Source organism: Microbulbifer maximicatervae (SeqCode) (assembly GCF_052467615.1).
The window spans coordinates 2,349,571-2,407,241 of the sequence record NZ_CP174319.1 but is presented as its reverse complement, the minus strand read 5'-3'; the positions used below and the strand labels follow the sequence as shown (position 1 = coordinate 2,407,241).

Sequence of the window (57,671 nt, the reverse complement as noted above, 5' to 3'; positions counted from 1 at the left end):
GGTGGGGGCTCGATTGGGGTTTAAGGTTCAGTTGATTTTACGTGGCGAGCGCACTGCAAATCCCGATGGCAACCTTTTACTGGATGAGTTGGCAGGTGCTGAAATTGCGGTTTACTCACCGGAGGAATACTCCCGGAATTTACAGGGCCTCTTTGATAGCTGGGCTGCTGAGTATCTGTCCAAAGGGCAGAAGTCTTTCTGTATCCCCACTGGTGCCAGCGACGGTTTAGGCATCTGGGGTTATATCTCGGCCTCTCAGGAATTATTGGCAGACTGTGCAGATAGGGGCTTCTTGCCTGATCATATTTTATGCGCTACTGGCAGCGGTGGGACCCAAGCGGGTTTGACCTTGGGGTGCCATTTGCTGGAAGCCGGTGTGAAAGTTACGGGTTTCGCCGTTTGCGACAGTGCTAATTATTTCCAAGTGAAAGTGCGTGAAGATATTTCGCAGTGGATGGCACAGTCTGGTGTATCGCTTGATTTTGAGTCCCTCAAGATTTTGGTTAATGCCGACTATAAAGGTCCCGCTTACGGGGTGGCGGAGCCAGAGGTATACCAAACTATTAAAGAGCTGGCTTGTCTGGAGGGGATTCTTCTCGATCCTGTCTACACCGGCAAAGCATTTCATGGTCTGCTACAGGAGTTAAAAAAAGGAAATTACCAGGGCTCAGACAACCTGGTTTTTATTCATACCGGAGGGCAATTTGGCCTCTTCCCTCACCGAACTCACTTCTTCCCAGTGGCCGAATAATACGACATTACTGTTCTCGTGCCGCGTAAGCTGCTAACCTGCGCAACAAATTACAGTTGTATCTGTATATAAAACAAACAGAAATAAGTCAGAGTAGTGGGGGGTTAGTTTGGATTCCTTTAACAATCTGCTGTTGTTAATAGACGGCATGCTCGGCTCAGCACCTTGGTTCCCCTGGGTGTTACTTGGAGTCGGTTTCTTTTTCACCATTTATCTTGGTTTTCCGCAGCTTCGTTATTTTGGGCATGCGATCAAGATTGTGCGCGGTAAGTACGACAAGCCCGGAGACCCGGGTGATACCTCCCACTTCCAGGCATTGGCCACAGCACTGTCGGGTACCGTAGGTACCGGTAATATCGGTGGCGTTGGCTTGGCTATTTTCCTCGGTGGTCCCGCTGCGCTGTTTTGGATGTGGATGACCGCATTCCTGGGTATGACCACAAAGTTTGTGGAAGTGACCCTGTCACACAAATACCGTATTAAAGCAGCGGATGGTTACTACGCGGGTGGCCCCATGTTTTACATGGAGCGTCGCTTGAATATGAAATGGCTTGCGGTGCTCTTTGCAATCGCGACCGTTATCTGTTCATTCGGTACCGGCAGCTTGCCCCAGGTCAACAACATTGCCCAGGCAATGCACGATTCTTTTGGTGTTGAGAAGGCTCTGACGGGTGGCATCCTGGCGATTTTGCTGGGCATGGTGATTATTGGCGGTATTACCCGAATCGCTAAAGTGACCTCCACCATTGTTCCCACCATGGCAGTTATCTACGTAATAGGTGCCTTGGGCGTTATCATCTACAACTACGAAAATATTCTGCCGTCCTTTGGGGCTGTTTTCCGCGATGCCTTCACCGGTAGTGCGGCTGTAGGTGGATTCCTGGGTGCGAGCTTTGCCTATGCCTTTAACCGTGGTGTGAACCGTGGCCTCTTCTCGAACGAAGCGGGTCAGGGCTCTGCACCTATTGCTCACGCCGCCGCTCGCGCAGACGAGCCGGTTTCTGAAGGTATGGTTTCCCTGCTGGAACCCTTTATCGACACCATTATCATTTGTACCTTAACCGGACTTGTGATTCTTTCTTCTGGTGTTTGGACTGAGAAACACGAGAACCTGTTTGAAGGTGCAGATACTTACGTTGTAGCGGGTAGCTACGATGAGAAGAATACCCAGGATGTTGAGCAGCTGTTCAAGTATTTGAGCGGTCAGGAGAGTGATGTTAAGGCCTATAACGGCTCCATTGTTGTGACTGACGGCCACCCGCTGAACAGCCAGGACTTTACCCTCATCCACGCCCGTTCTATTGCTGAAGACCTGGACTTCCGTGTGGGGGATGACAGCTTCAGCGGTGTTCTGGATGTGAAAGATGGTAAGTTTGCCAATGAAGATGTGGATATTTGGGGTAAGTCCCTGGTGCACTCTGTGGCCCTGACCAATCTTGCCTTCCAGCGCGGTTACTTTGGTGAATACGGTGGTCTGATTGTAACTCTGGGGATTCTGCTGTTTGCTTTCTCTACAGCAATTGCCTGGTCATACTACGGCGACCGCTCAATGATTTACCTTTTCGGCCCCAAGGCAGTAATGCCTTACCGAATAGTTTACGTTATTGCATTCTTCTGGGCTGCGATTGAGGACACCACAGTTATTTGGAACCTCTCTGCGGTGGCCATTGTGATAATGACCTTGCCCAACCTGTTTGGTATTACTGTGTTGGCCAAGGAGATGAAAGATACCGTGAAGGACTACTGGAAAGACCCAAGCCATAAATAATTTGTCTGGGTTTGATTAAAAAAGGCGGCCAATATGGCCGCCTTTTTTGTTTGTGCACCACCGATCCTTTGATCGGTCTAGAGCTTGCCCATCCAGCAGATACCTGCTGGGTGGAAATCAGCTCAATTACTCAGTGCTTGCACTCAGGGTAACGCCAGAGTAGGCAGAGTAAGCGCGGATACTGATATACCAGGTTCCAGCATCCGGATTACTGATGGTGCAGCTTTCGTCATTGCCCCACTGGTAGGGGCGGCAGTCGTACGCTGTACGGGTAGGCTCTTGGCTGTGGCGGACATAGAGATCTGCATCTCCGCTGCCACCTTCCATTACGGCGCTCAGGGTAGAAGCTCCAGCGTCAACCTCAATGGTGAAGTGCTGCCAGCTGTTGCGGGAACCAGAAAGGTTGGTTTCTTCCCAGCTGTCGCTACCACCACCGCCACCACCACCACCGGTGTAACTGCCTACCAGGGTGACATCGGAGAAGGAGGAGTAGCCGCGCACCATGACGTAATAGGTTCCGCCCTGTAGGTCAGCGTCAGCGATATCACAAGTTTCATTGTTGCCTGAAGTATACGGACGGCAATCATAAGTGCTGGAGGTTGGAGCATTGCCGAAGCGAACATAGAGGTCGGCATCACCGCTTCCGCCTGACATTGCAAAAGACAGGCCTGTGGCATCTGCGGGTACATCCAGGGTGAAGTGAACTTCATCACCACTGCTGCCCTCGATGTCGGTCTCGGTAACCCCATTTTCGAGTTCTCCGCCTTCATTACCACCACCGCCACCACCACCGCCGCCACCGCAGCTGCTGGTGGAAACGCCTACCGTGGAGAATGCGGCAACAACGTCATCAGTGTCGTAACCTAAATCTGATGCTGCAGAGAAAACACCACAGGCACCATCTTCAAAATCAGTATTGGCACTCCAATACATCTGGTTGGCAAGAACAAAGGGGTCGAATGCTGTGCGGGTATTCCAGCCGCTGGTATTCGCCAGTAGGTAGAAGGCCCGGTTAAAGACGCCGGAGCTGTAGTGCACGTCCATGCCGTTGTAGTAATCATCGGCATGACCGATGGAGCTGCCATCGTCAGTTGGATCTTCAAAGTAGCGGAGTGCTCCGCTGGACTTAAAGATTTCGGCCCCTACCAACCAGTCATTGCTGCCGCGCATATAGTACTCGGCAGCTTCACCGGCAATATCAGAGAAGGCTTCATTGATACCGCCGGACTGATTGTAGTAATTCAAGTCCGAATTTTGCTCGGTAAAGCCGTGGCTGACTTCGTGAGCGGAAACATCGAGGCTAACCAGTGGATAGAAGTAGCTCTGGCCATCACCAAATGTCATCTGGCTGCCATCCCAGAAGGCATTCTCGTAGTTGTTGCTGTAGTGCACCCGCATTCTCAGTTTTTGTGTGAGAGGGGATGTGTTGTACCAGTCGCTATAGAGATCAAAGACCACACCGCCAAAGAAGTGTGCGTCATTGAGTGGTGAGTAAGCGCCGTTGATTGACTTATAGTCATTGTCCGGGCAAGTGAACGAGTGGATGCTACCGCCATTCGTGCTGTGGTTCATATCAACGGTTTCTACATTGTCCGTATCCATGGCACAGCTGTCGTCAACAACCATGTGGGGGTAGTCAGTACCGTACTCGTAGCGCCCGGTCTTTGAATTGCCCCCTGGGCCTGTCGCATTTTGTGCAAAGTTCAAGCCGTCCCAATGCTTGAGAACTTCGCCAGTCATTGCATCGATAAAGTAGAAGGGGCGTGTGGGTTCATCGCCGTACTCAACCCAGTTGACCAGGTAAGCCAAGCGGGCATTGTCTTGCTCATCGATATAGATGTAGAGTTTCTTTTTGGGGTTATGTGCTTCCAGCTTCAAAGCCTGAACTGACAAGGCTCCCTGGATAACGCCCTGCTGCGTGCGCCAGTTGATCTGGTGGTCCATTGCCCGCTCAATAGCATTATCTTCATTGATAAATGCTTTGATATTGGGTACTTCCAGTTCCAGCCCAGTGATGACATTGCCGCGAACCTCAGTAATCAGACCCTGCCCGGAGCTGGTTACTGTTTGGCCGTAGACAGGAATGCCTTTGTGAGTCTGTTGGTAGCGGGCTACGGTTTTGCCGTTGACGAGAGTGCGCTCACGAACTTTTTCGAGCGCCATATCCGATCCGCCGGTGGCAGCTAAAGTTTGTGGTGAGAGCATGTCCGCCGTGGCGGGGACGCGCTCAACAGCATGTGCACTAATAGCCAAGGCTAAAGTGCAGCTTAGTCCTACAAAATGCTTCATTGCTAGCTTTCCCTTTTATAGCTTTTTTATATATGAATCCGCCGGTATACAGCCGTATTTCCCTTGTGGGGACCGTATTAAATCTGGTTGGCCAATACAGGCTGGATTTTTATGTGGTAAGACAGCAGAAGATAACCGTCGCCAGGAAGGGACCGCGGTAGCGGCAGTGGCGTTCGCTTTCTCAAACCGGTTGCCCTAATTAATTGGGCAACTTGAGATTACCCTGCATACGCATCTAGGCAACAAAAAGGTGATGGCAAACTAATATATTTGAATTGTTTTCGATATTTTTGCTCGGATCGTCACAAATTAGGAAGTGATGTTCTGCCTGTGAGGTGGAAAAGATGAGTTGTTTTTTCCGAAAAAATAAATTTGGCGATAACAGTTTATTATTTCTGTTAGCTTTTAGTGGAACGGTTATTTATACATTTAATAATAGAAATTCCCTCTCCCATGAACTGATCACACGATTAAACTCCTCATATTCATTTCTCTTGATTGCGTTCCAGGCTTTTACGAATTTTCTGCCAAACATTTCTGTTGCTTCATCACAATCTGATAGGAGTGTCAGGGCATGTTCCTGGGTGCGGGGAAGTGTAATTGACTCTTTGGAGCAGTCGCCCTGATAAGGTGCGCTCGGTGCGACTTTATTGGTCATTCCTAAATACCCGCAGGCAAGAGAAGCTGCTATGGCAAGGTAGGGGTTGCAGTCCGCCCCGGGAAAACGATTCTCAAGACGTTTACTTTGTGGCGAGCTGTCGGGAACCCGAAGGCCTGTTGTTCGGTTGTCGTAACCCCAGTGGAGACTGGTGGGTGCGGCCATTTCAGGTGTAAAGCGGCGATAGGAGTTTACATTTGGAGCAAAAAAACTAATAAAACCGGGAGTGTATTTCTGCATACCGCCAATAAAATGCAAGAAATTATTGCTCTCTTTTCCTGTATTATCGACAAAAATATTTTCACCGGTTTTTCTATCCGCCACACTCTGGTGTAAGTGCAGCGCGCTTCCAGGTTCGTCTTCCATCGGTTTTGCCATGAAGGTTGCATAAATGCCGTGGCGCAGAGCCGTTTCGCGCACTGTGCGTTTAAAGGTAAAGACCTGGTCAGCTAAATGAAGTGGATCTCCATGTAGAAAGTTAATTTCCATCTGGGCAGTGCCTGATTCGTGGATCAGTGTGTCGACATCAAGCCCCTGAGCTTCACAAAAATCATACATGTCTTCAATGATGGGCTCGTATTCATTGGCCGCATCAATGCTATAGGATTGTCGGGTTTTTTCTGTGCGCCCCGATCTTCCCACAGGCGCGGATAGCTTTTCATCCGGGTCCAGGTTTCTTTTTACAAGATAAAACTCTACCTCAGGGGCGACAATAGGCTTCCATCCTCTGTCTGCATATTTTTCGAGGACAAATTTTAAAATATTACGGGTGCTGATAGGGTGAGGGTCCCCATCTCGAGAATGGCAGTCATGAATGATTTGTGCTGTCGGATCATTGGCCCAAGGGTTTAGGCGCACTGAGTTGGGGTCAGGAATTAGGAGCATGTCGGTGTCTGCTGGATCAACAAGCTCATTGTGTTCGTCGACATAATCCCCCGTGACAGTTTGCACCAAAATGCTTTCCGGTAAACGGCTGTCTTGAGTTAAGAACTTATCGGTGGGGGTGAACTTTCCCCTGGCGTTACCTGACATGTCGGGAACAAGGCATTCAACTTCTGCAATATTGTGATTTGCCAGCCAGTTTGTAATTTTATCCATTGGATAGCCATTGCTTACTTTTTCTTCCTGAGTGAAATTCTATGATCAGTGCCGGAAAGCGTTGCGCTGAAAATAATTCCTCCTGTGTAAAGGAACTATATACTGCCGATTGGAACAGGGCCGTTTATTTAAATGGCATTGAGGGTATCTGGTAGAAATATGAAGGTGATGAATAGGTTGGATGAGCACACGGAATCCTATTATGCCGCTACAGCTAACGACCTTCAGGAGTATCCACGTCTGGAGGGTAACGTAGAGGCAGATGTCTGCATCATTGGTGGTGGTTATACGGGACTCTCCAGTGCTTTGCACTTGGCAGAGCGCGGCTACCGTGTGGTGCTTCTGGAGGCTAATAGGATTGGTTGGGGCGCATCAGGAAGGAATGGAGGACATGTCGGTGTTGGACAAAGGCGAAGTCAGGGTGATCTGGAAGCCATGTTCGGATTCGACACCGCTAAGCAGCTCTGGGATTTGAGTATCAATGCTGTTCAACTGGTGGAAAGCCTTATAGTCAGGCACCAGATTCAATGTGATTTAAAACGCGGGATTATGCATCTTGCAGCAAAATCCAGTCACGATAAATATCTGCAGGATGAAACTGAAGAACTCAGAGAGAAATATGATTACAGGCAAGTTGAGTATATAGAGAAAGAAGAAGTTCGAGAGCTTGTAAGTAGCAAACGATATCTCGGCGCACAGCTGGATTTTGGTTCGCTACATCTTCATCCTCTCAATTTTGCATTAGGTCTTGCTCACGCAGCAGTTTCTGCCGGTGCCAGGTTTTTTGAGTGTAGTGGTGTGCAAGGGTATTCGAGCTCTTCTCCCTTTACGGTGAAAACTGCACGAGGAAAGGTGAAGGCCGAAAAGTTGATTTTAGCTTGTAATGGTTACTTGAAAGATCTTGAGCCCCGCTTAGCGGGGCGCATAATGCCAATAAATAATTTTGTGCTGGCAACAGAGCCCTTACCGAAGGGGCTCGCTAGGGTAATCATAGCCAATGACTTCGCACTGCAAGATACTCTATTTGTTATAAATTATTGGAAATTATCTGGCGATAACCGCTTAATTTTTGGGGGAGGGGAAAATTACACTAGGCGTTTCCCTAAAGATATTCGCAGTTTCGTCCGCAAGTATATGTTGAGGGTTTACCCGCAGCTGGAAAATACTGCTGTTGATTTCGGCTGGGGGGGTACGCTGGCCATTACTATGAATCGGATGCCCTGTATAGGGCAGTTGCAGTCGGGCCTATATTACAGTCAGGGGTATTCTGGACATGGAGTGCCTACGGCGACTTTTGCCGGCAAGCTTCTGGCTGATGCAATTTATGGGGAGAGTGAGGGTTATAACGTGTTTTCTTCTCTTCCTAAAGTAGAGTTTCCAGGTGGCACTTTATTGAGGTGGCCGGGGTTGGTGTTGGGGATGCTTTACCACAGTTTGTTAGATAGGTTTGGAAGCTAGTCTTTGAATGATGTGATAGAGAATGCCGACACACTAATGTGTCGGCACCGGCCTTAAATATTACTGGCTCTGGGCGGAAAGAGTTACGCCTCTGTACGAAATATAGCCTTGTACACTGATGTGCCAGGTACCTGCAGCTGGATTGCTAAAGCTACAGAATTCATTGTTGCCGTTTACGTAAGGGCGACAATCCCAGTTGTCGGTGGTTGGGGTGGAACCATAACGGACGTACAAATCGGCATCGCCATTGCCGCCGAGCATTTCGACAGTCAAAGATGATGAGCCTGATGGTACATCCAGAGTGAAGTGCTGCCAGCTATTTCGGCGGCCTGATAAGTTGGTTTCTTCCCAGCCTTCTGAGTTTGAGCCACCATCATCGCCACAGTTGCTGGTAGATACCCCTACGGTGTCGAACGCTGCGATTACTGTTGCAGTATCGTATCCGAGATCTTCAGTAGCTGACAGGGCTCCGCAAGCACCTTCAATGTAATCAGTGCTTTGATTCCAATAAGTTTGGTTAGCAAGCACAAAGATATCGAAAGCAGTTTGGGTGTTCCAGCCACTTGAGTTGGCAATCAGGTAGAAAGCCCGGTTGAATACGCCGGAGCTGTAGTGCACATCCATGCCGCTATAGTAGTCGGAAGCATGGCCAATGGATCTGCCATCTTTGGTGGGGTCATCCATATAGCGAAGAGCGCCATCAGCCTTGTATATATCGGCTCCCACCATCCAGTCGTTAGTGCCCTTCATGTAGAACTCGGCAGCTTCACCGGCCATGTCAGAGAAGGCTTCGTTGATGCCGCCGGATTGGTTGGCGTAGGTCAGGTTGGAGTTTTGCTCAGTAAAGCCATGGCTCACCTCATGAGAGGATACATCCAAGCTGACAAGTGGGTGGAAGGTTGTGAAGCCATCACCAAATGTCATTTGGCTGCCATCCCAGAAGGCGTTCTCGTAGTTGTTGCTGTAGTGAACTCGCATTCTCAATTTTTGTGTGAGCGGCGATGTTCCATACCAGTCACTATACATATTGAAAACGACGTTGCCGAAGAAGTGGGCATCATTCAATGGAGAATAAGCACCATTGATTTCTTTGTAATCATTTTCCGGACAGGTGAAGGAGAAAACGCTACCTCCGCTTGTACCGTGATTCAAATCCACAGTCTCTACGTTAGCAGTGTTCATGGAGCAGTTATTGTCAACTTCGAGGGCAGGGAAGTCTGTTCCATATTCATAACGCCCGGTTTTTTCATTGCCACCGGGGCCTGTGGCATCCTGGAAGGCAAGGCCGTCCCATTGTTTGATAACTTCACCAGTAAGTGCGTCTACAAAATAGAACGGTCTGCTCGGCTCATCTCCGTATTCGACCCAGTTAACCAAATAAGCTAATCGCGCCTGGTCGTTTTCATCGACATAGACATAGAGCTCTTTTTTCTGGTTTTGTGCGTTGAAGCGCATGGACGACATTGAGAGAGCTTTTTTACTGTCACCATCCTGAGTGCGCAGATTCAGCTGATGGTTCATGGCTCGATCAATAGCATTATCGGCATCAATCGTTGCGCGGGCGGTAGGTACCTCCAGCTCTAGGCCTGAGAGTACGTGGCCTCTCACTTTTTCAGTTAAGCCTTGCCTGGAACTGGTTATGGTTCTCCCCCAAACGGGTATGCCTTTATGAGTTTGCCGATATCGGGCAACCGTTCTCCCATTGGCAAGCGTGCGCTCGCGAACCTTTTCCAACTTCATATCTGAGCCAGCGATTGAGGCTAGGGACTGATTGGAAAGTAACTCTGGTGTGACATTAATACGCTCCGCCGCTTGGGCGCTAATAGCGAGTGCGAGTGTGCTAGCGGCTCCTAACAAATATTTCATTAAGTAATTCTCTTTATGATTATAATTTAATGGCCATAGTTAACCGGGAGCATAAAATAAACGCTCAGTGGTTAATGCTGTCTGGTTAAGCGGCCAATTGAATCACACCCCAAGAATATCTCGCGCTATGAGCTGAGAGCTGTATGGAGTTTATGTGCAAAATTTTCTTGGGGGTTGTTTGCCGTTGTCAGGCGAAATAACGATATCCCTTGTTGTTATTCCTGACAATAATTTTTTTGTGGTGGATGTAAACTTGAAAGGTCAAATTGTTTTTTTGATGTGTATGTCACGAATTCAGATATTTGCAACTTTGGTTATTTGAGGGGTTTTAATTGGTTATTTTATAGCTTTTTTCTGAGTGGCAAACTTTTTTGAGTTATATTTAAACGGTTTAGCTTTCTATTGTTTTGTTGTTTTTGTTTATTTCTGGTGCGAAATTCTTCAATTTAATTCAATTTGCATGAAGAGGGTGCTATATGTTTGTTAAGTTTGAAGGAGTGTATTAATCTGGGTTCTTTAAGGGGTTGTCAAACTAAAGGATTAAAGTATTAATCCTTTCTGAATTTGATGGGGTGGATATTAACTCTATCAATACATTACTGAAGAAAAATGCACGCGGTAGTTTGGAGCGGTTTCAATTTTGAAACGTTTTGCTCCATCGTCTTAATCCCGCAGTCAAACAACTTTGACTCCCTGGGCACTTGTGCGGCGCTACGGAAGCAACATCAGTAAGGGCTGGCATTCTTATCTGTACATATCGCTCAATTTGTGGAATATAAGTTTGAGATTTGTCGCAGACTCTCACTGCCCTCAGTGAAGCTGCGGTGTCGGTGGATTAACGATGTAGAGGCTCCCTAATGGCTGTGCGTCCAGATAAGTTAGTAATCGCTATTTCCTCTCGAGCTCTGTTTAACCTTAGCGATAGCCACAAGGTTTTTGAGGAGCAGGGATTGCACGCCTTTTCTCATTATCAAGTTGAGCGTGAGAACGATGTTCTGGAAAAAGGAGATGCATTCCCTCTGGTTGAGAAGTTTCTAAAGATCAATGAGCTTCTTGGCGGGGAGCCGCGGGTGGAGGTGATCCTGCTATCCAGGAATAGTGCCGATACCGGATTAAGGGTGTTTAACTCTATTGAGCACTATGAGCTCAATATTACTCGTGCAGCCTTCTGCAATGGTGGGAGCCCTTACCGCTATATTGGTCCATTTGGATGCAACCTGTTTTTGTCTGCTGATGGTGTAGATGTCCGCCAGGCGTTGGAGCAGGGGGTTGCTGCGGCAACCTTGGTTGCCGGAGGAAATCGCGAATATCGTGATGATGTGTTGCGATTTGCCTTTGACGGCGATGCGGTAATCTTCTCCGATGAGGCTGAGCGAGTCTACAAAAAGGAAGGCCTGGCTGCTTTTACTGAGGCGGAGCGTGCTTCAGCACAGAAGCCACTGGGGGGAGGGCCCTTTAAGGGGTTCCTTGAGGCTTTGCAGAGGTTGCAGGCTGAATTTGAGATGGATACCTGCCCGATACGAACGGCTTTGGTAACGGCACGTTCCGCACCGGCCCATGAGCGGGTCATCAGGACATTGCGCGCCTGGGATATTCGTGTGGATGAGTCAGTTTTTCTCGGCGGGCTTCCTAAAGGTGAGTTCCTGCGGGCTTTTGGCGCCGATGTCTTCTTTGATGATCAGCCTAGTCACTGTGTTTCTGCAGGTGAGCATGTGGCTACGGGTCATGTTCCTCATGGAATCGCAAATGCAGAGGTATAAAAAGTTCAAAAGTGATAAAGGTGTACGTTATCACTCAGTGCTCTCTATGCCGATAATGTTCGAACTTTTCCCGGTCCTCATCCGAGAGGCTTAGCTCTAATCATTAGAAAATAAAGCCGACAGAAAGTCCGGGATCCCCCAAAGTTGATTGACACTTTCGTCTCTACCACGGATATTCAACCGTCCATTGGCCCTGGCTTTGATTCACTGCTATTCTTTTCTCGTATAACTCAAGATAGTTTTTATAACTATCGATCAAAAAATGGTATTACTCGCTCTCGGCCATGAGCGAACTTAATGAAAGGGAGGATCTATGAAGCTGCAGCAGTTGAGATATATCTGGGAAGTGGCACATCACGACCTCAATGTTTCTGCTACAGCGCAGAGCCTCTATACCTCCCAGCCGGGAATCAGTAAGCAAATCCGACTTTTGGAGGATGAGCTTGGCGTAGAAATCTTCGCGCGCAGCGGCAAGCATCTCACAAGGGTGACCCCGGCAGGGGAGGCAATCTTAAAGACTGCCGGCGAAATTATGCGCAAAGTGGAGAATATCAAACAGGTTGCGCAAGAGTTCAGCAATGATAAAAAAGGTAGTCTCGCTGTAGCTACCACTCACACCCAGGCGCGCTATGCCTTGCCCCCGATTATTAAGTTGTTTATAGGCCGTTATCCGGAGGTTTCCCTGCATATGCACCAGGGAACCCCTATGCAAATTTCTGAGATGGCGGCAGATGGCACTGCAGACTTTGCTATTGCTACCGAAGCTCTGGAGCTTTTCAGCGATTTGGTGATGATGCCTGTCTACCGCTGGAACCGCTGCATTCTGGTACCGAAAGATCACCCGCTTTGCCAAGTGAGCAAGCTATCCCTTGAGGACGTGGCGAAGTACCCGATAGTCACTTATGTATTTGGGTTTACCGGCCGCTCCAAATTAGATGAAGCTTTCTTGGAGAAAGGGTTGTCACCTAAGGTAGTCTTTACCGCCGCCGATGCTGATGTAATCAAAACATACGTGCGTCTGGGGTTGGGAATTGGCATTGTGGCCGATATGGCCGTTGATGGCGAAGATGAGGACCTTGTGGCTCTCGATGCCAGTGATCTATTTGAATCGAGTGTTACGAAAATTGGCTTCCGTAAGGGAATTTTCCTGCGGGGCTTTATGTATGAGTTTATCCAGCAATTTGCCCCCCATCTCAGCCGTGAGCTGATTGACCAGGCGGCACAGGCGACATCCCGTTCTGAGGTCGATGCGCTGTTCGCCGATATGGAGTTGCCGGTTTACTAGAGGTGCTGCTGAATGGAAGTGCCGAATAAAGCTAAGGGATGAAGGCTATGAAGCCTCCATCTCGATCAGGGGGCGCAGCACTTCTTTGGCGAACTTGAAGTAAACAGTGAAAATCTCTGCTTCCTTACCTTCGCGCTCTACGACAAAGAAGGGCGCTCGCTCTACCTTGTACTGCTGAGCCAGCTGTAAGCCCGGGCTTTGCGGGTCACGCACGTCGGCGATAAGTGTCTGGTCGATAAATTGCATTTGGCCATTTTCTTCCAGCTTTTCTTCAACGTCGCGACACTTGGCGCAGGGCGAGCCGTCGGCGAGAACTTTCTTGACCAGTGTGATCTTCACGATAATTTCCTTGATCCAGTGCAATGCCATTAAAGGCAAGATGGACTGAATCTATCAGAACCCCTAATAACTTTGAAATATCAATCGCCGATACCTTTATAACTGAAATTTGTAGTGATGCTACAAAAGGCGCCAAAATAGGCCAATTTTTAGTCGTTTTTCGGCGATTTGATGCCTACTGCAAAAATTGTTCAGTTGTTTCCAGTAGTAAGCGCACCTTGGCCAAGCACTCTTGATGCTCTGAAGTGGGATCGGAATCTGCAACGATCCCACCACCTGCTGCGCAGGTTAGATGTCCATCGTTGGCACTGAAGGTCCGGATGGCGATATTGGTGTCAGCGCGGCCACAGCTGCTGATGTAGCCAATACTGCCGCAATAAATCCCCCTGGGACTGGATTCCAGCTCCCTGATCACTTCCATCGACCGTCGCTTTGGAGCACCTGTGATAGACCCGCCAGGGAAACAAGCTTCGAGTAATTCGCTATAGACTGACTCTTCGGGTAGCTCACCAGTTACTACGCTGACCAAGTGGTGGACATTGGCAAAACTCGCCAATTGGAATAGCTCGGGAACACGTACGGTGCCACTGCGACACAGCTTGCTCAAATCGTTGCGCAGTAGATCGACGATCATCAGGTTTTCCGCCCGGTCCTTCGGGCTTCTCTGCAATGAGAAAGCGGCGCGCTGATCGGCCATCTTGTCAGCGTGTCTTGCTGCAGTGCCTTTAATCGGTTCCGTGCGCAAACTGGCGCCGTCAGCTCGGATAAATCGCTCCGGCGACATACTGAGCAGGCTGCCATGGGGCAGGGCCATATAAGCAGAAAAGGGACCGGCAGCTTGAGAGCGCAATGCCAGGTAAGCGGTTAGCAGATCGCCGCTATAAGGGGCTCTGAAACGCTGGGTAAAGTTTGCCTGATAGATATCGCCGGCGGTGATATATTCCAGTATCTGCTCAATTTGTGCCCGATAATCATCTGCACTCAGTTCGTGCTCAAATGGTGAAAGCAGCCGGAAGTCCCCGGGTGTAAGAGGAGTCTCCCAGTTGACTGCTTTAAATCGCTGTATCAACTTGCGAACTTGCTGTGGGGGGCAGGCGGGGTGGAAAACCAGGTGGTTGCTGCCCAGTTGGTGGTCGGCAACAAAGGCCCATGTGTAGAGCCCAAAAAAGCCTGCGGGCAAGTCCGTAGGGCGCATATCTGCCGGTAGATAATTGCCCTCTACACCGAGTTCATAGCCAGCGTAACCAATAACCCCGCCGCAAAAAGGCAGTTGTGAGTCCCTGTCCTGAGGGCAGAGTTCGCACACCAGGTCATCCAGCCGGGCAAATGGCTCGGGCGTGTCGGCACTTAACTTGAGGGTATTTATCGGGTCGGCACTAATGATGTCATAGCGCCCACCCTCCGCGAGAGGTCGACCGCTGTCGAGCCAAACGGGGATAGGTAAATCTGCTATCGCCGCAAATGCGGCGGGCGTGTTTAATGAGTAGGGCAGAGAGACAATTTGCATATCAAGCTACAGCAGTCCGGAAGACGGCGCACACTACACATTTTGCGGCGGCAATTAAAGGGTGTGTGGCTCTTTAGTCAATCCTGCGCTCAATACCGGCCTGAGACATCAGGCGGGTGGCGAGTTCCTCCACCGAAAGTTGGGTTGCATTGAGGAAAGGCACCTGGGCCCGCCTCAGCATTTGCTCAACTTGGCGCACCTCGAATTCACATTGTTCCTTAGAAGCGTAGCGGCTGTTGGCGCGTCTTTCCTGTCTAATTTGCATCAGGCGCTCGGGCTCGATTGTCAGGCCAAACAGCTTGTTGCGAAACGGGCGCAGGATCTTGGGCAGGGTGGTGGAGTCCATATCCTCTTCGGTGATGGGGTAGTTTGCCGCGCGCAGGCCAAACTGGAGTGCCAGGTATAAGCAGGTAGGCGTTTTGCCGGAGCGGGAAACGCCCAGCAGGATCACATCGGCTTGCTGGAATTCGCTGACTCTGCGGCCATCGTCATTGTCCATGGCGAAGTGCACGGCATCAATCCGGTCGGTGTAGCGGCGGTTGTCGTCAATGCCGTGAGAGACGTTGACCATCTGCGCTGGATCCCGGTTAAACAGATTGGCCAGTGGTGTGAGGTAGTTCTCGAAGATATCGAGCATCAGCGCAGAGCTTTGGTGCAGCTGTTCCCGGATCTTGTCAGAAACAATGCTGGTAATAATGATCGGCTGTAAACCGGATTCATCGGCTGCTTTTTCTATGCGTTGCAGGGCCTGTTTAACTTTTTCGGTGGAGTCGATATAGGGAAGCGTGACCTGTTCAACTTGTTGATCGCGGAACTGTGCGAGTAGGCTGTGGCCAATCGCTTCGACGGTGAGACCGGTTCCGTCGGAGATAAAAAAAGCCGTGCGCTTGTCTTTTGCCATGTTTGTTCTCAGTTTGTCGGCGTGAGGGGGCTATTGTAGGGGAGGAATGGGGCAAAGGTCTTTTATTCTGGCGTTTTGCAATTTTTGTAGAAAATTTACAACATTTTGGCCAATTTTTACGGGCTATTTTTTACAAAACTCATCCTTATAATCTGCCGCCACTCAACCTGAATTTTAGAGGGCCTTCACTTGACGAACTTCACGATCGACTTCGCAAAACTGGGCATGGCCGATGTCGACAAAGTCGGCGGCAAGAACGCATCACTGGGCGAGATGATCTCCTCTCTCGCCGGTGCCGGTGTGAGCGTACCCGGTGGCTTCGCTACCACCGCAGAAGCCTTTAGGGCTTTCCTGGCTCACGAACAGCTGGAGCAGCGTATAGCCGAGCGTTTGCAAGGATTGGATGTTGGTAATGTCACCGAGCTGGCCCAGGCGGGAGATGAAATCCGCAACTGGATTTTACAGACTCCGTTCCCCGAGCAGCTGGAAAAAGAGATTCGCGAGGGCTATGAGGCCCTGGGTGGTGCGGAAACTGCTGTTGCAGTTCGCTCCTCTGCAACTGCCGAAGACTTGCCGGATGCGTCCTTCGCCGGTCAGCAGGAGACCTTCCTGAATATCCGAGGTATCGACGCTGTATTGAAGGCAGTAAAAGAAGTTTTTGCTTCCCTCTACAACGACCGTGCTATCGCCTACCGCGTGCATACCGGTTATGCGGATGTGGGTGTTGCCCTGTCTGCCGGTATCCAGCACATGGTGCGCAGTGAGACTGGCGCAGCGGGTGTGATGTTTACCCTGGACACCGAGAGTGGCTTCCGCGATGTGATCTTTATCACCGCCGCCTTTGGTTTGGGCGAAACCGTTGTCCAAGGTGCGGTTAACCCGGACGAATTTTACCTCTACAAGCCAGCCCTGGATGCGGGCCGTCCTGCGATTCTGCGCCGCAATCGTGGCAGTAAAGCGATCAAGATGGTTTACGACGAGAGCGGTGAATGTGGTCGTTCCGTAAAAACTATCCCAGTGGCAGACGAAGACCGCCAGCGCTTTGCCCTCAACGATGCGGAGCTGACAGACCTGGCAATCCAGGCTCGTAAGATTGAAGAGCACTACGGTCGCCCGATGGATATCGAGTGGGCCAAAGACGGCGACAGCGGTAAGTTGTTTATCGTACAGGCACGCCCAGAAACTGTACGCTCCCGCGATCAGGGAACCAGCATTGAGCGCTACAGCTTGCAGGAGCGCAGTGACGTATTGTGTGAAGGTCGCGCAATCGGCCAGCGCATTGGCGCGGGCCCCGTTCGCAAGCTTGAATCCGTAGAAGATATGGCGCTGATGCAGGATGGTGAAGTCCTGGTTACCGACATGACCGATCCGGATTGGGAGCCGGTCCTGAAGAAAGCGAGTGCTATTGTTACCAATCGCGGCGGCCGTACTTGTCACGCGGCAATTATCGCTCGTGAGCTGGGCATCCCTGCAGTTGTAGGTTGTGGTAATGCAACCGAGCTGCTGGAAACCGGCACCCCGGTGACTGTTTCCTGTGCGGAAGGCGATACCGGCTTTGTAATGGCTGGTGAACTGGAATTCCAGCGCGAGGAAACTGAAGTTGCGGAAATGCCGGAGCTGCCGTTCAAAATTATGTTGAACGTGGGCAACCCGGATCGAGCATTCGCTTTCAGCCATCTGCCGAACCAGGGCGTTGGCCTTGCGCGCCTTGAGTTTATCCTCAACCGCATGATCGGTATTCACCCGAAAGCACTGCTCGAACTGGATAACCTGCCGGAAGATCTGCAGCAGAATATTCGCGAGCGTATCGGTGGATACGATTCTCCAGAAGACTTTATTGTCGAAAAACTGGTGGAAGGTATCGCTACCTTGGCTGCAGCCTTCGCACCAAATCGCGTCATCGTACGCTTGTCCGACTTTAAATCTAATGAGTATGCGCACCTTGTGGGTGGCCAGTTGTACGAGCCAAGCGAAGAAAACCCAATGCTCGGCTTCCGTGGTGCAGCTCGCTATCGCTCTGAAGATTTCCGCCAGTGCTTTGCCCTGGAGTGCCGTGCACTGAAGAAAGTTCGCGATGAAATGGGACTGACCAATGTGGAAATCATGGTGCCCTTCGTCCGCACCCCGGAAGAAGCTGAGGAAGTAGTCGGTCTGCTGGCTGAAAACGGCCTGCGCCGTGGAGAAGGTGGCCTCAAGGTCATTATGATGTGCGAACTGCCGTCCAACGCTTTGCTGGCGGAAGACTTCCTGCAGCACTTTGATGGTTTCTCTATCGGTTCCAATGACCTGACCCAGCTAACGCTTGGTCTGGACCGCGACTCCGGCCTGGTTGCGGATCTGTTTGATGAGCGCAACCCGGCGGTCAAGGCACTGCTTTCCAGGGCGATCCAAGCCTGTAAGAAAGCGGGTAAATATGTAGGTATTTGTGGTCAGGGTCCTTCTGACCATAAAGACTTCGCCCGCTGGTTGATGGATGAGGGGATCGACAGTGTGTCCCTGAACCCGGATACCGCAGTAGATACCTGGCTATTCCTGGCCAACGAGGAAGGTTAATTTTCCTCCTAAAGCGGCCCAATTGTGGGCCGCTTTCCCAATTATTCCCCCGCTATATTTAACTGTAATTTTTCTGCTGAAGCGGTGTTTGCCTTGGTGGAAAATGAGTCCGTTGTTGCGGTTAAACCCGGAAACACCTGATTTTGTTCTGCTAATTGTGTTTGAAAAATTTAAACGACACATTATCCAAAAAATACAAACCTCTATCAGCTGATCCACACAGAAGAATTCATTCTAAATCTTTCCGCTCGCCTCAATAGAATCGGAAGAGTCTTAAGGTTGCGTGTAAATCGAAAAACAGATTGCGCAATGTGCTCCGTAAAAATGTTCGCCGTGGGCCCTGGCCCCACTGGCGCGCACCTGAAAATTACCGACAGACTGTTTATCTGTTGGATTCAGGGCAGGGTACCCAGACTCGGTGAGGTGAGCTATGCAAACGAGTAGACAGTTTCAAATCCCCATACTTCATGTCTTTTTGATGATGTGCCTTATGGCTTTAATGGCAGCGCCACCGGCAGATGCAAAGCCACGCGCATCTAATTGGTTTGATGATCGCGCCGCAGCCAGGGGTGGTAGTCCATCAATTAGAATTGATTTAAGTGAGCAGCGCGCATATCTGTATAAAGGTGGGAAATTAGTTGGTGTCTCCCGTATTTCTTCGGGGAAGCGCGGTTACAGCACACGCCCCGGACATTTTCGTGTGTTGTCCAAACACCCTTATCACCGCTCGTCTATTTATGGCAGTTTTGTTGATAGACGCACTGGCAGAGTCGTGAGATCGAATGTAAATACTCGAAAGCATCGTCGCCCTGCGGGTACTGTGTATCGCGGTGCAAAAATGAATAATTACATTCGTTTTAATGGCGGTATCGGTTTACATGCTTCTGGCCATGTGCCCGGCTATCCCGCTTCTCATGGTTGTGTACGTATGCCCCCACATATGGCGAGAAAGTTCTATCAGCATGTGCGTGTAGGCACGCCGGTTCGTGTAACACACTAGTTTTAATTTCGTGGCAGCGAAGGCTTGGCCGGGTATTATCCATCGTGGTGATACCCGGTATTTATTTGCCTCTTAGCTCTTCTACTTTTTTCCCGCTATTATCCTTCTCTTCCATAGATTGCTGCGAGAATATTGATGCTCAAGTCAACCCCCGATTTATGTGATGCCTACCCTGATGAGGTGCGAGTAGTTGATCCTATGTTTATCAATTACGGTGGCCGAGATCGTTTTGGTGGGCAGATTGTCACTATCAAATGTTTTGAAGATAACTCCCTGGTGCGAGAACTGGTGGCTGAACCGGGGCAGGGCAAGGTTTTGGTAGTAGATGCCGGTGGATCTATGCGGCGGGCTTGTCTTGGCGATATGCTGGCAGAAAAGGCGGTTGCCAACGGTTGGGAAGGTATCCTGATGTATGGCTGCATTCGCGATGTAGATGAAATCGCGGAACTGGACCTGGGAGTGCAGGCACTTGGTAGCCACCCAATGAAAACAGAAAAAAAGGGAATTGGTGAAAGAGGCCTGGCGGTGAGCTTTGCCGGTGTGGATTTCCGCCCGGGGGAATACCTCTACGCGGATAACAACGGTGTAATTGTGGCGGGTAAGGCACTTACCTAAAAACGCCAGTAAGTCCATTGGGTCTGGAAACTGGCAGCCCAAAAGCGCTGCCAGTTGTTGAGAATCAACTCAGCGGGGATCAATTAGATCATCAGCGGGATTCTCCGGCATTCTCAGGGTCATCAAAAATGCCAAGATCTTATTCTGATCATTTTCACTTAAATACTTGAAATTCTGTGCTGCGTTACTGGCCTCGCTTCCGGGGTTGTCGTGGAGAAATATGGCTTCTGCCAACGTAGTGGCTCTGCCGTCGTGTAAATAGGGCGCGGTATCGGCCACTCCCCAAAGGCGTGCGGTAATAAACTCACGGTTTTGCTGGTCCGTTTGGAAGAAGGCGTTCTCAGCCAGCCCCTCGCCCATATCGTGGCGCTTGAGATCAGAGAACATTGCGACCTCTATTCCGCCATTGCGGGTTTGGCGAAAATTTGTCGGTTGCTTGGTGAGGTCCACTTCGTAAAAAATGTCTTCAAAGGGAGTTTCTGGAGAGCCGGTAAGTTTATAAGGGAGGGTCCTTCTCTGGGTGACCATCGTTGGGCGATGGCAGTCGGCGCAGCCAATATCGGAGAAAAGCCTCCGGCCGTCACGGTGTTCTCTGTCATCGACATCGAATGGTGGTTCCAGGGTGGTAATAAAGATACTCAGTGCGGATAAGTCCCCAACGGTGATTTCGTTGACGACTCCGTCATTATCAGCATCTGCTGTTGCTCCGCCAAAGGCTTCCGAGGCCTGCATCCCCATATGAAATGCCAAGGCGGAGACATCGAACTCCCTGACTGAGGCGTTGTCACCTTTTCGACCAAATGGCCTGACAACCAAATCGTGCTCGACGCCTTCGACATTGGTTGTATCCAAATTGCCGTACTCGTCGGCAATGATGCTCCCAAAACTGACTGATTTTGTTTCCAGTTCAACGATGGTGCCGGGGTTGTTGAGGGCGTGTTGTTTAAGATTTTGTAATTCATGGGTCATCTCACGACCAACCAATTCAATCCCCCCAGCGCCAAATAAAAATACCGGATTAATCAGCCGCCCATCAAACTCTGCGATACCGTCAAAGTTTTCATCGATAACATCGATATTGGCGGGACGGAATAATACGCTGGTTCCGAATCCTCCACCTCCACCAATGCCCAATCTGGGTGGCGTTGTTCGATTGCTGATAATGGTATGGCACTCCAGGCAATTTTGCGCATCGAGGCCATTGACCCGTAAAAATGTGCCATTACCTTGCAGGGTGGGCCTGTTACCTCCGGTGGGGGAGTGGTTGTCCGGTTCAGAAAAATCGTGGGGGCCATCACCAAAGCCGTCGTAACGATTGAAAGGCGTGCTGAAAATAATCAGCCCCGCTTCACGTATTTCGTCGAGGTGAAGTTGTCCTTGGGAAATTTCATCCTGGCTAATCCTATCTGCAGGGTCTAAGCGTGGTGCTTCGCCGATAAGATCGGCGTAAATTAATGAAGGGAGCATCAGGCTGACGCTGGTGAGAGATATTGCCGTTAATCGCTTCATGTCAAAATCCTTGTTTATTTTTCTTTCCCTTTCAAAAAGTTATAAGGCCAAGTCCCTGGAAAAAATGGTTATTTAATTGAAAGGGGGTGATGGGGTCTCACAATACGAATTGCTGTGGACGGAGTGAGAAAAAGCTAATCTCAATAACTTTTCAATGGCCCTAAAAAAAACAACGCCGGTTTTGTTGAAAAATAAAATGTCTATCAGGGTAGGGGCATGGATTTCTTCTGTGAATTCTTACCTGCAATCAAACGTCTCCTATTATTGTGCATTGATGACTCTCTCGACCCTGCGGGAATTGGCAGTGTTTGTTGCAACGGCTGCCGCTATGGAAGGTGAAAATGAGCGAATTGCGCAAAAAATTCTTTACCGCGCCTCTTTTAAAAATTATTAAACGGGTACTTCCGCCAATTTCTGAAACAGAAAGGGAGGCGATGGAAGCGGGTGAGGTTTGGTGGGACGCTGAGTTATTGTCAGGTAAACCACATTGGGATCAATTGTTGGGGATGGGTCCACCTGCGCTCAATGAAGAGGAGCAGGCTTTCCTGGAGGGGCCAGTCGAAGAGCTGTGCCGAATGATCAACGATTGGCAAATCAGCTATGTGGATCGCAATATTCCGGAGCATGTTTGGGATTTCCTTCGGAAAAATCGCTTTTTTGGCATTATTATTCCCAAGAAATATGGCGGCCTTGGCTTTTCCCCGACAGCTCATGCGGAGATAGTGACCAAAATTACCACCCGCAGTACCTGTGTGGGTGTCACAGTAATGGTGCCTAACTCATTGGGCCCGGGAGAGCTGCTACTGGCTCACGGTACGCAAGAGCAAAAGGACTACTATTTGCCACGTCTGGCAGATGGCACTGATATTCCCTGCTTTGCGCTGACCAGTCCGGAGGCCGGATCTGATGCGGCATCCATGATTGACCGTGGCGTAGTCTGTTACGGCGAATATCAAGGCGAAAAGGTCCTTGGTATGCGTGTTAATTGGCATAAGCGCTATATCACCTTGGGCCCGATAGCCACGGTGTTAGGTTTGGCCTTCAAGCTCTATGACCCAGACCATATTCTCGGCGATGAAGAAGAGCTGGGTATTACGGTTGCCCTGGTGCCCACAGATACACCGGGAGTTTCCATTGGTCAGAGGCATCTCCCAGCGCTGCAAGCATTTCAGAACGGGCCCAACTGGGGAAAAGATGTTTTTATGCCGATGGATTGGATTATTGGCGGCGAGGAGAATGTCGGCAAAGGTTGGGAAATGCTGATGAGTGCCCTTGCCGCAGGCCGAGGAATTTCTCTGCCATCCCTGTCTACCGGTGGGGCAAAAATGGCCGCGCGCATGACCGGTGCTTACGCCCGGGTTCGAGAGCAATTTAATGTGCCCGTTGGCCGCTTTGAAGGCGTGCAACGCCGCTTGGCTGAAATTGCTTCTATCGCCTTTGTATTGGACAGCGCCCATAAAACGACTACCCGTGCCCTGGATGAGGGGCGAAAACCAGCGGTGATCACCGCAATTATGAAAGCCAATGCTACTTGTGGTCTACGCCAGGCCATTATTGATGCAATGGATATTCATGCGGGCAAGGCCATTATGGATGGTCCATTAAATTACCTGGGTAATGTTTATCGAGCGATACCGGTAGCAATTACGGTAGAGGGGGCCAATCTTCTCACTCGCAGTTTGATGATCTTTGGCCAGGGCGCAATTCGCTGTCACCCCTATATCTTGCAGGAGATGTTGGCGGCAGAAAATCCGGATCATGAAGCGGGTTTGGACGAACTGGATAAGTTGCTGCCCAAGCATATGTGGTTTCAATTCAAAACCCTGTGCCGGGGTATTTTTCACGGCTGGACGGTGGGCTTGTTTGCCAGCAGCCCTCGCAACGTAGGGCACGCCGCCAAGTACTACCGGCAACTGAATCGGTACTCGGCAGTGCTATCTCTGGTCACCGAATTTTCCTTGATGACCCTGGGAGGAGAACTCAAGCGAAAAGAATTGATTTCTTCCCGATTGGGCGATGTCTTGAGTCAGCTGTATCTGCTCAGCTGCACCCTGAAGCGCTTTTATGATGATGGCAACCCTAAGGATGACCTCCCCCTGCTGGAATTTGCTATGCGAGATGGGTTGCATAAGATCGAAGTCAATTTGTTGGAGGTGTTTCAAAATTTCCCCCGGCCATTTATTGGCCAAGTAATGCACTTCCTCACCATGCCTTGGGGTCACAGTGTCCACACCGCATCGGATCGGCAAGCCAAGGCCTGTGCGGAATTACTGTTGACGCCGTCGGCAACTCGCGACCGGCTGACCAGTGGAGTTTTTCTCGGAACTCCCGGGGATGGGGTAGATATTGTTGAGCAGGCGTTTGATCGGGTATGCGCTTCCGAGCGGGCTCGTGAAAAATTAAAAAAAGGCGGTATTCGCAACCTGAGCAGGGATAGCGTGGAAGAAGGGTTAAAGAAAAATCTAATCAGCGATGAAGAGGCTGAGATACTCTACGATGCAGCGGATGCTGTAGAGAAGGCAATTCAGGTGGATCACTTCGAGCACTTGGGTGGGTGTGCGGGCACAGTCCAATAAGGTTTGAGGAAAGCTACCTCCGATGGAATCTGCGCACAAGAATTCTCCAGAGAGCTTTACCAGTGCCGAGGAATGTGTCGATAAGCTTTTAGAAGTCGTCGGCAAGAAAATAGTTCTGGCATTACCGCTGGGGCTTGGTAAGGCAAACCATTTCGCTAATACGCTATACGCTCGAGCGGCAGAAGATCATACGATTTCTCTGACGATATTTACGGCCCTGACGCTGGAGCGCCCCCGTGGGGATAGTGATATTTCCCGGCGCTTTATCCAGCCACTTCTGGATACCCATTACAGTCAATACCAAGACCTTGCTTATGTTCCCGCGAGGAGGAAAGGGCACCTGCCAGGTAATATCCAGGTTATTGAATTCTTTATGGAGCCCGGTTCGCTGCTCGGCAACAACTATGCGCAGCAACACTACGTGAGTGCAAATTATACCCAGGTACCCGGTGAGCTGATCAGTCGGGGGGTTAACGTTATTGCGCAAATGGTGGCGCCTTCAGAGTGTGGAGGTAAGTTCAGTTTAAGTTGCAACCCAGACCTGACACTGCCTGTTCTAAAGCTGGCTGCTCAGCGCAAGGACTACCCCCTGTTTTTATTGGGTGAAGTAAATACACAGCTGCCCTATATCCATGGAAGCAGTGAGCTACCGGCCAGTGCTTTTGACTTTTTGCTGAAAGGCGAAACTTTTGATACGCCGCTGTTTGCGGCTCCGGCCCTGCCAGTAACCTTTACCGAATACAGCATCGCCTACCATATCGCCAGTCTGGTTGAAGATGGAGGAACCCTTCAAGTAGGTATCGGCGCCCTGGGAGATGCGGTTTGCCATGTACTGCGCTTGAGGCATAAGGAAAACGCCCTCTTTTGCCGGATTCTGGATGACTTGGTGGAAGAGGATGCTAAGCGCTACCGAGAGGAACTGCCTCTATGTACTGGCACCTTTAAGCGGGGCCTTTATGGGGCCAGTGAAATGGTGCCCCACGGTTTTCTCCATTTGCGCAGAGCGGGGGTTCTGACCCGTAGAGTCTACGCTGATGCGACAATTCAACATCTGCTCGATAGCGATCAGATTACTGATACTGTGCAGGAAGAAACGCTGCTTGCATTAAAGAATGCTGGCCGTATCAGTTGCCCTTTAACCGTGGCAGATACAGATTTTTTACAGCAGCTTGGCATTGTGGACCCCAGCTACAGTTGGCGGGGCCATAAGTTGCTGACTCCTGATGGTGAAGAAGAGGAGTGTGATCTTCACAGCGAACATGGGCGCCGCCGTCTAATTGGTAGTTGCCTGAATAAAAAGATCGCTGGGGGGATCTGGTTACATGGCGGCTTCTATCTGGGGCCGGAACTTATGTATCGAGAGTTGCGGGATCTGGACCCTAAGGAGGGTGCAGGTCTCGATATGATTGACATCAGTTTTACCAATGACCTCCAATCCCAAAGAGACCTAAAGCTGGCGCAGCGACAGCATGCGCGCTTTGTAAATTCGGCCATGATGGTGACACTTGGAGGGGCGGTTGTCTCGGATGCCTTGGTGGATAACCACGTGGTGAGTGGGGTGGGAGGGCAATATAACTTTGTCGCCCAGGCTTGGGACTTGCCAGGGGCCCGATCCATTATTGCGCTCCCCAGTGTGCGAATGCGCGATGGTGTCTGCGAGAGTAATATTGTGTGGGAATATCCTCACACGACGATTCCCCGGCATTTGCGCGATGTGGTTGTGACGGAATATGGCGCAGTCGATTTGCGTGGTAAAACAGACCGGGATGTAATGGTGGCCATGCTCAGTATCTGTGATACCCGCTTTCAAGCTGTATTGCTAGAGCAGGCCAAGCACGCGGGGAAGATAGAAAAAAGCTTTTCGATTCCCGAGAGTTTCAATAAAAACACACCTGAACACCTCGCCAGTGTATTCAATGACGAAAAATGCCTGGCGGAACTGCCTCACTATCCACTGGGTACTGATTTCTCTGATGAGGAAGCCCTGCTAGCGGTAGCCCTACAGCACTTGCGCTCCGCCGATAAAAGTTGGTGGAAAGTGTTGGCCAATATTTTTAAAGGTCGTCGGGTCTGGCACGATAAATCCTCAAGTGCCGACTATATCCAGCGCTGCTTACAGCGAATGGGGTACGATCATACAGAGACCTATGAGCACAGGCTGGAAGCCTATACCGTTGCGGCCGCGTTACAAGAGTATATCGACCAGCGAAGGCCCCTGCGTCGTGAGTAAATAAAATTAGTGAAGTTTGCCCTGGGCCTGGATGGCGGTGAGGGCAATGGTATACACAATATCATCCACGAGTGCGCCCCGTGATAGGTCGTTAACCGGCTTGCGCAATCCCTGCAACATTGGCCCAATACTCACTAAGTCAGCGCTGCGTTGAACGGCTTTGTAGGTAGTGTTGCCGGTATTCAGGTCGGGAAAGATAAAAACTGTGGCCCTGCCGGCCACGGGACTGTGCGGGGCTTTTTGGGCAGCGACATTGCGGATTAAGGCGGCATCGTATTGAAGGGGGCCATCAATAATTAGCTGCGGTCTCTTCTGTTTGGCCAGCTGGGTGGCCTCGCGGACTTTATCGACATCGCTGCCGCTGCCGGATGTGCCGGTGGAGTAACTGATCATTGCGACTCGGGGTTCTATACCAAATGCCGCTGCGGAATCTGCTGATTGAATGGCTATAGCGGCGAGTTGCTGTGCATCGGGATCGGGATTGATCGCGCAATCTCCGTAGACCAGTACCTGTTCAGGGAGCAGCATAAAAAATATCGAGGAAACCAGCTCTTCATCCGGGGCGGTTTTGATCAGTTGCAGGGCGGGCCGAATGGTATTGGCTGTTGTGTGAATAGCGCCGGACACCAGTCCATCCACTTCACCCAATGCCAACATCATGGTTCCGAGAACCACATTATCCTGTAGCTGCTCAAGTGCCACTACTTGAGTAAGTCCCTTGTTTTTACGCAGGGCAACCATGGGCTCCACATAGTGTGCCCTCACCGCCTTGGGATCGACAATTTCCAACTTTTTATTGAGCTTTAACCCCTGCTGCTCAGCAATTTTGAAAATATCTTTTTCTTCGCCCAGTAAAACCGGGTGTGCAATCTCTCTCTCCAGGCAGAGCTGGGCGGCGCGAATGGTGCGGGGTTCGGTTCCTTCGGGTAGGACAATCCGCATAGTGCGGCGCCGGGCCAGTTCCGTGAGGTGGTAGCGGAATGCCGGAGGTGAAAGGCGTTTGGGGATTTCACTTTGTTGGCTCAGTGATTCCACCCACTCTTCATCCAGGCGACTGGCGAAAAATTCCTGCACCCGGTCCACGCGATTTCTGTCATCTGATGGGGTGCGCAAATTAAAAGTCTGCAGTGACATCACCGTGTGCCAGGTATTGGAAGGCACCAGTAAAATGGGTAGGCCTGTTTCCATGGCCGGTGTGCACAGTTTCAAAATGGCTTTGTCCAAATGGTAGCCGCCGGTTAATAGCAGGCATCCAATTTTTACTCCATTCATCACGGCCAAACATGCACCCACAACCACATCGGGCCTATCGGCAGAAGTTACCAGCATGGCCCCAGGCTTAAATCTTCTCAACATATTGGGCAGTGAGCGGGAGCAGAATGTGACGGTATGTAACCTGCGTGTTTCCAGCTCTCCTTTATTGAGTACCTTTGCGTTAAAGTGCCGCGCCAGGTCGAGTGCACGGGGGGAGAGCAGTTCTGCATTCCAGGGAATAAAACCGACAATACGCAGTGGAATCTGCTTTGAAAGTATCTCAGGGGTCAGACTAGGGGGGCTTTCTTTGCTAGATTCCAGTTGTGAATGCAGTCCAATTAAATGAGCTCCGGGAGTATCCATAATTTCCGCTGGCAGACCCACTTTATTGATGATGCAGCCCACTACGCGCTTTGCATCCTCGCCGCCATAAAGACGAATGGCAAATTCCAGTCTCTCGCGAAGTTGCTTGATTGAATCGCTGGCACCGGGAGATGGACAGGCGACGAGTACCACTTCCGCATCTAGGGTTTTGGCAATTTGATAATTCAGTTGGTTAGTCACGGGATTGTCGCGGCTGGGTAGTACACCTTCGATCACGTTAACCTCAGCCTTCGCCGAGATTCGTCTGAAACGGGCGAGAATCTCTTCCAGTAAATCCGCCATTTTTCCGGTAGATACCATCGAGTCCGCATATTCGGCACTCAGTGAGCTGGGGATGGCTAGGTTGGATGTTTGTCGCAAGATTTCAGTGGTGCGCTCTATAGTGCCGTCTGGGGGTGGGGGCTCGGCAACAGGTTTAAAAAATTGAAGCTCAATACTTTTTCGGTCTAGCGCCCGAATTAAACCCAGGCTTACAGAGGTGATGCCGGCTCCCGCTTCCAGGGGAACCAGCATCAGGGTTCTGGCGTTGCTGTGTCGCAGCATGTTTAAGACTGCACCAAGCGCGATGTATCCCGGGCAATAATCCAGTCTTCCTTAGTGGGGATTACCAGGATGTTGGGAGTTTCCTGCGCAGAGATTAACCCCTCTACTTGCGACTTGGTTTTCTGATTGGCTTCGGGGTTGAGTTGGTAGCCTAAGGGCTTGAGCCATTCGATGGTCCGGCTTCGCACCCCGGAGGAGTTCTCCCCGATACCGCCTGTGAATACCAAAGCATCGACGCTACCCAAGGGGATGGTGTAAGCAGCAATATATTTGGCCAGGCGGTAACAGAATATTTCCAGGGCGAGTTTGGCTCTCTGATGATCTTTCTCGGCAGCTTGCTCCAGTGCGCGGCAATCACTGCTCAGGGTGGATATGCCCAACATACCGCTTTCTCTATTTAGCAGCTGCTCAAGTGAGGCTTGGGTATATCCCAGCGCTTGCTGTAAGTAGAGGAGTATTCCCGGGTCCAGATCGCCGCAGCGACTCCCCATTACCAGTCCTTCAAGAGGTGTAAGCCCCATGCTTGTATCTACACTGCGCCCCTGTTTGATGGCGCAAATAGAGGCGCCGCCACCGAGGTGGGCAGCAATGATATTGAGTTCAGCCGTCTGTTTTCCCAGTAGTTCGGCGCACCGCTCGCCAATGTACTGATAGCTACTGCCATGCATGCCATAGCGGCGGATCTTGTGCTCTTCGTACAGTGGGTAGGGGAGCCCGTATAGATACGCATACTTCGGCATTTGCTGATGAAAGGCGGTATCAAAAACGGCGACTTGGGGTAGTTGGGGGAAAGCATCGAGAGCGGCGTAGATCCCTTTGAGAGCAGCGGGGTTATGCAAGGGGGCCAAGTCACAGCACTCTTCGATACAGGCCATTACCTTCTGGTTGATCAGAACAGAGCTGGAGAAATGCTCGCCGCCATGGACGACTCGGTGACCTATCGCTTTTAACCCATCCTGTAACTCTGACCAGGCCTGGTCAAACTGTGTTACCAGCTCATTAATTACCGCCGCGTGGTCGCTATCCAGCGCGAGCCGATGGGAGTCTTCTGTCCCTTGATAGTGCCATTTCAGTTTGGCTTTGGGGGTGCCAAGGGCTTCCGCGATACCAGCAAGATGTTCTGCACCCGAATCTGGGTCCAGCACGGAAAACTTCACTGACGAGCTGCCGCAATTGAATATCAGAATTAAATTTTGATCGCTCATGATGCGCGAATTTCAACGAGGGTGCTTTAAGGCTAGCCGAGGAGTTGTCTTTGCGAGGGAAAGAACCGGGGTAGTTCAGTTTCGGAATAAAAAAGGGCCGCAGTAGCGGCCCAGGTAATAAAAATTGCAGAGATCAAAGCGTAGGCAAACTTGCGGTGCTTTGAGATGAACCCAATGGGTTCAAAAAAAGAGGCGGCAAGTGCCGCCTCAAATTTACTGAAACCGTACCGGTCGATTAACCGAACTGGTTCATGGTGTTGTCTTTACCACCAGCCTTCAGGGCAGCATCACCAGCAAAGTATTCTTTGTGGTCGTCGCCGATGTCGGAACCAGCCATGTTCTGGTGCTTAACGCAGGCGATGCTCTGACGGATCTCTTTGCGCTGTACGCCTTTCACATAGCCCAGCATACCTTGCTCACCGAAGTACTCTTTGGCCAGGTTGTCGGTAGACAGGGCCGCAGTGTGGTAAGTCGGCAGAGTGATCAGGTGGTGGAAGATACCAGCTTCGCGAGCCGCGTCGGCCTGGAAGGTACGGATCTTCTCGTCGGCCGCTGCAGACAGCTCAGAGTCGTCGTATTCGGCGCTCATCAGGTTGGCGCGGTCGTATGCGGATACGTCTTTACCTTCTTCAGACCAGGCATCGAATACCTGCTGACGGAAGTTCAGGGTCCAGTTGAAGGACGGGCTGTTGTTGTAAACCAGCTTCGCATCGGGAACGACTTTGCGAATTTCGTCCATCATGCCGCCGATCTGGCGAACGTGAGGCTTCTCGGTTTCGATCCAGATCAGGTCTGCACCGTTCTGCAAAGAGGTGATGCTGTCCAGGATGCAGCGCGCTTCGCCAGTGCCCTTGCGGAACTGGAACAGGTTGGAAGCCAGACGCTTAGGACGCAGCAGCTTGCCTTCGCGATTGATGATTACGTCGCCGTTGGCCAGCTCGGAAGCATCGATTTCTTCGCAATCCAGGAAGGAGTTGTACTGGTCACCCAGGTCACCCGGTTTATTGGTTACAGCTATTTGCTTGGTCAGGCCAGCGCCCAGGGAGTCGGTACGGGCAACGATAACACCGTTGTCTACGCCCAGTTCCAGGAACGCGTAGCGAACTGCGCGGATCTTGGCCAGGAAGTCTTCGTGAGGAACGGTTACTTTACCGTCCTGGTGACCACACTGCTTCTCGTCAGAAACCTGGTTTTCGATTTGGATACAGCAAGCACCCGCTTCGATCATTTTCTTGGCCAGCAGGTAAGTTGCTTCGGCGTTACCAAAACCTGCATCGATGTCGGCGATGATCGGTACAATGTGAGTCTTGTGGTTGTCGATCTTGTCCTGGGCAGCTTTCTCAGCTTCTTTATCGCCAGCTTCGCGAGCGGCGTCCACTTCGCGGAACAGGTCGTTCAGTTCGCGGGCATCAGCCTGGCGCAGGAAGGTGTAGAGCTCTTCGATCAGAGCAGCTACGGAAGTTTTTTCGTGCATGGACTGGTCGGGCAGAGGACCGAATTCGCTGCGCAGAGCGGCAACCATCCAGCCGGACAGGTACAGGTAGCGGCGGTCGGTATTGCCTTCGAAGTGCTTCTTAATAGAAATCATCTTCTGCTGACCGATGAAGCCGTGCCAGCAACCCAGTGACTGGGTGTACTTGGACGTGTCCTTGTCGTAGTTTTCCATGTCGGCGCGCATGATATCAGCGGTGTACTTGGCGATATCCAGGCCGTGCTTGAATTTGTTCTGGGCACGCATACGGGCAACAGATTCGGGATCGATGGCGTCCCAGGAGCTGCCATGGCTTTCACGGAGCTTTGCTACCGCGTCGATGTCTTGAGTGTAAGTGGACATGACTGTAAATCCTTAAACGGTGACTGCGATTAGGTGTTGAGTATCTTAGGAGGAGTGGCATAATTTGCCTAATTTATTGATTTTATTTTCACTATCGATTTGGCGAATAGATGTATGCAACTGGAAAGAGCTGACCTGAACCTGCTGGTTTACCTCGATGTGCTGCTGCGCGAACGCAATGTGACCCGTGCAGCCAATTACCTGGGGCTGTCCCAGCCGGCCATGAGTAATGGCCTGAAGCGCCTGCGGGAACTGTTTGACGATCCGTTGCTGGTGCGCACCCGTGAGGGCATGATGCCCACGGAAAGGGCTTTGGAATTGCAGCCGATGGTGCGCGAAGCACTCTCCTCCATTGATCGGGTTATCCAGCCAAATCGGGATTTTGACCCCGCCAATACCCGCCGCACCTTCCGCATCATGGCCAGTGACTACGCCGAGTCCACCCTGATACCGCCGCTGTTAAAGCAGCTTCGGGATGACGCCCCGGGTATCAGCCTGGATATCATGACGCCCAGTGATGTGAGCTTTGTGGATGTAGAGCAAGGCAAAGTGGATATGGTGATCAACCGCTTTGACAGCATGCCGCAGAGCTTTCACCAGGCCACCGTATGGCGCGACAGCTTCTCCTGTGTGATGCGCGCCGATAACCCGATACTCCGGGATTACAATCTGCAGAGTTATCTGGAAGCCCAGCATATCTGGGTGAGCAAGACTGGTATGGGGGTGGGTGTCGGAGTTAACCCGGAAGATGTACAGCGCTTGGGCTGGGTGGATGAGGCCATAGGTCGTTTGGGAGAGAAACGGGATATCTCCGTTTTCACCCGTCACTACCAGGTAGCTATGCTGCTGGCTGAACAGAGCGATCTGATCGTAACGGTGCCCACTCGCCTGGCTCAATTGGCCAGTGATAATCCCCGCGTGGTGAGGCGTGACCCGCCCCTGGATATTCCCAATTTGGAGTTAAAAATGGCTTGGAGCCCGCTGTTGCAACAGAGCGCCCCGCACCGCTGGCTGCGCCGTTTAATACTCGATATTGGCCGCGCTTTGTAACGATGTTGCCGGTGGACGCTGTGTCTGCGCGGTTCTGTCCGGGCAAACACACATCAACTGCTTTGTCATAAAAATTCGATCTATGAATAGTGGGAATTGTGTCTATAAATTAGCGGTATGTGGAAATGGCTGTTTAGAATGCCGCTATTCCAACAATCTGATGAGAGGCCCTGGGTATGACGGAACGAGTCCAAATCGGCGATCTGCAAATCGCACCAGAACTATACAACCTGGTTTGCGAGGAGGTGATTCCAGGAACTGGAGTTAGCGCCGAAGCTTTCTGGGCCAAATTGGAATCTATTGTCCACGATCTGGCCCCGGTAAATCGCGCCTTGCTGGAAAAACGCGATGAACTGCAGGAGACCCTGGATCGCTGGCACACGGACAACCCCGAGGGTTTCCGCGATCTGGAAGGCTACCAGACCTTCCTGCGAGAGATCGGCTACCTAGCCGACGAGCCTGCTGAATTCAGCGCAACTACCGAAAATGTCGATGAAGAGATCGCCATCCTGGCGGGACCTCAGCTGGTTGTGCCGGTAATGAATGCACGCTATGCGCTCAATGCGGCAAACGCGCGCTGGGGCAGCCTTTACGACGCACTCTACGGTACAGATGTGATCAGTGAAGAGGGTGGCGCGGAAAAAGGTACGGAATACAACCCGGTTCGCGGCACTAAAGTGATCGAATATGCACGCAACTTCCTCGATCAGTCGGCCCCGCTTACCTGCGGTAGTCACGCTGAGGCGGTGCAATACCGCATCAATGGCTCACTGCTGGAAGTGGTACAGGCCAATGGCGACATCGCCACCTTAAAAGATGCCAAGCAGTTTGTTGGTTATTTGGGTGACAGTGAAGAGCCCTCCAGCATCCTGCTGAAGCAGCACGGTTTGCACTTTGAGATCCAGGTGGATCGCGAGAGCCCCATCGGCAAAACCGATGATGCCGGTGTGAAAGATGTGCTAATGGAATCTGCGCTGACCACCATTATGGATTGCGAAGATTCGGTAGCGGCTGTCGATGCTGAAGATAAGGTAGTGGTTTACCGCAACTGGCTCGGTCTGATGAAGGGCGACCTGAAGGAAACCATTAGCAAAGGCGGCAAGTCCTTTGAACGAAAGCTCAATGCAGATCGTGAGTACACCTCCCCGAACGGCAACCAGGTTACCTTACCGGGGCGCAGCCTGATGTTCGTGCGCAACGTCGGCCACCTGATGACCAACGATGCAGTGCTGTTCGGCGATGGCCAGGAAATCCCCGAAGGGATTCTCGACGGCATGATCACCAGTTTGATCGCTTTGCATGACCTTCGTGGTGAGAGCCCGATCAAGAATTCCCGTGAAGGCAGCATCTATATCGTAAAACCAAAGATGCACGGCCCAGAGGAAGTGGCTTTCGCCAATACTCTGTTTAACCGAATCGAAGATGCGCTCGATCTGCCCCGTTACACAGTAAAAATGGGCATTATGGACGAAGAGCGTCGCACCACTGTGAACCTCAAAGCTTGTATTGCCGAAGCGAAAGAGCGTGTAGTCTTTATTAATACTGGTTTCCTCGATCGCACCGGTGACGAGATCCATACTTCCATGCTTGCGGGCCCCATGATTCGCAAGGGTGATATGAAGCAATCCACATGGATTAACGCTTACGAAGAATGGAATGTGGATGTTGGCCTGAACAGTGGCCTGAAGGGCAGAGCGCAAATTGGTAAAGGCATGTGGCCAATTCCAGACCAGATGTCAGCCATGATGCACGCTAAGTTGGCCCACCCAATGGCCGGTGCCAACACGGCGTGGGTACCGTCGCCCACGGCTGCTACCTTGCACGCCTTGCACTACCACAAAGTGGATGTGAATCGCCGCCAGGAAGAGATTCAACATCGCCATCACGCTAAGCTGGAAGATATTTTAACGGTTCCGGTAGCGGCTGAAACCAACTGGAGTGCTAAAGATATCCAGCTTGAGTTGGACAACAATGCCCAAGGTATTCTCGGCTATGTAGTGCGCTGGGTAGAGCAGGGCGTGGGTTGCTCCAAGGTGCCGGATATCAATGATGTCGGCCTGATGGAAGACCGTGCAACCCTGAGGATTTCCTCTCAGCATATCGCCAACTGGCTCAAGCACGGTATCGTTAGCGAAAAGCAAGTGCGTGAAACCATGGAGCGTATGGCTGCTGTGGTAGATCGCCAGAATGCCGGCGACTCCAATTATAACGATATGGCACCGAACTTTGATAAGAGCGTTGCCTTCCAGGCTGCTTGTGAGCTGGTATTCGAAGGTTGTGCCCAGCCTAATGGTTATACCGAGCCGGTTCTGCACCGCCGTAGACGCGAGTTTAAAGCTCTAAATGCATAATTGCTGAGCTAGCTGAGATTGAAAAGGCCCCAATGGGGCCTTTTTTATTTTAGGGGTCATTGGATTATTAATTAATTGGCACGAGCTTGATTGTTCTGCGTTAATCCACTTTGCTGCGGGTAATCCTGTAGCTTCTCTATTGGCTCTTAAGTTAAATTATGGAACTCTAACTTGCAGAGTTTTTCATCTTTGTTATTCGTTATTGGATTGGGTGACCAAGGCAAAATAAGCAGTGCACCTTAGAGGGGTTGATGAAGCAGGAAGAATTCTTCTTATGTGTGTTTGGGAATTGGTCTGTGCAAGCATGTTATTTTCTATGGATTGAGATGATGTTCCTATGGCAGGGTAATACGGACAGGCGATACTGAGGTGATATTTTTTTACATTCTTACCAGGGCTCAATCCATGTTTAATTACCCAAAGGATATCTACGCGACTGGATTAGTGATGCTGTTTTCATGTGTTTATTCTACCGGTAGTTTTGCTGTCCAGTGCGGAGATATTATTGCCAATTCTCAAGTCCTCACTGACGCATTATCTTGCAATGATGATCCAGCGCTAACTATTGAGGGGCCGGAGGGTTTCCTTGTAATAGAAGGTGAGGGTTCTATTGAGTGCACAACTAATGGTATAGGAATCCATATGCTGGGGAGATCTGGGGTTGTCATGGGCGGGGTTGTCACTAATTGTGATTTAGGGTTGTTGTTGGATGGAGATGGTTCCCATAAAGTGATTGGTGTAACAGTTGAAGAATCCTCTAGTGCAGCAATTTTTGCACAAAGTGACGGTAATCTAATTCGTCAAAGCACGGTATCGAACACTACTAACGTAATAGCATCTGGTTTGGAGCTAGATGGTGAGAGAAATGTTGCCGTTGGTAATAATGTGTCTGGATTTTTAGAATATGGAATAGCTGGCTTTGGTTTCTATTCATATATAGGAAATAATTATGTAGAGAATAGTGAGTTGGGGATTATATTGGGTGCATTAGTAGTTGATGGAGAGAGTATAGGTGCTTCGTATTGCGTAATTGAAAGTAATACAGTGGTAGGCAGTCTACGTACGGGGATTGGAATAGGCGCACCCTATACATATCCTAACATGGATAATTTAGTGACAGGGAATACTGTAACTGGAAGTGGTAATGATGATATTTTGGATGATAATGAAGAGTCAGATTGTAGTGATGGTTTAAATGTGTGGTCTAACAATGCTGCTGATACATCATTTCCATCCTGCCTTAAAAATCTTTAGAAGTTAAGAAAATATTCCTATAGTGGGTTGATCGTAAAGAGGCGACACTTTGGTGAAGCTATACTCTACTTGCTGAGGTTCCATAAATGTCCTTCTCTCCAAAAACACTCCTTGCTCCTGGGGTGGTGATGTCAACTCTATACTTTTCTTCAGTCTGCATTGCAGATGTTGAATGTGGCGATACTATTACTGACGCGCAGACTCTTACTTTTGAGCTTTCTTGCAGCGAAGATCCAGCAATTACGGTTGAAGGCCCTGACGGTAGTCTTGTAATGTCTGGTGAGGGCGCAATTGAATGCACTACCGATGGGGTTGGGGTACTTATGTTGGGAACTTCAGGAGTTGTGACGGGTGGAGTTGTTAGTAATTGTGAAACTGGATTGGAGTTGGCGGGGAGTGGCCTACATAAAGTATTCAGTGTAACCGTCGAGGAATCCAGTGGCGCAGGCGTTTTTGCAGAAAGTGATAGTAACCTTATCCGACAGAATACCTTGTCAAATACCACTAATGTTAAGGCATCGGGTATTGTGCTGGAAGGGGTTGCTAATGTTGCAATTGGAAATAGTGTCTCTGGTTTTTTTGAAAATGGAATAGGTGGCTTTGGTTTCTTTTCTTATATTGGGAATAATTATTTAGAAGGTAATGCTGTTGCTATAAGCCTGGGAGCAAGAATAATTGATGGTGTGACTGTAGGTGCTTCTTTTTGTGTTATTGCCAGTAATAATGTCCAGAATAATGAAATTTGGGGCATAGCGATAGGAGGTCCATATGTCATTCAGAATATGGACAATGTAGTTAGTGGAAATACAGTAGCAGGCAGTGGTTTTGATGACCTTTTAGATGACAATGAGGCTTCAGATTGTAGTTCTGGGACCAATATTTGGTCTGGCAATACAGCAAATACTTCGTTCCCTTCATGCCTTAAAGATTTATAAGTAGTGTATTTGGGGTGTGGCTCAGTTAGTCATAATCTTGATCTTTAGGCTTGCAGAAAGGAAAAATCTATAAGGATGTACCTGCATATTTGGGTGGTTTAGGCGTTTATTTTTATTGTTTGTCAGCTTTTATATTTCATATTATTTGGATTGATTCTAAGAGTTGGGGCCGCTTTAGATAAGCTCGCCGATAGTGAATTTCTTTAGCTCTTGGTATGCCATACTTCTTTTTGGTTATCCAGTATATATTCGGGGTGAATATATATTGCTGCGCCGTAGATCAAAATGACGAATTAATAGTATGTAGAAGTGGTCGGAGAAAGCTTTGCAGTTGTCTCGTAATGTTAAAGAGTCGATTAAGCTAGCAACAGCTTTAGTGATCGTTTATGCCATTGCCTTGGGTCTGAATTGGGAAAAGCCTTTTTGGGGTGGATTTGCTGTTATTGTCTGCAGTCAGGCGAATCTGGGGCAGTCTCTTAATCGAGCCATTTTGTGGATTTTAGGGACACTATTTGCCTTGCTGGCTGGCTGGATAATCGTCGCGTTATTTCCACAGGATCGCTGGTTGTTTATGATCGCCCTATCAATCTGGGTATCTATCTGCGTTTATTTTTTACAGAGATCAAACTATCAGTATTTTTGGCTTACAAGTGGGTATGTCATCTTTTTGTTGTGGGATGTGACTGGTGGCGACTTCTCTATCTCCTACAAGGCTGGGGTTTTACGTATTCAGGAGTCCCTGCTCGGAATAATTGTCTACGGATTGGTAGCCGTTTTGATCTGGCCTAACTGTAGTCGTGGTGAGTTAAGAAGAGCATCTCTGGATTTATTGAGAGAACATCGTCGATTTGTGGATAATTGTTTTTCTCGGGTTAGAAGTGGCGAGAAAATAAAGATTAGGCGTAAAAAGCGTGTTGCTCTTTTAGAGCTTGATACGCGCTTACAAACAGCCATTGGCGATGCGAGCTCAGATAGTTATGAGGTGTGGGAATGTCGAAAGCAGTGGGGTCACTTTGGTCAATCTGCGACAGCCGTCACGCAATCCCTCTTGAAGTTGGAAGAAAGCTTAGCACTCTCAGGTGATCTGGGTATATCAAAATTCCTTATTGGTGTAGAGGAATATATGCCTGACATTGAGGGGCGCCTCGCGCAAGTGGAGGCAGCGCTTTCAGGGGAAAGACCAGCAGATAGTGCCAATGGAAGAGTGGTTCGAGGAAATATTGAAGAGGTAAAGAGGCTGTCAACCTTTGAAACCGCTGCTTTAGCCGTTACTAGAAAATCCTTAAATGACTTGGAGGTAGAAACCCGATCTCTGATTGATTCAGTAAATGATATACAAACCCGGGGTGACTCCTATTCGAGACAGGTAAGTAGTGACGGTATAGGGTGGCTTGGAGCTTTGATGCCCGACCCAGACAGGTTGACTAATATTGTCCGTGTTCAGATGGGAATGTGGATCGCTTATCTGGCATATCTTTTTATCCCTGACATGATTGGTGGATTGCTGGTTATATTACTGATAACAGTAATAGGTATTCTCGCCTCAATGACCCCCAAAATTCAATTGTTTGAAACCTGTGTTTTCACGATTTTAGTGTGCATATTATCGGCACCTATATATTTCTTTTTAATGCCGAAATTGCATGGATTTTATTCGTTGGCTGTCGTGATCTTTGTATGGACGTTTGTAGTAAGCTTTTCCTCAAATAAGGTCTTTGGACCCCAGTCGATGATACGAACCCTGGTTCTTATCTTTCCCCAGATTATTTTTAATTTTAATAATTCTCAAGAGTATAGTTTTGTGGTTTATACAAATTATCTATTTGTGTTGGCAATAATTTTTTGTATTTTGGCCGTTTCAAGAAATATCCCCTTCACTGCCCACCCAGAAATAAACCTGAAGAGAAGTATTGATAGAATTCTCAATAGTGCCGCATGGCTGGTGGTGGAGGGTGATATTCCGAAAAAGAAGAGGAGATCATTGTTTTTCCGGTTATATATATTGTACCACCTGAATATTATTATGATCTCAAGGAAGAGAGTGTTCTATTGGGTGGAGGGTATTTCTGATAAAAAAATGCGGGGTATGACCAGAAGCCAGATGCAAAGCCTTATAGGTTTGGCTATGTTGATATCCAACCAGGTTAAGCTGTTATATAAGATAGATAAAAAGAAAATCAATTTTGTGGCTCCTAAAAGATTACTTCGCGAGGCATTCATATGGAGGCGGCTTGCAAGCAAAATACTTATCTATTTTTCTGGTGGAAACCAAAAGGTTGATATTGAATCCCTGCGAAGAGGTTATAGGAGGATATTTGAAAGGGCAAATATTGATGTCGGTGAGTTGATGGAGCTGAGGGAGTGTAGTGAAAAATCCAGAGAGGGTGTAACAAACTTTCTTTATTTCTTGGGTGTTACCCACTGCATCAATAACTATCTGGTAGAGTTTCGTCGCGTTTCAGAATCTGTGGATTGGAAGGCTTTCTGTGAGGAAAGGTGTCTTTAATGTCTGTAGGGTTTTAAATGGAAAGAGTACCGCACGATATATCAATAGGCAGTTTCTATCTATCACCAATATTGGTGATAGCTTTGTTTGGTGTTGTTGCGGCCTTGTTAACCGCTAGGCTTTTGGATCGGTATCGTTTATCCCGATATTTTGCCAATCCACCGGTTGTTATTATCTCCCTCAGTGTAATTTATTCAATTTTTATAGGAAGGATATTCTTGGGAATATAGTAGTGGCTAGGTATAGAAAATATATTTTTACTGGAACAATAGTGCTTGTAGCACTGCTGTTACTTATTGTCCAGTTTTGGAGGTATCTCAATAATCCCTGGACCAGGGATGGAAAGGTGCAGGCGGATATTATTCAAGTGACTCCCAGGGTAACTGGACAGGTAGTTGAGTTGCCTATTAAGAATAATCAGTTTATTAAAGCAGGGGAACTACTGTTTCAGATTGATCCGAGAATATATGAAGCAGCCTTGGAAGAGGCCAAGGCAGAGTACGAGGAAGCTCTCGATACATACCGAGCGCAAAACAAGAATGTTCTCGCTTATGAGGCCAGGATTAGGGAATCCATAGCAAATATTGATCTGGCAAAAAGTAATATTGGCGCGCTTGATGCGGAAATTGCAAGAACCAAAGCTGAATATGATCGGCAGAGAGAACTGCTACCCCAGAGAGCGACATCAGTAAGGGCATTGCAAGCAGCTCAGGCTGAGTATGAATCTACAATTGAGTATCGAGCGGGTGCAGAAGCCAGCTTGGTGGAATCTATGGCTACGTTGGAGCAGTCGCAAGCGGAGCTGGAGCAGGTTAGAGCACAGCTGGGTGCGCTTGGAGCCGATAACCCGGGCGTTCGTGCGGCTTATGCGCTGCTAGAGCAGGCGCGGCTAAATCTGGAGTATACAACGGTTGTTGCTCCGGTTTCTGGTTATGTAACGAATATTGATTTTCGTTACGGTGATCAGGCCGTCGCCAATCAACCCGCACTCTCGGTAGTTGATATAAGCACTTTTCGCATTGATGGTTTCTTTCGTGAAACTTTTGTTCGTCGAATTGCTCCGGGGGACAAAGCTTTCATGAAGCTGATGGCTTACCCTCATCTAGAGCTGGAAGGGTATGTTGAAAGTATTGGCTGGGGGATTGCTCGCAAAGATGGAACTGCGGGTAATGACTTATTGCCAATGGTAGATCCCACATTTGATTGGATTCGCCTTGCACAGCGTATTCCCGTTAGGATTCATCTGACAGAAGTTCCCGAATCTGTAAAGCTTCGTGTTGGATTTACCAGCTCAGTGCTAGTAATGAGTAATTCTGCGGGCACCGAGCAAGATGAACCGGTGCAATCCCAATAGTTTTAGGAAAGGGTTAATACGGTGCCTACAAGGGTGCCTGTTGACGTTGCTGCTCAGCTTCAGTAGTAGCTGTATGCTGGGGCCTGATTATCGCCCTCCGCCGGTAGAGGTCGAAAATGAGTGGATCTATCAAACCAGCTCAAAACTGGATACCTTGGAAGCCGTTAACCCATTGTGGTGGCAGTGGGCATTTTCAGATGTAACGCTGGACGAATTAGTTTCACTGGCTATTGAGAATAATCTGGAGCTGCGCTCAGCAGCCCTTAGAGCTCTTCAGGCCCAGCAACAGCTTGCAATTGCAATCGGCAACCAATACCCGCAAACGCAACAGCTTGAAGGGCTTATTGATCGTTCAAAGTATGTTCGATCGGGTATCACCGGTAATCTGCAGACTGAATACTACCCGAACTTTAACTTAACTTGGGAGTTAGATACCTGGGGGCAGTTAAGAAGGCTGGTTAATTCGGCCGCAGCAGATTTTGAAGCCAGCATAGCTGACTATGATGGTGTGCTGGTTTCTATTATTGCCCAAGTGGCGCAAACCTATATCAATATTCGCACAACGAAACGCAGGCTAGAAGTTGCCAGGGAAAACATTCGCGTACAACGTGAGGGTTTAAGGATCGCGAGAGTCAAATTTCGTGCAGGAGAGGTCAGTGCACTGGATGCGGAGCAAGCGCAGGCTTTGCTCAGTAACACAGAAGCCAGCGTGCCGGGACTGGAGATAAGCTTACAGCAGTTTGAAAATGCCCTGGCAGTCCTTCTGGGAATACCTCCTAATAGTTTGAGGTACATAGTCTCTTTTCCCTCATCCATACCTATGATTCCCAAAGTCGTTACTGTTGGTATGCCCCAGGATCTATTAAGGCAGCGACCCGATATTCGTGCAGCAGAGCGACGGCTGGCAGCTCAAGGTGAGTTAATAGGCGTTGCGAGGGCGGAACTCTATCCAAATTTTAGTATCGGTGGGGAGATAGGGGCTATCGATATCAATGGCGGCCAACTTAATGGCAGCAGTAGTGCCTGGGATCTTTTTATTGAATTTGATTGGAATCTCTTTAACTACGGAAGACTTCGGAGCAATGTCAGGCTACAGGATGCGATTTTCCAGCAGTTGGTGTCTGACTATCAGCAAGTAGTTCTGTTAGCGCAAGCTGATGTGGAGAACGCTATTGTCGCTTATATAAAATCTCAAAGGCAATTAGTTCACTATGAGGTGGCTGCCCAGGCCTCCCAGCGATCTGTCGATATTTCCCTGTCTCAATATACTAATGGTCAAGTGGAATTTGATACTGTGATAACTACGCTGATATCAGATGTTCAGCAGCAGGATATTTTGGCGATAGCGCGAGGCGCCGTGGCAGCGAACCTGGTGCAGGTGTATCTATCGCTCGGAGGTGGATGGCAGATACAGCAGGGAATTCCACCATTTCAACTTCTTCCAGAAGATATTCAGCAGGAAATGCTAGAAAGAACACCGTATTGGAACAAGGTTCAATAAAATTGGTTGAAGCTTCTTAGTTTGATGGTGGCACTAGATATATGAATTTAAGTAACCGTATTGTAAGTGCTTTATCTGCACACAGATTGTTCAAGCGATAATTGTCCCGTCAAATTCTATTTAGGTTTTGGTTATGATGACTAGCGCTCCGTTCGACAAAGATACAAATTTGATGGCAAAAGCTCTGGTAGAGGCTATCCCGGAGCAGGGTAGATACTTAGAGTCCCTGACTGGTAAAAGTCTTATATCGAGCAGTCAGCTTAATAGAGATGGGATATTGCAGTTACTCAGACTTGCTGCTCGCTGTGAGCTGGATAACAGAAAATTCTCATGTCATTTAAACAATAAAATCTTAATCAGCGCATTCTTTGAGTCGAGCACCAGGACGAGGCTATCTTTTGAAAGCGCCTGGCTGCGACTTGGAGGGAGTACTGTTTCAATTACAGATAAAGGGACAACACGTATTGGTGTCGGAGAGAGCTTAAGAGATGTTGCAGAGATGGTAAGTAATTATGGTGATTGTGTAGTTTTGAGGGATTCTTCTGAAGATTCAGTGAAAATTATGTCTAATAATTTAAGTATACCAATCATCAATGCTGGTAACGGGATAGATGAGCACCCCACGCAATCCCTTATCGATCTATATGCACTTCTTAAGTGGAACCCTTCCATTCTGTCAGGAAAAAGTCGAAAACTCTCCATTGGCTTAATTGGAGCGCCAGTTCGAATGCGAGCGGCGAGAAGCCTCTTGATACTCATGAGCTGTTTTCCTGAGTTTTTCTCAGAGGTTTTTGTGCTTTGTGATGAGGAGGAACAAGAACCGTTTCGGCAAGCGCAATTATCAATGCTTCAGGAAAAAGGTTTAAAAATAAGTTTAACGGATAAGATTGGAGATATTCTTCCCCGACTCGATGTGGTCTATATGAATGCTATATCCCTAAAAACAGCGGGGCATAGAGATTTTGGGTCTGGATATTTTATAGATAATAATTCTCCTTTGAAAAAACAAGCTATTGTGCTGCATCCTTTACCCCGAATGGGGGAGCTTGATAGTAATCTGGATGATACGCCCCATAATTGGTATTTTATACAGGCAAAAGGTGGTGTGTACGTCAGAATGGCCTTGGCAATGGCTATTTGTGGCTGCCCTAGTGAGATCGTAGATATTACCTAGCCTCTCCAGTTTCGAAATGACCCCAATAAAAGGTATCGTCTATGTGCGGAATAGCTGGGATTCTTCATAGTGCGCGTACAATGCCTGTCGATGGTCAACTCCTTCTAAATATGGCTGCTATCCAGTTCCACCGTGGCCCGGATGGTGTAGGTTTTACAAACCCTCCAGGTCTAGGATTTGGGATGAGTCATGTGCGCTTATCGATCAATGACCTGAGTGATGAGCGCGCTTCTCAGCCCTATGTGTCAGAAGATGGTCGTTACTATTTGGTTCATAATGGTGAAATCTATGATTATCAGCGAATAAGAGCCAGACTGAGGGCCTCTGGAGTTTATTTTTTAAGTAAAAGTGATTCCGAAATTATCTTGCATCTTATTGCGGAGTTAGGTCTTGTTCGGGCTATTAAGCATCTTCGAGGAGAATTTGCATTTGCCGTTTACGATCAAATGGAGGACTGCCTCTATTTGGTTAGAGATCGGTTTGGAGTGAAGCCACTTTATTGGGCAAGAATCAAAAAAGGTTTAGCATTTGGTTCTGAAATTAAAAGTTTGTTTGCCCACCCTGATGTCCAAAGAAGACTAACAGCGCATGGAGTGTATCACCAGCTTATTCAGGTATCGATTCCTGGAACAACCGCTTTTGAAGGGGTTTTCCAGGTTGAACCTGGGTGCATTACAAAAGTTAAGCGAGACAACACTGAACTGGTTGTTACTCAACATAAATATTGGGATATCGATTTTTTGATTTCAGATGAGTATGCTCGTGACAAGTCTGATGAGTATTATATTGAGGGTTTGCGGGAACAAATTATAGACTCCGTGTCTTTGAGGCTTCAAGCTGATGTCCCAGTAACCTATTATCTTTCAGGTGGTGTTGATTCGGGTAGCTTGCTTGGAGTAGGGCAGTCGCTTTCGCAGCAGGATCTCACCGCCTTCACGATAGCGTTTGAAAATCCGGATTACGATGAGTCTCATATCGCAAAGGAAGCCGCGAGTGAGATTGGTGTCAGCCAATTCATAGTAAAGGTAACTGATGAAGAAATATATGAAAATTATTCAGAAACCATCTGGCATACCGAAAGGACATTTTACAATACATTATCAGTAGCTAAATTTTTGCTCAGTAAAGCTGTTAAGTCTAATGGCTACAAGGTTGCAATTACTGGGGAGGGGGCAGATGAGCTATTTTCTGGGTATCCTGCATTTAAAAAAGATTTTTACTTGTATGGCACATCTGAAGCTGAGTTGAATAAACGAAGAACCTGGCAGCAACATCTAGAAAGGAGCAATAGCTTATTTAAGGGAGCTATGCTGCCAATTGATAGTTATCGATCAGAGGGGATGGAACGGACTTTAGGATTCACCCCTACATGCTTGCAATCTTGGTTAAGCTGTCATCATCAAGCAGAAAAATTGCTTAACAAAGAGTGGCGTAAAGAAATATCTGGTTATGATGCCGGGAAGGCAATTGTTGATACGCTAGATTTATCACAACTCGAAGATAGACATCCGCTGGATGTTGCTCAGTATGTTTGGATTAAAACTATGTTTGAGACCCAGATATTGGGCTGGGTAAGTGATCGAGTAGATATGGCGCACTCCATTGAAACTCGTCCGGCCTTTCTCGATCATCACCTGGCTGCGTTTGCTATACAAATCCCACCATCGGTCAGGATTAGCGGAACTACAGAAAAGTATGTTCTTCGCGAAGCGATGAAGGGAGTTCTTCCGGATGTTCTATATAAAAAGCAAAAATTTGCATTCATGGCTCCTCCGGTAGAGACCGTTACCGGAGCTTGGACTTGGGTGCAGCGAGTTATTGAGAAATTTCTCAGCCCAAAGGAGGTTAATTTAGCTGGATTGCTGCGATATTCGGAAATAGATACTTTAATTCAAGAGTATAAGATACCGACCCTACATCGATCAAAAAAGGTTCAATTGGATGCGATGCTCAATCATATCTTGGGAGTGCAAATATTATATAAGCGTTTTATTGAGGCTGATCTGCCATTGTTGGCGCAAGAAAAATCTTTTCATCTTGGTTGGAGTTTAGATCGTATGGTTAAGTATCGTAAAAGTTAGAGGGTACTAGGGTGTGAGGCAGATCTCATTGTTGACGTAGTATTCTATTTTTGGTCCGGTTTAACGCTGATCCCTACCTGTTGATCGAATAGATAATGATAATAATTGGATATAAATTACAATTTAATTGAGGTTTTGGGTGGCGCTGGTTAATAGGATTGTTATTACGTTAAGGGTTGTAGTTACAAGAGTCTCTATTTTTCTAATCCCTGATATCTAGCTATTCACTTCTAACCAATGAAATAATTATAAGCTGGAAGACTTCACCATATCGGTGGGGCTAATTGAAGGAGCATATACTTCTTACAGGGATGGTGAGGCTCTCGCATTATGGGGGATCTTCCTATATCTATTGAAAATAGGTGCCCTGATGAGAAATATAGTTTGTGCAAGTTGTGTCCTAACTTTATTATCCGTTTTTTGTTCAAATGCGATTGCTGAATTACTTTCTGAAGAGAAGAGTGTTACTGCAAGTACAGAGGTGCAGTCGGCATCTTTGGCTGTTGATAATGACATGGGTACACGTTGGGAAAGTTCACATCAAACAGATCCCAGTACTTTTACTATTGATTTAGGCACCACCTCTGAATTGGAGGAGGTGGTGCTCTATTGGGAGGCTGCAAATGCAAATACATATAATCTTGAAGGTTCAAATGATGGGCAGGGATGGGAGCTGTTAGCAGAGTATTCTGATGGAGAGTTTGGAGATAGAACTGACATTCTTCAAGTATCCGGAAAATTTCGTTATATACGGCTTAATGGATTGACTCGTAGTAATGGAAATTTCTGGGGCTATTCTATCTATGAGTTTCAAGTATATGGCGAACCTGTTTACGACTCCGTAGAGGAAACTCCGAGCAATGTAGGGCGTAATATTGCCTTGGACGCCTCAATCTTGTCTTCTTTAGGGGAAGGTAATTTTGCTATTGATGGTCTGAGAAGTACAGCTTGGGAGGCTGGGGGCGATACGGCTTATTTACTACTGGATATTGGAGAACCAACTGAGCTGACGAAGGCAATCATAGACTGGGGTGAAGATAATGCTGCTAGCTACAAAATTCAGGCTTCAAATGATGGCAATGAGTGGGAAACGCTTGTCACTGCTGACGATGGGCAGTACGGTTCACGAATTGATAGCCATAAACTATCCGGTAGTTACCGTTATCTGCGAATTCAAGGTGATGAGTTAAGTGAGGGTAGCTCGCATTACACCATTTGGGAGCTCATGTTATTTGATAAGGCAATGGATTCCACCCCCACAGATAGCCTGCTAAGTTACATGCCTCTTTTCGATGAAACTTATCCTGCTGGTGAAGCTCAAAATTGGTATATAAAAGAGGATGGAACCCTAGTGACATTCGCCAGTGGTAGAGCTAGATCACGCCATGAGTCTGAGGGATCATTTTATACTTTCCCAACATTCTATTTTGAACATAGAACTTTTGGTCTTGAGATTCATGATCACACCCCAAAAGGTGAAAGTTTAATTGAAATCTATTACTCCCCTGAGTATGCCCACTACCGCTCACCAGAGTGCCGATCGGCATATTCCAATGTGTATCGAGCAGATTTTAATAATAACGCTAGGTTTGAGGTGGATCCTTTAGTTGAGGCTGATGAGGATGGGAAAGGGCAAATATGGGTATGTTTAATTACTTTTGATGCGCACGATGGAGATGACGGTGTTCTGGAAGTTGGCGAGTGGATGGAATTTGAATTTCAGCAATTTTTGGGAAAAGACAATGGGGATGAAAATGTAGAAGGCCAAGCTATTTACTACACAAATACTTATCGTATCCAGTTGGGTGAACCTGGTATCTATCTTGTTAATGATAGCGATATTGATGAAAGTATACGAGCTGGAGGTAACGCGACAGCTGTCCCGATAATAGCGGGGGATTCTGTACCAGCTTCTGAGATTATTTCGGAAAACTTATCAGATAAGACTTTGACTTACTATGCTGGAGCCGACGGTGCATGGACAAGTGGTGGGTCAGACGACGCTACCGAAGTTACCTATCCAATTTTAGACGGGACAGGCATATACGATAGTTACATCGTCGAGAGTGGTATTGCTGACTGGACAGCAAATATGCAAGAGGCATCGAATATTCATTGGGATACCCACAATATATTTTTGCGGGGCAGAAGGTTGTTCCATACCGATTTTAAGTCTGGTGATCATGAGGAAGAAGGAAATCCGAGGTTTGCAGAACTAACAGAATTAGCCACTGATCTTAAAGTACAGCATTCGTGCTTTGCTTGTCACATCAATAATGGACGTGGACAGGCTCCAGAGAACGGCTATTTTTCCGAGACGATGGTCATGAAACTGGGGTCTGGGGGACTTAATGTCCAGGGCCAAGCATTACCTCATCACTACTTTGGCCATCTATTACAAACTGTTTCTTCCGACGAAAAGATAGAAGTGGAAGGGCAGGTGGTAGTTACTTATGAAGAGGTTGTGAACCACTATGATGATGGTACCGAGTACACGTTAAGGAAGCCTGTATACAGTATTAATAAGCTCGATGGCAAAGGGAGCGATATAGTGTACTTTTCCCCACGGATGCCTCAACCAATACTGGGGCTCGGGTTGCTTGAGGCAGTGCCTGAGTCTGAAATATTAGAATGGCATGATCCTAATGATTCTGATGAAAATGGAATTTCTGGGCGCGCTGCACTGGTAAAAGAGCCAACTGGTGAACTTCCATATGTCGCACGGTTTGGTTGGAAGGCCAGCCATGCCAGTCTAACCAGTTTTACGCGTGATGCACTTAATAGTGATATTGGGGTCACTACTAATGGAGGAAGCGCGGATTGTGGGTATGAGCAGATAAACTGTTGGCAATATAGTGAGCATTCAGCTGAGCTTTCGGAAGAGCATCTGCGAGACCTGGTTGTTTACCTTCAAGCCTTAGGAGCGCCGCCCCGCAATCCAGGCAGCGTTTCCAGAGATTCTGTGCTCTCAGGAGAGAAGCTGTTTTATGAAGCTGGATGTGACTCCTGTCATCGACCGGAAATGAGTACTGATCATAGCCATCCTCTTGCTGAGCTTAGGGGGAATACCATATACCCTTATACTGACTTACTGCTTCATAATATGGGGGAGGGGTTGGCTGATTCTTTGAGTGAGTCTGCCGATTTCAATCAGGAATGGAGAACTCCGCCATTATGGGGGTTGGGTATGTCAAAGGCAGTAAATGGGCACAGTAACTTATTACATGATGGGCGGGCGCGAACCGTCGAGGAAGCTATTTTGTGGCATGCTGGAGAGGCTTTGGATAGCCGGGAAAAGTTTCAGTCAATGAGTATTTCTGAGCGGACTGATCTGTTAGATTTCTTACAATCTTTATAGAATTTTTTGATATAAAAGTTATGTCCCACGGGTATTGCTAAAAGTGGCTGGCTCAACTGTTATAGGTGAGATAATACGTGTGATTGCCTGCATCGAGCTTATTTCAAATTATATGTATAAACTGTTGAGTAGGCCCCTATGGTATTTTTCCAAGGCCATATTCAAAGTTATTGTGGGCGGCTCAGCTGTAGTAGGTCAAAGATAGACATTTCTTTGTTCAACCTCCTTTACTGAGTCGCCTTCTATTAGTTCACCATCCAATGCTTTACCGCCACCAGGATAGCGCATAGTCAATTGGCCGGTAGCAATTAAAGTTCCTTCACTGTCTTATACCCCCGTATATGAATAGAATATCTTTCGTCCAGTACTCGTTAACTTACCTATCGCGGTGAGGTGGTTCAGGACACCCATAAATAAGGGGGGGGGAGAGCTGAGGCGCAGGTACCCCCTTGGCGACTGGTTTTTTATAAATTGGTACTAAGGCGTAGTGAAAGGGGTAAGCATTATGCTTCGGATGTGAAAATTAGGGTTTAGGAGAAATTTGAGAGGAATGAAGGCAGTTGGAGAGAGTCAGAATTAGCTGGGTGTTGCCGAAAGGTAGCGTTGGCAATTACTGATACCGTGTACCCAGTGTTTCCCGAGCTTGATGCAAGCTTGTCGTACGGTCTCTGCTGATCTAACCAGGCGATTATAGTGGTATTCAAAATTACGACTGAGATACAACCAGTGTTTTGGTTGTATACCCAAGTGTTCGAGTATGGGGGGCGTTCTCATTAATGGAGCCGCACTTTCTGGGATCTAAATATCGACCGCTCCAGCCCGCTAGTTCCAGGTAGTGCTCCAATTGAAAGGGTAACCCCTTACGCATGTTCACCTCCTTCAAATGGCAGTAGGTCTTTGGGCTGCTCACCTGTGGTTGCAACATGAATACACTGTAGAATGGAAGTGTGACTGGAATCTTTCGGGGTTTTGCCATTTTGGCTCGGATAGGATTGAGATCGACGTAGGTCATGTAGGCGGCAAGGGCTCTCTCATCCGTCGAAGCTTGGGACTTAAAGCACCCCTCGGAAAAGCGACCTGTACACTTCTCTTCTGCATTGGCCTGGCGAGCAATAGGTTCGTTAGAGCGATAAGCTCGTTGAGCTTTTCCATTTCACTGTGATCAAGGGGGTGACCTTGATCACAGCGTTGAGCCAGTATTGATGTACTAAAAAACTCGCTGCCAGAGATGAATGACTTTAGTATCGGACCAAGCTTTGGCTGTATTTGAGTCAATATAGAGTACGATATGGTAATGATTACTCATTACTACATAGGCTGCAATATCAAGGGCGAAAATGGCATTTTTTACATTCCGACCTCAATCCAGTGACGTCGATACTCATAGTTTTTCCCAAGCTGAACATCTTTTCGGCAAAGAAATGCCCTATGTAAACAGCGAGAGACGCAGGGATAGTAGGGTATTGCATCAATAGATATCTGTGAGCATCGAGATAGGGTCATGGAATTAGGTGAGGTGGCTGTTTTTGTATCCAGTACTTTGTGGAAGTCCCTACATTATGTCAATGAATTTGACATTTAAATATACTTCTTTGATGGGTGTCCGGAAATAGGGTTTAAACTATATCTGATCTGGCTTAGCCTTCAAGGCTCACGAGTTATTCCTAAGGATTGCCTTACTTTATATATTGTTTCTCGTTTAAGCTACGCGAGGCCCCTGGGATTTCATCCAAGCTGTTCCTCCACAATATCATTACAACTCCCTCAGATCATATCTTGGCCGGGAGAGGTGCCGGCGCTATCAGAAGAACCCTCCCGGACTAACGGCACTTATTATCCGAAACGAAGGGCGATTGGTCGGGAATAAAATCGAGTAAAAGATACTCAACAACACCGTCGGATGTTATGTAATCGAGTTCCGCTACACGATGACAGTCAGCTTTAGTTCCTTGTTTATATTTTATGCTCATTATTTATATCCTGAATAAACTATATACTCGACTTAATCTAACCTAACAGTTAACTTAAGTTCCCTTGACTATCGTATCAAATAACGGAGTCATAAGTAATGCACCTGCAGGACTCAAATGGTGATTATCGCTAAAGTATGAAACCTCGCCATTAGAAAATAGGCAGGTATTTTCTGGGCATAGAATCTGGTGAGGTAACATCAGTTGGTCACCCAATCTACTATGTAGGTAGTTAACAACGTCAAGATAATCTTCATTAAATTTTTCAATTCCTACAAAGAAATGCTTTGGATTATAGATTCCCATAGCCAACTTTCGGCTTTCAATAGATGGAAAATTATAGCCAGGTATTTGAATCGGCCCTAATACATACACTATCTTACCAGCTTTCTCCAATCGATTGACAAAGCTAATCGTAGCCTCAGCCAAGGCTTCCCTGGCTTTTCTACTGACAAGACTACCTTCAGAGCTAATATATCTATTAGAATGCCAAGTTTGTGCGATAATTACCTTCTGTATTTCCTTAGTAGAAACAATAGCTTCATAGTTCTTTTTTGCTTTTCTCAAACAATCTTGACTGAGATTGACTCTAAGTGTTGGCAAGCAGCTATTTAAAGGGACAATTAGACCTTTCTCATCAATACTGTTTAATGCATTAACAAAAGCTGGACCATACATTTGTGCATGAGAATTACCCAAAAGTACTGTTGAATAGGGTTGCTTATTATCACCTGCGACTAAACAAGCTCTAGAGGCACCAAAAGGTAAGTATTCTCTAACCCCACAACGAAAGTTAGAGCTTATCGATTCCGAAAAATTATTTGCTAATGGAGGGTGACGCTTAGGAAATCCATTAAAGCTAAAAATTAGTGCGGTCGATGCGACGATCAAGATATATAACAGGGAAATCAATAGTATGGAAAGTTTATCAGGATATTTGTTGCGAAAAGGAATTTCAATAAATTTCCAGGTCAAAGCTGAAGCAAGGCATGTAAATAAGAATCCTAATATCAATACATAATTACTAGGTGGATCAACATAAACATATTTAATGATAGAGATAACTGGCCAGTGCCACAAATACATGGAATATGAAATAAGGCCTATAAAACGAATTGCTGATAAAGTTAAGATACAATATAACAAACTTTGCGAACCAATGGGTTGATACAACATTAGTCCTGCCCCTGTCGTTATCAAAATAGCTGGAATAATCGAGTTTTCGGGATATGAATACGCGACTATGATCATCCCAAACCCCAGGTAAGATAGCAGAATATTTATGTTTTTATTTTGCTGTGGGTTTCTATAAGCTAATAGAGCAACCAGGACGCCAATTGCAAGCTGCCAGATTCGTGTGGGTGTAAGAAAAAAAGCAGGATTTTCACCCCCGATAGAAAGAATGAATATATTTAGGCTGATGGATGTCAATATAACTAAGCAAGCTAAGATTATATAAAAATTCTTATTTTTGGATAATTTGGTTAGCAGTAATAGCGTGCAAGGGAAAACAAGATAAAATTGCTCTTCGATACTCAAGGACCAAGAATGTAATAAAGGCTTCAGTTCATCACTAGCACCAAAATAACCACCTGAGCGCCAAAAGTATATATTGGAAACAAAAAATAAGCTTGTTAGCAGGCTTGTAGATAACCTGATTAAATCTGAAGAGATGAAAAAAATTAGACCAGAAATTAACACAAAAAGGAATACGACCAATACAGCCGGTAAAATTCTCCTAATTCGTCGGATGTAAAAATGAGCTAAATTGAAACTCCCTTTATCGGCATCTTTCATTATCAGCCCGGTGATCAAATATCCAGAGATCACAAAAAAAAGATCTACCCCCAAGTAACCCAGAGGCAGTGTGGCCGGATGATAGTGAAAGATAATTACGGGAGCAACAGCCAAGAATCTTAATCCGTCAATTTCTTTTCTGTATTCATGCATTAGAAGAATATTCTCATCTATAAGGAGTTAGAATATAAAGCAATTCCCGGTTAATGTTTTCAAGGGTAGAGAGAAATAAAGTCATATTGGTAAGTAGTTAGTTTTTTCTCGCCAAATAGGTAGTAGTTAACCCTCAGGCCCAAATGCAACGTTTACGCTATAAGGCAAGCCCTAAGTCAGACAATCCACAGCCAACTTCAAATAATATAATAGTATCACCAATCTTTCAAAGCCGGCTCATTTAGTAACGACCGGTAACCTTCTCCCATATTTCAGCTCAAAACCTGGTTTCAAGCCGATCCTTGGCATACGCTTGAAGTAGTTTTGTATTAAAATCGTTAATTGTTTCCATGCCAGTATGAGTTCTAGAATTAACGTAGAGGGTTAAGAGCGTTCAATCACAGAGTTGCTTAATACTTTCCTTTCTAATATCACGTATCTTGGAGGTCGTCCAACATAAAAATCTTTATTGCCAAAAATTAGTAAAAAGTTGGAGGAAGGAAAAGTTATTGTTGATTCAGATGATATTCATCCTAATAAAATTTTACGAAAAACTGAAGATTAAGTTGAATACTGTAATGTCAGATGATATGCATGGCAGGGTTGTTTTTGTAACATTCATCATTTGTCAGTTTGCTTGCGAGTCAGTCCAAAAAATGTTCTGCTGGAACTTATGAGCGTGAATAAAGGAAATAAGATTTAAATCGATCAGCTGAGATTTATATCTGATGTATTCAATATGTCTATCAGTGATCTACGCGTAACATTAAATAGGCCGACTTGAGTCAAGCTAATTACTCGCGACGGTCGAGATCTGTACCGGTTAACAAAAATGCCCTTGCAGAGCGTGCTTTATGGGGCGTTAGTAACAGAATAGCTTCTATTATAATAATTGGAGTCATAATTAGCTCACCTGCCTCCTCCCAAAGGAGGGCACGTACTATTCGTGAATAATCATTGTTAGTCCTTGAATGGTATGGCTTTCGCTCCGGCCCCAACTGCCTATAAATACGCCCTAAAAATTCAAATATAACCATACTGAAATAACGGTGACACTAGTTTATCATGGTTAAACACAGTAGAAGGGTGATTTGTCCATCTGGTGGTTCATGCGAAAAACAAGCTAATTTAAATGGTATGTTATATTTTTTGATGTATTTCTTTGGCATTTCATTTTTTGCAGCTGGAGAGTTGTTGGTTTTATAGTTCTCCGCATGGATCAATAGTATATGATATCTTTTCTTAGCTTGGTGAGGGATCTAAGATAGTATGAAAATTTTGGCTCGTATTTAAATGCATATAGAAATCAATATTTATCTGATGTGGATTTATAGACTGCAACATTAAATGAGAATTTAAGCCAGTTTCACAGTAAGCATATATGTATTGAATGTTAAGTTAGAATAAGAGAAATTTCAATGGATGTTTACTTTCTCTAAGGAAGACCCTCTTCTAATTTTAAGACCTATTACGTTTATGTTATTGCTAGTAGTTTCGGTGAAGCTAATTGAGCCGCTGATCATTGCGACCTAGGGCCGCATCGCGGTGAGAGTCTGGAGATACTTTATGGTAAAGTGGATAGATACTTTGAATATCTATTCAGCAGCTTCGTAAGATTCCTTTTCAATCAATTCACCATCCAATGTTTCACTGCCACCACGATAGCGCATAGTCATTTGGCCGGTAGCAATTAAAGTTCCTTCACTGTCGTATACCTCTGTATATGAATAGAATATCTTTCGTCCAGTACTCGTTAGCTTACCTATCGCAGTGAGTTGATTAGTCTTGGCCTGACCGGTGAAATTTGCTGTTAAAGACAGTGTAAAGGCTCTACGACGGCGGTTGGGGTGGGGGCAGTAGAGGCCGCAGTAAGAGCCAGCGATATCGATTAATGTTGTAATAAAACCACCGTGGGGTACACCGTGGGTATTCAGGTGTTCCGGTTGTACTTCTACGCTGATTGCAACATGGCCTTCCTGCCAATTATCTATGGTTATACCTAGGTGGTCATTGAATGGGGGTTGTTTCTTGTTCTGCCAATTCATCCAATTTCACCTTAGAAAGTAAGTTTATGATGGGTCGCTACAATTTGTTTTCTGAGTTGAAAGGTAGACTGTGAGCAATCCTGCACTGATAACGATCAGCGTCCCCACCAGTGCAATAGTATTAGGTAAGTGCTGCCAAATGAGCCAACCTAGAAGTCCGGCAATAACCACACCAAAGTAACTGATTGGCGACACCACACTGGGTTTTGCATAGCTATATGCTTTGGTGTACAGCCAGATAGCCAAGAGTACAGAGACACCGTTAAAAAAAAGATAGGGGAGTGTCCATAATGGTATTGGTTCCCAATAATAGATACCCAGGGGCAGGCTGCACGCGAACGAGATTAATACGTAGTAAAACAATATAAGGCTGGGCCGGTCGGTACGGGACAAAATTCGTGTTCCGACCATAGAGGCAGCCAGGGTAAGCCCTGAAATCAGGCCGAAGGCATGGCCGCTACTAATACCGTCCACGTTGGGTTGAAGAATCAAGGTGATCCCCAGTAAGCCCAGTAAGATTGGTAGCCAGTGGGCTATGGGGATTTTTGCTCGAGACCAAAGCCAGGCAATAAGGGGAACAAAAATGGGAGCTGCATTACGCAATAGTCCCGCTTCCATTAGTGAAATTTTGCTTAGGGCAGAAAAATATGTGAAAAAGCATAACCACCCAGCAAAACCGCGTATTAGGTGGGTTCTCCAGTGTTGGGTGGTAAGGTGTCGAGGCGTTTGTCGCACTAGCCATGGGGTTAGCAGTATCAGGCAGATACTGTATTGGCTGAGCGTAATTAATGGCACGGGGACAGCGGTAGACACCCATTTGCTGGCTGCGGCCGCTGTACTTGCTACCAGCGCGGTAGCCAATGCAAAACCAATGCCCTTCCAGTTTGGGATATCCGTGCGGAGTGGCTGACTTGGTGGGGATTGTACTTCGACTAAGGCATCAGGCCTACTCATGGTGACACAACTTCTTTATTTGGCTGCAGCGGGTAAAGTGGGAAGCCAGTAGTCATACTGACTTCCCCTATAGTTTACAAGCTTAGATTTTGCCATCAGCCCATTGCGCAAATGTTTTTCCCTCTTGGGCTAGCCGTTCCAGTAAAGGGGCTGGAGTCCAGTAGGTATCTCCATGCTGCTGGCGGAAAGTACATATTTTTTCGTAGATTTCCTTCAAGCCGATACTGTCGGCATAGTGCATAGGTCCTCCACGATGGGGCGGAAAGCCATAACCGTAAACATATACAACGTCTATATCACTCGGACGTTGGGCTATGCCTTCCTCCAGGATTTTGGCTCCTTCATTAATCAGCGCGAAAGTTAGGCGGTTTAGAATCTCCTCGTCGGAAATTTCCCGCCTTACAACCCCTTGGCTTTTAGCTTGGGCTTCAATGACTTTCAGTACTTCCGGGTCGCTGCTGCGAGCGCGAGTTTCGGGATCGTAGCGATAGTAGCCGGCTCCACTTTTCTGGCCCAGGCGGCCCATTTCAACCAGGGCATCTGCAATACAGTAGGTTTTTGGCTCTCCTTTTTCTGATTCGCTCAGGCCCTGGCGCGCCTTGTAGCCGATATCCAGCCCCGCTAGATCTCCAACGGCGATAGGGCCCATAGCCATCCCCCAAGATTGCATAACCGAATCAATCTGCTCCGGGGTTGAGCCCTCGATTAAACACAGCTGTGACTCTCTGCCATAGGGGCGCAACATACGATTACCAATAAAGCCGTAACAGTTTCCCGCTAGTACGGGTACTTTCTTGATCGTTTTAGCGAGTTGCATGGCAGTGGCAATTACATCGTCAGCACTTTCCGAGCCGCGAACCACCTCGAGTAGTTTCATTACATTGGCAGGGCTGAAAAAATGCATCCCTATAAGATCTTGAGGCCTGTTGGTTGCAGATGCGATTTGATCAATATCCTGGTAGGAAGTGTTGGTTGCAAGGATGGTACCGGGTTTGCAGGATTGATCCAATTTGGCAAAAATTTCCTGTTTGAGCTCCATATTTTCAAATACGGCCTCAATGACTAGGTCTACATCAGCTAGCTCTGCGTAGTCAGTTGTGCCGGAAATCAACGAGAGACAATGAGTTTTTTGACCTTCTGTGAGTTTCCCTTTCTGCATGCTGATGGTGTAATTCTTGTCGATCACTGCTAGCCCTCGATTTATCGCAGTTTGATCGACTTCTACCAGCTTGACTGGAATACCGACATTGGCAAAATTCATGGCGATGCCTCCGCCCATAGTGCCTCCACCGATAATGCCCACGCTCTTTATCTCCCTGGTGGGTAGGTCTTTTGGTAAGCCCGTGACTTTGGTTGCAGTGCGCTCGGCAAAAAACAAATGCCTGAGGGCGGCCGATTGGCTGGAGAGCAGGCATTCGATAAACAGGTCGAGCTCTTTCGCGAGACCTTGATCAAAAGGCTGGTGAACTGCGGCCTCTATACAGGTAACAATATGTTGCGGTGCAAGCTGACCTCGTGATCTCTTTTCAAGGCGCTTGCGGAAATCATCAAATAACTCCTCAGGAATGCTGTCAGGATCTATTGCGATGTCTCTGACTCGGCGCAGAGGAGCTTCATTTGTTATCAATTCACGGGTAAAGGCGAGGGCTCCCTCTAACAAGTCATTATCGATAACCCGGTCTATTAACTTCATACTTTTGGCTTTAGAGGCCGGTATTGGACTGCCTTTTGTGATTAATTCCAGTGCAGCGGCAACACCAGCCAAGCGTGGGGTGCGCTGGGTGCCACCGGCCCCTGGCAGTAAT

Annotated in this window: 37 protein-coding genes (2 of these 37 only partly in view); 22 read left to right on the top strand and 15 right to left on the bottom strand. The window is 47.8% G+C overall.

From position 1 onward, the window contains the following. On the top strand, positions 1–751 hold the 3' portion of the coding sequence (locus ACJJIM_RS10680; RefSeq protein ID WP_444913254.1) for a D-cysteine desulfhydrase family protein. 275 nt of this gene lie to the left of the window's left edge; the window shows 751 of its 1,026 coding nt (coding positions 276–1,026); its start codon lies beyond the left edge, outside the window; the stop codon is at positions 749–751. Positions 752–860: 109 nt separating this feature from the next. Then, a complete protein-coding gene (locus ACJJIM_RS10675) occupies positions 861–2,519 on the top strand; it encodes an alanine/glycine:cation symporter family protein (RefSeq protein WP_413662275.1) in 1,659 nt (552 codons plus the stop codon). Positions 2,520–2,645: 126 nt separating this feature from the next. On the opposite strand, the gene ACJJIM_RS10670 is transcribed toward ACJJIM_RS10675, so the two are convergent. Then, entirely contained in the window at positions 2,646–4,808 is a 2,163-nt protein-coding gene (locus ACJJIM_RS10670) for a M4 family metallopeptidase (protein ID WP_444913253.1), read from the bottom strand. 421 nt (positions 4,809–5,229) lie between these two features. After that, positions 5,230–6,564, bottom strand: a complete 1,335-nt coding sequence (locus ACJJIM_RS10665) for a glutamine synthetase family protein (RefSeq protein ID WP_413662273.1) — start codon at positions 6,562–6,564, stop codon at positions 5,230–5,232. 168 nt (positions 6,565–6,732) lie between these two features. On the opposite strand from ACJJIM_RS10665, the gene ACJJIM_RS10660 reads away from it, so the two are divergent. Then, on the top strand, positions 6,733–8,022 hold the full coding sequence (locus ACJJIM_RS10660; protein ID WP_444913388.1) for an NAD(P)/FAD-dependent oxidoreductase: 1,290 nt from the start codon (positions 6,733–6,735) through the stop codon (positions 8,020–8,022). A 60-nt stretch (positions 8,023–8,082) separates the two neighbouring features. On the opposite strand, the gene ACJJIM_RS10655 is transcribed toward ACJJIM_RS10660, so the two are convergent. Further along, positions 8,083–9,888, bottom strand: a complete 1,806-nt coding sequence (locus ACJJIM_RS10655) for a M4 family metallopeptidase (protein ID WP_444896983.1) — start codon at positions 9,886–9,888, stop codon at positions 8,083–8,085. A gap of 857 nt (positions 9,889–10,745) precedes the next feature. Here ACJJIM_RS10655 and ACJJIM_RS10650 point away from each other — a divergent pair. Beyond that, positions 10,746–11,648, top strand: a complete 903-nt coding sequence (locus tag ACJJIM_RS10650) for a 5'-nucleotidase (RefSeq protein WP_444913252.1) — start codon at positions 10,746–10,748, stop codon at positions 11,646–11,648. A 313-nt stretch (positions 11,649–11,961) separates the two neighbouring features. Further along, positions 11,962–12,933, top strand: a complete 972-nt coding sequence (gene cysB / locus ACJJIM_RS10645) for an HTH-type transcriptional regulator CysB (RefSeq protein WP_282932493.1) — start codon at positions 11,962–11,964, stop codon at positions 12,931–12,933. Between the two features lie 45 nt (positions 12,934–12,978). On the opposite strand, the gene ACJJIM_RS10640 is transcribed toward cysB, so the two are convergent. The 3 genes from ACJJIM_RS10640 to ppsR form a co-directional block, all read right to left on the bottom strand. Then, complete coding sequence (locus tag ACJJIM_RS10640; protein WP_444913251.1) at positions 12,979–13,272, bottom strand: hypothetical protein; 294 nt, start codon at positions 13,270–13,272, stop codon at positions 12,979–12,981. A 175-nt stretch (positions 13,273–13,447) separates the two neighbouring features. Next, positions 13,448–14,779, bottom strand: coding sequence for an aminodeoxychorismate synthase component I (pabB, locus tag ACJJIM_RS10635; protein WP_444913250.1), 1,332 nt, complete (start codon positions 14,777–14,779; stop codon positions 13,448–13,450). Between the two features lie 73 nt (positions 14,780–14,852). Then, on the bottom strand, positions 14,853–15,680 hold the full coding sequence (gene ppsR, locus ACJJIM_RS10630; RefSeq protein ID WP_282932497.1) for a posphoenolpyruvate synthetase regulatory kinase/phosphorylase PpsR: 828 nt from the start codon (positions 15,678–15,680) through the stop codon (positions 14,853–14,855). 189 nt (positions 15,681–15,869) lie between these two features. Between ppsR and ppsA the strand changes: the two genes are divergently transcribed. The 3 genes from ppsA to rraA all read left to right on the top strand — a co-directional run bounded on the left by ppsA (position 15,870) and on the right by rraA (position 19,848). Further along, positions 15,870–18,233, top strand: coding sequence for a phosphoenolpyruvate synthase (ppsA, locus tag ACJJIM_RS10625; protein WP_282932498.1), 2,364 nt, complete (start codon positions 15,870–15,872; stop codon positions 18,231–18,233). A gap of 490 nt (positions 18,234–18,723) precedes the next feature. Then, a complete protein-coding gene (locus tag ACJJIM_RS10620) occupies positions 18,724–19,233 on the top strand; it encodes a L,D-transpeptidase family protein (RefSeq protein WP_282932499.1) in 510 nt (169 codons plus the stop codon). 135 nt (positions 19,234–19,368) lie between these two features. After that, a complete protein-coding gene (gene rraA, locus ACJJIM_RS10615; RefSeq protein WP_413662263.1) occupies positions 19,369–19,848 on the top strand; it encodes a ribonuclease E activity regulator RraA in 480 nt (159 codons plus the stop codon). A gap of 69 nt (positions 19,849–19,917) precedes the next feature. Here rraA and ACJJIM_RS10610 read toward each other — a convergent pair whose 3' ends face one another. Then, entirely contained in the window at positions 19,918–21,357 is a 1,440-nt protein-coding gene (locus ACJJIM_RS10610; RefSeq protein ID WP_444913249.1) for a di-heme oxidoredictase family protein, read from the bottom strand. A 154-nt stretch (positions 21,358–21,511) separates the two neighbouring features. On the opposite strand from ACJJIM_RS10610, the gene ACJJIM_RS10605 reads away from it, so the two are divergent. From ACJJIM_RS10605 to ACJJIM_RS10595, 3 genes are read left to right on the top strand one after another with little or no spacing between them, the layout of a single operon-like run. Beyond that, positions 21,512–21,751, top strand: coding sequence for a hypothetical protein (locus ACJJIM_RS10605; protein WP_413662261.1), 240 nt, complete (start codon positions 21,512–21,514; stop codon positions 21,749–21,751). After that, entirely contained in the window at positions 21,699–23,933 is a 2,235-nt protein-coding gene (locus ACJJIM_RS10600; protein WP_413662260.1) for an acyl-CoA dehydrogenase, read from the top strand. The genes ACJJIM_RS10605 and ACJJIM_RS10600 overlap by 53 nt, the downstream gene beginning before the upstream one ends. 22 nt (positions 23,934–23,955) lie before the next feature. Continuing rightward, complete coding sequence (locus ACJJIM_RS10595) at positions 23,956–26,163, top strand: acetyl-CoA hydrolase/transferase C-terminal domain-containing protein (protein ID WP_444913248.1); 2,208 nt, start codon at positions 23,956–23,958, stop codon at positions 26,161–26,163. Between the two features lie 6 nt (positions 26,164–26,169). Here the strand turns inward: ACJJIM_RS10595 and pta are convergent, their stop codons facing one another. The 3 genes from pta to ACJJIM_RS10580 all read right to left on the bottom strand — a co-directional run bounded on the left by pta (position 26,170) and on the right by ACJJIM_RS10580 (position 31,383). Continuing rightward, positions 26,170–28,344: a phosphate acetyltransferase gene (gene pta / locus ACJJIM_RS10590; protein ID WP_444913247.1), complete on the bottom strand. Its 2,175-nt coding sequence runs from the start codon at positions 28,342–28,344 to the stop codon at positions 26,170–26,172. A gap of 2 nt (positions 28,345–28,346) precedes the next feature. Next, positions 28,347–29,549, bottom strand: coding sequence for an acetate/propionate family kinase (locus ACJJIM_RS10585; RefSeq protein WP_444913246.1), 1,203 nt, complete (start codon positions 29,547–29,549; stop codon positions 28,347–28,349). 235 nt (positions 29,550–29,784) lie between these two features. Continuing rightward, positions 29,785–31,383, bottom strand: coding sequence for an isocitrate lyase (locus tag ACJJIM_RS10580; RefSeq protein WP_282932507.1), 1,599 nt, complete (start codon positions 31,381–31,383; stop codon positions 29,785–29,787). Between the two features lie 114 nt (positions 31,384–31,497). On the opposite strand from ACJJIM_RS10580, the gene ACJJIM_RS10575 reads away from it, so the two are divergent. The 11 genes from ACJJIM_RS10575 to ACJJIM_RS10525 all read left to right on the top strand — a co-directional run bounded on the left by ACJJIM_RS10575 (position 31,498) and on the right by ACJJIM_RS10525 (position 48,947). Beyond that, positions 31,498–32,433, top strand: a complete 936-nt coding sequence (locus ACJJIM_RS10575; RefSeq protein ID WP_108733532.1) for a LysR family transcriptional regulator — start codon at positions 31,498–31,500, stop codon at positions 32,431–32,433. Positions 32,434–32,609: 176 nt separating this feature from the next. Continuing rightward, positions 32,610–34,784 (top strand): malate synthase G, encoded by a 2,175-nt coding sequence (locus ACJJIM_RS10570; RefSeq protein ID WP_444913245.1) that lies wholly within the window; start codon positions 32,610–32,612, stop codon positions 34,782–34,784. A gap of 405 nt (positions 34,785–35,189) precedes the next feature. Next, a complete protein-coding gene (locus ACJJIM_RS10565; protein WP_413662256.1) occupies positions 35,190–36,038 on the top strand; it encodes a hypothetical protein in 849 nt (282 codons plus the stop codon). An 86-nt stretch (positions 36,039–36,124) separates the two neighbouring features. After that, on the top strand, positions 36,125–36,973 hold the full coding sequence (locus ACJJIM_RS10560) for a NosD domain-containing protein (protein WP_444913244.1): 849 nt from the start codon (positions 36,125–36,127) through the stop codon (positions 36,971–36,973). Positions 36,974–37,298: 325 nt separating this feature from the next. Next, positions 37,299–39,479 carry an FUSC family protein gene (locus tag ACJJIM_RS10555; protein WP_413662254.1) on the top strand — a complete coding sequence of 727 codons (2,181 nt, stop codon included), beginning with the start codon at positions 37,299–37,301 and terminating at the stop codon, positions 39,477–39,479. Between the two features lie 17 nt (positions 39,480–39,496). Beyond that, complete coding sequence (locus ACJJIM_RS10550; RefSeq protein WP_353057030.1) at positions 39,497–39,709, top strand: DUF1656 domain-containing protein; 213 nt, start codon at positions 39,497–39,499, stop codon at positions 39,707–39,709. Between the two features lie 41 nt (positions 39,710–39,750). Further along, positions 39,751–40,833 carry an HlyD family secretion protein gene (locus ACJJIM_RS10545; RefSeq protein WP_413662253.1) on the top strand — a complete coding sequence of 361 codons (1,083 nt, stop codon included), beginning with the start codon at positions 39,751–39,753 and terminating at the stop codon, positions 40,831–40,833. A 73-nt stretch (positions 40,834–40,906) separates the two neighbouring features. Next, positions 40,907–42,334 carry an efflux transporter outer membrane subunit gene (locus ACJJIM_RS10540; RefSeq protein WP_444913243.1) on the top strand — a complete coding sequence of 476 codons (1,428 nt, stop codon included), beginning with the start codon at positions 40,907–40,909 and terminating at the stop codon, positions 42,332–42,334. 133 nt (positions 42,335–42,467) lie between these two features. Continuing rightward, complete coding sequence (locus tag ACJJIM_RS10535) at positions 42,468–43,508, top strand: aspartate/ornithine carbamoyltransferase family protein (RefSeq protein WP_413662251.1); 1,041 nt, start codon at positions 42,468–42,470, stop codon at positions 43,506–43,508. Positions 43,509–43,549: 41 nt separating this feature from the next. After that, positions 43,550–45,589, top strand: a complete 2,040-nt coding sequence (gene asnB / locus ACJJIM_RS10530; protein WP_413662250.1) for an asparagine synthase (glutamine-hydrolyzing) — start codon at positions 43,550–43,552, stop codon at positions 45,587–45,589. A gap of 370 nt (positions 45,590–45,959) precedes the next feature. Continuing rightward, the gene (locus ACJJIM_RS10525) at positions 45,960–48,947 is read left to right on the top strand and encodes a di-heme oxidoredictase family protein (protein WP_444913242.1); all 2,988 of its coding nucleotides are present in this window, start codon (positions 45,960–45,962) and stop codon (positions 48,945–48,947) included. A gap of 706 nt (positions 48,948–49,653) precedes the next feature. Here ACJJIM_RS10525 and ACJJIM_RS10520 read toward each other — a convergent pair. The 5 genes from ACJJIM_RS10520 to ACJJIM_RS10500 all read right to left on the bottom strand — a co-directional run. Continuing rightward, positions 49,654–49,815 carry a hypothetical protein gene (locus ACJJIM_RS10520; RefSeq protein WP_413662248.1) on the bottom strand — a complete coding sequence of 54 codons (162 nt, stop codon included), beginning with the start codon at positions 49,813–49,815 and terminating at the stop codon, positions 49,654–49,656. Between the two features lie 1,156 nt (positions 49,816–50,971). Further along, positions 50,972–52,867 (bottom strand): acyltransferase family protein, encoded by a 1,896-nt coding sequence (locus ACJJIM_RS10515; protein WP_444913241.1) that lies wholly within the window; start codon positions 52,865–52,867, stop codon positions 50,972–50,974. Between the two features lie 1,595 nt (positions 52,868–54,462). Then, positions 54,463–54,912 (bottom strand): PaaI family thioesterase, encoded by a 450-nt coding sequence (locus ACJJIM_RS10510; RefSeq protein ID WP_444913240.1) that lies wholly within the window; start codon positions 54,910–54,912, stop codon positions 54,463–54,465. Positions 54,913–54,936: 24 nt separating this feature from the next. After that, positions 54,937–55,866 (bottom strand): DMT family transporter, encoded by a 930-nt coding sequence (locus ACJJIM_RS10505; RefSeq protein ID WP_444913239.1) that lies wholly within the window; start codon positions 55,864–55,866, stop codon positions 54,937–54,939. Between the two features lie 82 nt (positions 55,867–55,948). After that, positions 55,949–57,671 carry the 3' portion of a 3-hydroxyacyl-CoA dehydrogenase NAD-binding domain-containing protein gene (locus ACJJIM_RS10500; RefSeq protein ID WP_444913238.1) on the bottom strand. 380 nt of this gene lie beyond the right edge of the window, so 1,723 of the gene's 2,103 nt are visible here — the last part of the coding sequence; its start codon lies off the right edge, out of view — the gene reads right to left on this strand; it ends in the stop codon at positions 55,949–55,951.

Bases quoted from the DNA above. Each gene is read 5' to 3' on its own strand.
- ACJJIM_RS10670 (WP_444913253.1), bottom strand. From the start codon at position 4,808: ATGAAGCATTTTGTAGGACTAAGCTGCACTTTAGCCTTGGCTATTAGT.
- ACJJIM_RS10665 (WP_413662273.1), bottom strand. From the start codon at position 6,564: ATGGATAAAATTACAAACTGGCTGGCAAATCACAATATTGCAGAAGTT.
- ACJJIM_RS10660 (WP_444913388.1), top strand. From the start codon at position 6,733: ATGAATAGGTTGGATGAGCACACGGAATCCTATTATGCCGCTACAGCT.
- ACJJIM_RS10655 (WP_444896983.1), bottom strand. From the start codon at position 9,888: ATGAAATATTTGTTAGGAGCCGCTAGCACACTCGCACTCGCTATTAGC.
- ACJJIM_RS10650 (WP_444913252.1), top strand. From the start codon at position 10,746: ATGGCTGTGCGTCCAGATAAGTTAGTAATCGCTATTTCCTCTCGAGCT.
- cysB (WP_282932493.1), top strand. From the start codon at position 11,962: ATGAAGCTGCAGCAGTTGAGATATATCTGGGAAGTGGCACATCACGAC.
- pabB (WP_444913250.1), bottom strand. From the start codon at position 14,779: ATGCAAATTGTCTCTCTGCCCTACTCATTAAACACGCCCGCCGCATTT.
- ppsR (WP_282932497.1), bottom strand. From the start codon at position 15,680: ATGGCAAAAGACAAGCGCACGGCTTTTTTTATCTCCGACGGAACCGGT.
- ACJJIM_RS10620 (WP_282932499.1), top strand. From the start codon at position 18,724: ATGGCTTTAATGGCAGCGCCACCGGCAGATGCAAAGCCACGCGCATCT.
- rraA (WP_413662263.1), top strand. From the start codon at position 19,369: ATGCTCAAGTCAACCCCCGATTTATGTGATGCCTACCCTGATGAGGTG.
- ACJJIM_RS10610 (WP_444913249.1), bottom strand. From the start codon at position 21,357: ATGAAGCGATTAACGGCAATATCTCTCACCAGCGTCAGCCTGATGCTC.
- ACJJIM_RS10605 (WP_413662261.1), top strand. From the start codon at position 21,512: ATGGCCCTAAAAAAAACAACGCCGGTTTTGTTGAAAAATAAAATGTCT.
- ACJJIM_RS10600 (WP_413662260.1), top strand. From the start codon at position 21,699: ATGAGCGAATTGCGCAAAAAATTCTTTACCGCGCCTCTTTTAAAAATT.
- ACJJIM_RS10595 (WP_444913248.1), top strand. From the start codon at position 23,956: ATGGAATCTGCGCACAAGAATTCTCCAGAGAGCTTTACCAGTGCCGAG.
- pta (WP_444913247.1), bottom strand. From the start codon at position 28,344: ATGCTGCGACACAGCAACGCCAGAACCCTGATGCTGGTTCCCCTGGAA.
- ACJJIM_RS10585 (WP_444913246.1), bottom strand. From the start codon at position 29,549: ATGAGCGATCAAAATTTAATTCTGATATTCAATTGCGGCAGCTCGTCA.
- ACJJIM_RS10580 (WP_282932507.1), bottom strand. From the start codon at position 31,383: ATGTCCACTTACACTCAAGACATCGACGCGGTAGCAAAGCTCCGTGAA.
- ACJJIM_RS10575 (WP_108733532.1), top strand. From the start codon at position 31,498: ATGCAACTGGAAAGAGCTGACCTGAACCTGCTGGTTTACCTCGATGTG.
- ACJJIM_RS10570 (WP_444913245.1), top strand. From the start codon at position 32,610: ATGACGGAACGAGTCCAAATCGGCGATCTGCAAATCGCACCAGAACTA.
- ACJJIM_RS10565 (WP_413662256.1), top strand. From the start codon at position 35,190: ATGTTTAATTACCCAAAGGATATCTACGCGACTGGATTAGTGATGCTG.
- ACJJIM_RS10560 (WP_444913244.1), top strand. From the start codon at position 36,125: ATGTCCTTCTCTCCAAAAACACTCCTTGCTCCTGGGGTGGTGATGTCA.
- ACJJIM_RS10550 (WP_353057030.1), top strand. From the start codon at position 39,497: ATGGAAAGAGTACCGCACGATATATCAATAGGCAGTTTCTATCTATCA.
- ACJJIM_RS10540 (WP_444913243.1), top strand. From the start codon at position 40,907: ATGCTGGGGCCTGATTATCGCCCTCCGCCGGTAGAGGTCGAAAATGAG.
- ACJJIM_RS10535 (WP_413662251.1), top strand. From the start codon at position 42,468: ATGATGACTAGCGCTCCGTTCGACAAAGATACAAATTTGATGGCAAAA.
- asnB (WP_413662250.1), top strand. From the start codon at position 43,550: ATGTGCGGAATAGCTGGGATTCTTCATAGTGCGCGTACAATGCCTGTC.
- ACJJIM_RS10525 (WP_444913242.1), top strand. From the start codon at position 45,960: ATGAGAAATATAGTTTGTGCAAGTTGTGTCCTAACTTTATTATCCGTT.
- ACJJIM_RS10520 (WP_413662248.1), bottom strand. From the start codon at position 49,815: ATGCGTAAGGGGTTACCCTTTCAATTGGAGCACTACCTGGAACTAGCG.
- ACJJIM_RS10515 (WP_444913241.1), bottom strand. From the start codon at position 52,867: ATGCATGAATACAGAAAAGAAATTGACGGATTAAGATTCTTGGCTGTT.
- ACJJIM_RS10510 (WP_444913240.1), bottom strand. From the start codon at position 54,912: ATGAATTGGCAGAACAAGAAACAACCCCCATTCAATGACCACCTAGGT.
- ACJJIM_RS10505 (WP_444913239.1), bottom strand. From the start codon at position 55,866: ATGAGTAGGCCTGATGCCTTAGTCGAAGTACAATCCCCACCAAGTCAG.